The sequence below is a fragment of the Paenibacillus timonensis genome, assembly GCF_022427145.1.
In the GTDB taxonomy this organism is placed as follows: Bacteria; Bacillota; Bacilli; order Paenibacillales; family Paenibacillaceae; genus Fontibacillus; species Fontibacillus timonensis.
In genome coordinates, this window is the sequence record NZ_JAKSXN010000028.1 from 1 (window position 1) to 57671 (window position 57671).

Annotated in this window: 53 protein-coding genes and 1 pseudogene; 33 read left to right on the forward strand and 21 right to left on the reverse strand. The window is 55.3% G+C overall.

Going from position 1 to position 57671, the window contains the following annotated elements:
* Nucleotides 1-29 precede the first annotated feature (29 nt).
* From MJ257_RS12440 to MJ257_RS12455, 4 genes are all read left to right on the forward strand, one after another.
* On the forward strand, nt 30-641 hold the full coding sequence (locus MJ257_RS12440; protein ID WP_240269561.1) for a KpsF/GutQ family sugar-phosphate isomerase: 612 nt from the start codon (nt 30-32) through the stop codon (nt 639-641).
* Between the two features lie 14 nt (nt 642-655).
* Entirely contained in the window at nt 656-1573 is a 918-nt protein-coding gene (gene rbsK / locus MJ257_RS12445) for a ribokinase (RefSeq protein ID WP_240269562.1), read from the forward strand.
* 54 nt (nt 1574-1627) lie between these two features.
* Nucleotides 1628-2737 (forward strand): glycoside hydrolase family 172 protein, encoded by a 1110-nt coding sequence (locus MJ257_RS12450; RefSeq protein WP_240269563.1) that lies wholly within the window; start codon nt 1628-1630, stop codon nt 2735-2737.
* A gap of 122 nt (nt 2738-2859) precedes the next feature.
* Entirely contained in the window at nt 2860-3894 is a 1035-nt protein-coding gene (locus MJ257_RS12455; RefSeq protein WP_240269564.1) for a LacI family DNA-binding transcriptional regulator, read from the forward strand.
* A gap of 220 nt (nt 3895-4114) precedes the next feature.
* Here MJ257_RS12455 and MJ257_RS12460 read toward each other — a convergent pair whose 3' ends face one another.
* Complete coding sequence (locus MJ257_RS12460) at nt 4115-6163, reverse strand: LTA synthase family protein (RefSeq protein ID WP_240269565.1); 2049 nt, start codon at nt 6161-6163, stop codon at nt 4115-4117.
* Nucleotides 6164-6220: 57 nt separating this feature from the next.
* Complete coding sequence (locus MJ257_RS12465) at nt 6221-7366, reverse strand: THUMP domain-containing class I SAM-dependent RNA methyltransferase (RefSeq protein ID WP_240269566.1); 1146 nt, start codon at nt 7364-7366, stop codon at nt 6221-6223.
* Between the two features lie 135 nt (nt 7367-7501).
* On the opposite strand from MJ257_RS12465, the gene MJ257_RS12470 reads away from it, so the two are divergent.
* Nucleotides 7502-8131 carry an O-methyltransferase gene (locus MJ257_RS12470; protein ID WP_240269567.1) on the forward strand — a complete coding sequence of 210 codons (630 nt, stop codon included), beginning with the start codon at nt 7502-7504 and terminating at the stop codon, nt 8129-8131.
* Nucleotides 8132-8184: 53 nt separating this feature from the next.
* Here the strand turns inward: MJ257_RS12470 and MJ257_RS12475 are convergent, their stop codons facing one another.
* Complete coding sequence (locus MJ257_RS12475) at nt 8185-9819, reverse strand: ABC transporter permease (RefSeq protein ID WP_372489790.1); 1635 nt, start codon at nt 9817-9819, stop codon at nt 8185-8187.
* Nucleotides 9820-9821: 2 nt separating this feature from the next.
* Nucleotides 9822-10704, reverse strand: a pseudogene (locus tag MJ257_RS12480) (ABC transporter ATP-binding protein).
* A 323-nt stretch (nt 10705-11027) separates the two neighbouring features.
* On the opposite strand from MJ257_RS12480, the gene MJ257_RS12485 reads away from it, so the two are divergent.
* The 3 genes from MJ257_RS12485 (at nt 11028) to pfkB (ending at nt 13446) form a co-directional block, all read left to right on the forward strand.
* Nucleotides 11028-11624, forward strand: coding sequence for a TetR/AcrR family transcriptional regulator (locus MJ257_RS12485; protein WP_240269568.1), 597 nt, complete (start codon nt 11028-11030; stop codon nt 11622-11624).
* A 147-nt stretch (nt 11625-11771) separates the two neighbouring features.
* The gene (locus MJ257_RS12490) at nt 11772-12521 is read left to right on the forward strand and encodes a DeoR/GlpR family DNA-binding transcription regulator (RefSeq protein WP_240269569.1); all 750 of its coding nucleotides are present in this window, start codon (nt 11772-11774) and stop codon (nt 12519-12521) included.
* A gap of 7 nt (nt 12522-12528) precedes the next feature.
* Nucleotides 12529-13446 (forward strand): 1-phosphofructokinase, encoded by a 918-nt coding sequence (gene pfkB / locus MJ257_RS12495; RefSeq protein ID WP_240269620.1) that lies wholly within the window; start codon nt 12529-12531, stop codon nt 13444-13446.
* A gap of 26 nt (nt 13447-13472) precedes the next feature.
* On the opposite strand, the gene MJ257_RS12500 is transcribed toward pfkB, so the two are convergent.
* From MJ257_RS12500 to MJ257_RS12510, 3 genes are all read right to left on the reverse strand, one after another.
* The gene (locus MJ257_RS12500) at nt 13473-13916 is read right to left on the reverse strand and encodes a hypothetical protein (protein WP_240269570.1); all 444 of its coding nucleotides are present in this window, start codon (nt 13914-13916) and stop codon (nt 13473-13475) included.
* A gap of 12 nt (nt 13917-13928) precedes the next feature.
* The gene (locus tag MJ257_RS12505) at nt 13929-14366 is read right to left on the reverse strand and encodes a LytTR family DNA-binding domain-containing protein (RefSeq protein ID WP_240269571.1); all 438 of its coding nucleotides are present in this window, start codon (nt 14364-14366) and stop codon (nt 13929-13931) included.
* A 219-nt stretch (nt 14367-14585) separates the two neighbouring features.
* The gene (locus tag MJ257_RS12510; RefSeq protein WP_240269572.1) at nt 14586-15299 is read right to left on the reverse strand and encodes a cupin domain-containing protein; all 714 of its coding nucleotides are present in this window, start codon (nt 15297-15299) and stop codon (nt 14586-14588) included.
* 272 nt (nt 15300-15571) lie between these two features.
* Between MJ257_RS12510 and MJ257_RS12515 the strand changes: the two genes are divergently transcribed.
* A complete protein-coding gene (locus MJ257_RS12515) occupies nt 15572-16894 on the forward strand; it encodes an APC family permease (protein WP_240269573.1) in 1323 nt (440 codons plus the stop codon).
* Nucleotides 16895-16938: 44 nt separating this feature from the next.
* On the opposite strand, the gene MJ257_RS12520 is transcribed toward MJ257_RS12515, so the two are convergent.
* Nucleotides 16939-17439 carry a GNAT family N-acetyltransferase gene (locus MJ257_RS12520; RefSeq protein WP_240269574.1) on the reverse strand — a complete coding sequence of 167 codons (501 nt, stop codon included), beginning with the start codon at nt 17437-17439 and terminating at the stop codon, nt 16939-16941.
* 398 nt (nt 17440-17837) lie between these two features.
* Nucleotides 17838-18506, reverse strand: a complete 669-nt coding sequence (locus MJ257_RS12525; protein ID WP_372489791.1) for a DUF559 domain-containing protein — start codon at nt 18504-18506, stop codon at nt 17838-17840.
* Between the two features lie 243 nt (nt 18507-18749).
* On the opposite strand from MJ257_RS12525, the gene MJ257_RS12530 reads away from it, so the two are divergent.
* The 4 genes from MJ257_RS12530 (at nt 18750) to MJ257_RS12545 (ending at nt 21704) form a co-directional block, all read left to right on the forward strand.
* Nucleotides 18750-19367, forward strand: a complete 618-nt coding sequence (locus tag MJ257_RS12530) for a TetR/AcrR family transcriptional regulator (RefSeq protein WP_240269576.1) — start codon at nt 18750-18752, stop codon at nt 19365-19367.
* A gap of 28 nt (nt 19368-19395) precedes the next feature.
* Entirely contained in the window at nt 19396-20364 is a 969-nt protein-coding gene (locus tag MJ257_RS12535) for an FAD:protein FMN transferase (RefSeq protein WP_240269577.1), read from the forward strand.
* A gap of 61 nt (nt 20365-20425) precedes the next feature.
* Nucleotides 20426-20860, forward strand: coding sequence for an FMN-binding protein (locus MJ257_RS12540; RefSeq protein ID WP_240269578.1), 435 nt, complete (start codon nt 20426-20428; stop codon nt 20858-20860).
* A gap of 43 nt (nt 20861-20903) precedes the next feature.
* The gene (locus tag MJ257_RS12545; protein WP_240269579.1) at nt 20904-21704 is read left to right on the forward strand and encodes an EFR1 family ferrodoxin; all 801 of its coding nucleotides are present in this window, start codon (nt 20904-20906) and stop codon (nt 21702-21704) included.
* 73 nt (nt 21705-21777) lie between these two features.
* Here MJ257_RS12545 and MJ257_RS12550 read toward each other — a convergent pair whose 3' ends face one another.
* Entirely contained in the window at nt 21778-22614 is an 837-nt protein-coding gene (locus MJ257_RS12550; RefSeq protein ID WP_240269580.1) for an oxidoreductase, read from the reverse strand.
* 196 nt (nt 22615-22810) lie between these two features.
* Here MJ257_RS12550 and MJ257_RS12555 point away from each other — a divergent pair, with 196 nt between their 5' ends.
* The gene (locus MJ257_RS12555; RefSeq protein WP_240269581.1) at nt 22811-23482 is read left to right on the forward strand and encodes a TetR/AcrR family transcriptional regulator; all 672 of its coding nucleotides are present in this window, start codon (nt 22811-22813) and stop codon (nt 23480-23482) included.
* A gap of 34 nt (nt 23483-23516) precedes the next feature.
* On the opposite strand, the gene shc is transcribed toward MJ257_RS12555, so the two are convergent.
* Nucleotides 23517-25448, reverse strand: a complete 1932-nt coding sequence (shc, locus tag MJ257_RS12560) for a squalene--hopene cyclase (RefSeq protein WP_240269582.1) — start codon at nt 25446-25448, stop codon at nt 23517-23519.
* A gap of 72 nt (nt 25449-25520) precedes the next feature.
* Nucleotides 25521-26144 carry a flavin reductase family protein gene (locus MJ257_RS12565; protein ID WP_240269583.1) on the reverse strand — a complete coding sequence of 208 codons (624 nt, stop codon included), beginning with the start codon at nt 26142-26144 and terminating at the stop codon, nt 25521-25523.
* A 176-nt stretch (nt 26145-26320) separates the two neighbouring features.
* Between MJ257_RS12565 and MJ257_RS12570 the strand changes: the two genes are divergently transcribed.
* The gene (locus MJ257_RS12570) at nt 26321-27487 is read left to right on the forward strand and encodes an alanyl-tRNA editing protein (protein ID WP_240269584.1); all 1167 of its coding nucleotides are present in this window, start codon (nt 26321-26323) and stop codon (nt 27485-27487) included.
* 15 nt (nt 27488-27502) lie between these two features.
* Here the strand turns inward: MJ257_RS12570 and MJ257_RS12575 are convergent, their stop codons facing one another.
* Nucleotides 27503-28393 carry a LysR family transcriptional regulator gene (locus tag MJ257_RS12575; protein WP_240269585.1) on the reverse strand — a complete coding sequence of 297 codons (891 nt, stop codon included), beginning with the start codon at nt 28391-28393 and terminating at the stop codon, nt 27503-27505.
* A gap of 129 nt (nt 28394-28522) precedes the next feature.
* On the opposite strand from MJ257_RS12575, the gene MJ257_RS12580 reads away from it, so the two are divergent.
* Nucleotides 28523-29287, forward strand: a complete 765-nt coding sequence (locus tag MJ257_RS12580; RefSeq protein ID WP_240269586.1) for a class I SAM-dependent methyltransferase — start codon at nt 28523-28525, stop codon at nt 29285-29287.
* Nucleotides 29288-29649: 362 nt separating this feature from the next.
* Here the strand turns inward: MJ257_RS12580 and MJ257_RS12585 are convergent, their stop codons facing one another.
* Nucleotides 29650-30906, reverse strand: a complete 1257-nt coding sequence (locus MJ257_RS12585) for an MFS transporter (protein WP_240269587.1) — start codon at nt 30904-30906, stop codon at nt 29650-29652.
* A gap of 210 nt (nt 30907-31116) precedes the next feature.
* Between MJ257_RS12585 and hemE the strand changes: the two genes are divergently transcribed.
* The 9 genes from hemE (at nt 31117) to MJ257_RS12630 (ending at nt 40463) form a co-directional block, all read left to right on the forward strand.
* Nucleotides 31117-32178 carry a uroporphyrinogen decarboxylase gene (gene hemE, locus MJ257_RS12590; protein WP_240269588.1) on the forward strand — a complete coding sequence of 354 codons (1062 nt, stop codon included), beginning with the start codon at nt 31117-31119 and terminating at the stop codon, nt 32176-32178.
* 55 nt (nt 32179-32233) lie between these two features.
* The gene (gene hemH, locus MJ257_RS12595; protein WP_240269589.1) at nt 32234-33175 is read left to right on the forward strand and encodes a ferrochelatase; all 942 of its coding nucleotides are present in this window, start codon (nt 32234-32236) and stop codon (nt 33173-33175) included.
* A gap of 6 nt (nt 33176-33181) precedes the next feature.
* The gene (gene hemG / locus MJ257_RS12600) at nt 33182-34606 is read left to right on the forward strand and encodes a protoporphyrinogen oxidase (RefSeq protein ID WP_240269590.1); all 1425 of its coding nucleotides are present in this window, start codon (nt 33182-33184) and stop codon (nt 34604-34606) included.
* 122 nt (nt 34607-34728) lie between these two features.
* The gene (locus MJ257_RS12605; RefSeq protein WP_240269591.1) at nt 34729-34872 is read left to right on the forward strand and encodes a hypothetical protein; all 144 of its coding nucleotides are present in this window, start codon (nt 34729-34731) and stop codon (nt 34870-34872) included.
* 1 nt (nt 34873) lies between these two features.
* Entirely contained in the window at nt 34874-36208 is a 1335-nt protein-coding gene (locus MJ257_RS12610; RefSeq protein WP_240269592.1) for a CapA family protein, read from the forward strand.
* Between the two features lie 37 nt (nt 36209-36245).
* Nucleotides 36246-37046: a glycerophosphodiester phosphodiesterase gene (locus MJ257_RS12615; protein WP_240269593.1), complete on the forward strand. Its 801-nt coding sequence runs from the start codon at nt 36246-36248 to the stop codon at nt 37044-37046.
* Complete coding sequence (locus tag MJ257_RS12620) at nt 37027-37668, forward strand: fumarylacetoacetate hydrolase family protein (RefSeq protein ID WP_240269594.1); 642 nt, start codon at nt 37027-37029, stop codon at nt 37666-37668. Before MJ257_RS12615 ends, MJ257_RS12620 begins: the two co-directional genes overlap by 20 nt.
* A gap of 2 nt (nt 37669-37670) precedes the next feature.
* Complete coding sequence (locus MJ257_RS12625; RefSeq protein WP_240269595.1) at nt 37671-38498, forward strand: DUF92 domain-containing protein; 828 nt, start codon at nt 37671-37673, stop codon at nt 38496-38498.
* A 15-nt stretch (nt 38499-38513) separates the two neighbouring features.
* Nucleotides 38514-40463, forward strand: coding sequence for an ABC-F family ATP-binding cassette domain-containing protein (locus MJ257_RS12630; RefSeq protein ID WP_240269596.1), 1950 nt, complete (start codon nt 38514-38516; stop codon nt 40461-40463).
* Between the two features lie 68 nt (nt 40464-40531).
* Here the strand turns inward: MJ257_RS12630 and MJ257_RS12635 are convergent, their stop codons facing one another.
* Nucleotides 40532-41467, reverse strand: a complete 936-nt coding sequence (locus MJ257_RS12635) for an AraC family transcriptional regulator (protein ID WP_240269597.1) — start codon at nt 41465-41467, stop codon at nt 40532-40534.
* 279 nt (nt 41468-41746) lie between these two features.
* Between MJ257_RS12635 and MJ257_RS12640 the strand changes: the two genes are divergently transcribed.
* Nucleotides 41747-43126, forward strand: a complete 1380-nt coding sequence (locus MJ257_RS12640; RefSeq protein ID WP_275693803.1) for an MATE family efflux transporter — start codon at nt 41747-41749, stop codon at nt 43124-43126.
* A 107-nt stretch (nt 43127-43233) separates the two neighbouring features.
* On the opposite strand, the gene MJ257_RS12645 is transcribed toward MJ257_RS12640, so the two are convergent.
* Together MJ257_RS12645 and MJ257_RS12650 are read right to left on the reverse strand one after the other, a co-directional pair.
* Nucleotides 43234-47445 (reverse strand): 2-hydroxyacyl-CoA dehydratase, encoded by a 4212-nt coding sequence (locus tag MJ257_RS12645; protein WP_240269599.1) that lies wholly within the window; start codon nt 47443-47445, stop codon nt 43234-43236.
* The gene (locus MJ257_RS12650) at nt 47423-47923 is read right to left on the reverse strand and encodes a MarR family winged helix-turn-helix transcriptional regulator (protein ID WP_240269600.1); all 501 of its coding nucleotides are present in this window, start codon (nt 47921-47923) and stop codon (nt 47423-47425) included. Before MJ257_RS12650 ends, MJ257_RS12645 begins: the two co-directional genes overlap by 23 nt.
* Before the next feature lie 334 nt (nt 47924-48257).
* Here MJ257_RS12650 and MJ257_RS12655 point away from each other — a divergent pair, with 334 nt between their 5' ends.
* From MJ257_RS12655 to MJ257_RS12685, 7 genes are all read left to right on the forward strand, one after another.
* Complete coding sequence (locus MJ257_RS12655; RefSeq protein ID WP_240269601.1) at nt 48258-48614, forward strand: DUF1048 domain-containing protein; 357 nt, start codon at nt 48258-48260, stop codon at nt 48612-48614.
* A 1-nt stretch (nt 48615) separates the two neighbouring features.
* Entirely contained in the window at nt 48616-48966 is a 351-nt protein-coding gene (locus tag MJ257_RS12660) for a DUF1048 domain-containing protein (protein WP_240269602.1), read from the forward strand.
* Between the two features lie 13 nt (nt 48967-48979).
* Nucleotides 48980-49300 carry a PadR family transcriptional regulator gene (locus MJ257_RS12665; RefSeq protein ID WP_240269603.1) on the forward strand — a complete coding sequence of 107 codons (321 nt, stop codon included), beginning with the start codon at nt 48980-48982 and terminating at the stop codon, nt 49298-49300.
* 37 nt (nt 49301-49337) lie between these two features.
* Nucleotides 49338-49679: a DUF1048 domain-containing protein gene (locus MJ257_RS12670; RefSeq protein ID WP_240269604.1), complete on the forward strand. Its 342-nt coding sequence runs from the start codon at nt 49338-49340 to the stop codon at nt 49677-49679.
* A 154-nt stretch (nt 49680-49833) separates the two neighbouring features.
* Complete coding sequence (locus MJ257_RS12675; protein ID WP_240269605.1) at nt 49834-50595, forward strand: ABC transporter ATP-binding protein; 762 nt, start codon at nt 49834-49836, stop codon at nt 50593-50595.
* Complete coding sequence (locus MJ257_RS12680) at nt 50596-51345, forward strand: ABC transporter permease (protein ID WP_240269606.1); 750 nt, start codon at nt 50596-50598, stop codon at nt 51343-51345. It abuts the gene before it with no gap.
* A 77-nt stretch (nt 51346-51422) separates the two neighbouring features.
* Nucleotides 51423-52883: a helix-turn-helix domain-containing protein gene (locus MJ257_RS12685; RefSeq protein WP_240269607.1), complete on the forward strand. Its 1461-nt coding sequence runs from the start codon at nt 51423-51425 to the stop codon at nt 52881-52883.
* Nucleotides 52884-53373: 490 nt separating this feature from the next.
* On the opposite strand, the gene MJ257_RS12690 is transcribed toward MJ257_RS12685, so the two are convergent.
* From MJ257_RS12690 to pepF, 4 genes are all read right to left on the reverse strand, one after another.
* Complete coding sequence (locus tag MJ257_RS12690) at nt 53374-54147, reverse strand: hypothetical protein (protein WP_240269608.1); 774 nt, start codon at nt 54145-54147, stop codon at nt 53374-53376.
* Nucleotides 54134-55171 carry a M42 family metallopeptidase gene (locus MJ257_RS12695; protein WP_240269609.1) on the reverse strand — a complete coding sequence of 346 codons (1038 nt, stop codon included), beginning with the start codon at nt 55169-55171 and terminating at the stop codon, nt 54134-54136. Before MJ257_RS12695 ends, MJ257_RS12690 begins: the two co-directional genes overlap by 14 nt.
* A gap of 12 nt (nt 55172-55183) precedes the next feature.
* A complete protein-coding gene (locus MJ257_RS12700; protein WP_240269610.1) occupies nt 55184-55564 on the reverse strand; it encodes a LapA family protein in 381 nt (126 codons plus the stop codon).
* A gap of 84 nt (nt 55565-55648) precedes the next feature.
* Entirely contained in the window at nt 55649-57439 is a 1791-nt protein-coding gene (gene pepF, locus MJ257_RS12705; RefSeq protein ID WP_240269621.1) for an oligoendopeptidase F, read from the reverse strand.
* Between the last annotated feature and the right edge of the window lie 232 nt (nt 57440-57671).

Consider the following 57671-nt stretch of genomic DNA (forward strand, 5'->3'; position numbering starts at 1 on the left):
TTCGGATAGACGAAAGGAGCAGAGAAAACATGATTGACCAATGGGTGCGGGAGGCGCTGGAGAACGAAGCCCACGCGCTGTATCTGACCAGCCAAAACGTCAGCGAAGAATACGTGAAAGCCGTAGAGATGCTGAAAAACTGCACAGGCAAGGTCGTCGTAACGGGCATCGGCAAATCGGGCCACATCGGCAAAAAAATCGCGGCTTCCTTATCCAGCACGGGGACGCCGGCATTTTTCGTCCATTCCGCCGAAGCGGTGCACGGCGACAGCGGGATGATCGAAAAGAAAGACGTGGTGATCCTGCTGTCCAATAGCGGCGAAACGGCGGAGGTGCTGAACGTGCTCGGCATCATCGAAAAAATCGGCTCGCCTTGCATCGCGATCACCAAAAACCAAAATTCCACGCTGGGCCGCCGTTGTAACGCAGTATTGTCCTACAACTACGAACGGGAAGCCGATCATCTCGGGCTGGCGCCGACCACGAGCGCCCTCCTGCAACTGGCCGTCGGCGACGCCTTGGTTGTTACGTTATGCAAAGTGAAAGGCTTCACCCAGGAAAGTTTCCATCTGTTTCACCCCGGAGGCAGCCTGGGCGACCAGTTGTCCCGGAAGAACACCGGTTCGGACATCCATTCGTAAGGAGGAGCGCAGGCATGGGCATTATGGTGATCGGCAGCTTCATGATGGATCTCGTCATCGGGGCCAACCGGGCTCCGGAAGGCGGGGAAACGATTATCGGCAACAGCTTCGACCGGTTCCCGGGGGGCAAGGGAGCCAACCAGGCGGTCGCGGCCGCCCGGCTCGGCGCTTCGGTGGCGATGGCGGGCAAGCTCGGCAACGACCCGTTCGGCGAAGAGATGAGGGCGGTGCTGGAGCAGGAGGGGATCGATGTCGGCCATATCCTGACCGATGCGCATGCGCCGACCGGCGTCGGTTCAATCGTATTGGACGGCAACGGACAAAACCGCATTATCGTCGTCCCCGGAGCGAACCTTCAGTTTACGCCGGAGGAGACTCGGGAGCTGGAGCCGCTCATTCGAAACGCGCAAATGCTCGTGATGCAGCTGGAAATGGATATTTCCGTCATCGAGCAGGCCGCGGAGCTGGCCCGGAAGTATGGCGTGCCTTGCATCCTGAATCCGGCTCCCGCGCGGGCGTTGAGCGACGAGCTACTGCGCAAGGTCACTTATTTGACGCCAAACGAAAGCGAGCTGAGTCTGCTGACGGGCATACCTGCCGATTCGCTCGAAAACGTCCGGCGGGGCGCGCAGAGGCTGCTAGATCGCGGAGTCAGTTACGTTATCGTGACGCTGGCGGAAAAAGGCGCGTTGATCGCCGGCCGCGACGGCTTTACGAGCGTGGAAGGCTTCCCGGTGAAGCCGGTCGATACGGTGGCGGCCGGCGACTCGTTTAACGGGGCTCTCGCCGTGGAGCTCTTGCGCGGCGCTTCGGTCCCGGAGGCCGTGCGGTATGCCAACGCGGTCGGCGCGTTGACCGTCACCCGGCGGGGGGCGATTCCTTCGCTGCCCCGCCGCGAGGAAGTGGAGGCTTTTCTCAAGAGCAGAACCTAGCAACTTGGATGGCCGAATTCGGCTGACAAAACCTATAAAGGCAGGGATCACAACATGGAGATCGTGCAAAACTTGTCTAGCCTCTCCCGCAGGCGCCAAGGCAAAAGCAAGCGGGCGTCCAGTTACGACCGCTCGGGGGGCAACAAGGACTATTTCAGCATCAAACCGGGGGACAACGCCGAAATTTGCCGGATCTCCGGCGCGGGTTGCATCAAGCATATCTGGATGACGATGGCGACCGACGCTCCGGTGGAGGAAACGTTCCTGCCGCGCAAAATCGTGCTGCGCATATATTGGGACGGCGAAACCGAACCCAGCGTGGAAGCGCCGATCGGCGATTTTTTCGGACTTGGCCATGGGATCACAAGAAACTACACCTCCGCTTGCCTGATGATGAGCCCGGAGGACGGAAAGGCGTTCGTCAGCTATTTTCCGATGCCGTTCGCTTCCGGCGCGCGGATCACCGTGGAAAGCGAAGCGGAGCAGACGATCAAGTTTTATTTTTACGTCGATTACGAAGCGTATGAAAGCCTGCCGGCAGATGAACTGCGCTTTCATGCCAAATGGCATCGCGAATGCCCGACGGATGGGATTCCCGACAAGGACGTCGATAACGCGTTTTTTGAATTCGGCGGCAAAAACACGACCGGGGACGGCAACTACGTCATCCTGGAAGCGCATGGCAAAGGCCATTACGTCGGTTGCAATTTGAACATCCACAACCTGCGGGAGACGCGGGAATGGAACTGGTACGGCGAAGGCGACGACATGATTTTTATCGACGGCGAGCCGTGGCCGCCTTCCCTGCACGGAACGGGTACCGAAGATTACTTCAATACAGCCTGGTGCCCGCAGCAGGAAGTCTGCACGCCGTACCACGGCATCATCCTTGGCGGAGGACCCAACTGGAGCGGGAAAATCTCCGTGTACCGCTACCATATTCAAGACCCGGTCATGTTCGACGAAAGCATCAAAGTGACGATCGAGCACGGGCACAACAACCACCGCAGCGACGATCTCTCGTCCACGGCCTATTGGTACCAGTCCGAGCCGCATTTGCCGTTTGCGCCTTTGCCGAAGGTGAACGACCGCATGCCGCTGCCGGACATCCTGCCGTTCGACGAGGAATCAAACCGACAGCAATTTGCGCACCAAAATCCGTAAGCACAGCGGCCATCCGTCAGGGATGGCCGCTTGTTTGCGCAACCGTCGATTGCTTCGATGAGGGTTCTATTCTAAAATATGGTATAGATAATGGTAGCGATTTCAAAGAATGGGATGATCATTTGGCGACAATTTACGATATCGCGGAGAAACTGGGCGTCTCCCCGTCCACCGTTTCACGCGCGTTGTCCGGCCGCGGATACTGCAAGGAAGAAACCCGGAAGCGGATCATACAGGCGGCGGAGGAATTGGATTATGCCCCCGACCAATCCGCCAAAATGCTGAAAACACGGGTATCGAACAAAGTATTGTTTACGGTTCCGGATATGTGCAACCCTTTTTATTTCGATATGATCCAGGGCATCAACGATGTACTGGACCCGTACGGATATTTGCTGATCCTGATGGACACGAAAAACCGGCTCGAAGAAGAGAAACGGGCGATCCAATTGCTGCGGGAAAAATACGCCGACGGCATGATCATGGTTTCCTTCGATTTTTGCGAGGAGAATATCGGTTTGCTGAACCGTCTGCATGCGCCGGTCGTACTGACGAACCAATACGTTTCGCCCGCCGGGAAAGACCGTTTCCATTATGTCTGGGTCGACACGCAGCTGGGGATCAAAGACGTGGTGCGCCACTTCACGAGCCAGGGCATCCGCCGCATCGGGTATGTTGGCGGCCGTTTGCAAGAGCAAACCGGCCGGGAACGCTACGAAGGTTACCGCGAGGGACTCCAGGAGGCGGGTCTACCGCTGTGCGCCGATTGGATTCGAGAAAGCGACTATACGGAACAAGGCGGTTATTTGGCTGGCCTGTCCCTGCTGAACGGCAGCCATCCGCCTCCGGAGGCCGTTGCCTGCGCCAATGACCTGATGGCCTACGGCTTCTTGCGCGCCTGCGAAGAGAAACGGATTCGCGTCCCTGAAGACCTGCTGCTCGCCGGGATGGATAATTTGAGCCTCTCTGCCCGCACTTCCCCTAAATTAACGTCGGTTTCCCTCCGGGCGGAGGAAATCGGACGGACGGCGGCGCAAATGCTGGTTCACCGGATGAACGGGGACAATCGGCCCATCGAGAACGAACATTTGCGGCCCAAACTCGTCGTTCGTGAATCGAGTGTAAAGCCGGCAGGCTTCGGGAAGAGAGAAACCTGATATAACGGAAAAAAAGTCCGCTATTTCGGCCATTTTACTTCATTAGCCGAGAATAGCGGACTTTTTGGGCTCTATTTGACGGCAAATACGTCCATTAAGCGGGGATTTTGCCGCTCGACCACCCCCATAACGCCAAAAAATGGCGCTATTTTGCGGGGCGATCAACGATTGGGCGAAATAACGCCCTATTTTACCGCTATCCCGCAGCCTGCTCTCGTCCTCACCGCCCCGCTCCTTGAGCCTCCTTGCGGAAGTCCGCAATCAAATCGGAAGCGATGAGTTCGTCCGAGATCCGCAGGCGCTTCTTCGCTTCCTCGTGCGGCGCACGGCACGGCTCGATCTCGCCGGGCTTGCGGCTGGCCAAATCGTAACAGGTGCCGTTGGCGAACAGGTTGTCGGCGGACGGGATGTAATACAGCTCGCTGTCCGTAAAAGCCCCGGAACGTAAAACGACTAGTCGATCCGCAGCGCGATCGGACCCGGTGGCGGCAAACAGGTTGTTGCCCATCAGGTAGTAAGAATCCGTGGCGATGCCCAGCAAATGCAGCAGCGACGGCGTCAGATCAAGCTGTCCGGCAGGTTCCGAATCGACGCCGGCATGTTTGCCGTCCGGCAGGTGAATGAGCAGCGGCACCTGATTCAGGATCTGGTGCATGTCGAGATCGCTCAGCGTTTTGCCCAGGAACTGCTCATATACCGCTTTATCGGTGATCGAATTGTCGTGGTCCCCGTAAAACGCCAAAATCGTATGATCCCACAAGCCTTCCCGCTTCAAGCCCTCTACGAACTCCCCAAGCGCGGCGTCCACGTAATGCACGGCCTGCAAATAATCGCCGAAGATGGTGCCTTTAAACTCGCCGGTGTCCAGCTCCTGCACGGAAGCCGGCAGCGAATACGGATGATGGCTGGATAATGTGATTAGGAAGGAATAGAAGGGCTGCTTCTCCTGAGCCATTACCTCTAACGACTGCTTGAAAAAAGATTTGTCTCCCAGCGACCAGCCCAGGGGCTCGTCCATCTGGAAGTCTTTTTTGCTGTAAAATCGGTCGTAACCCATCGCTTGGTACATATTGTTACGGTTCCAGAAGCTGCCTTCGTAGGCATGAAAAGCCTCGGCAGTATAACCGCCCTGCGTCTTCAGGATCTGCGGTAGCACGTCGAACGTATGATTCGGATAGCGGACCGCGACCGACCCCGTCGGCAGGGGATGCAGCGAGCTATTCGAGGCGAAATCCGCGTCGGAGGTTCGCCCCTGACCCGTTTGATGGTAGTAGTTTGAAAAGTATAGGCTTTCGTCCATCAGCTTATTGAAATTCGGCGTGATTTCTTGGCCGCCGATTTGTTTGCCGATCATGAAGTTCATGAAAGCCTCGGCCTGGATGACGATGACATTGCTCCCGGCATATGCGCCAAACAGGTCATTATCCGCTTGGCGGCGCTGGCTGGCTTCGTCGAACCACTGCCGGATCTCGTCCTTCTCCTTGGCGCTGACGGTTTGGCCCCCTCCGAGATGTTCCTTGAGGTAGCGGCTGGCGTCATAGTAATGGAAGCCAAGCAAGCCGGTCACGTTGTATAAGGAGACGTTCCACCAGTTGTTCTCGAACAGTCCCACCGCCCAGGTTTGAGTATAGAAACGGATCGGCCCCATCGTTAATGCAAAGCCGAGCAGAAATACGCCAATCCCGGTGAACAGGCGCCCGAATCGCCGCCCGCCGCTTCTCCGGTTTCCCGAGCCGAAGGTAACGGGGGAGAAGGAACCGCTCCCCATGGAATAAGCGGAGGAGCCGTTGCCGAAGGAGCCGTGAAGCCGATCTTTCCGGCGGCTTCCACTCCCACGCGTCAAACGCAGCCCCATTTTCACTGCGGCCCAGGCGGCCCAATCGGCGATCAGCCACAAATCGGCGGGGTGGATCAGTCCGCGGATGCTGTCGCCGAGCTCCCCGACTTGTCCGGCTTGCAGCAGCACGGGCACCGTCAGAAAATCGCCGAAATACCGGTAATAGACCAAATCGGCGAAGATCAACGCCGTGAGCAGCACGTTCAGCACGCCTAAGGCGATTCCTCTTCCGCGCGAGGGCAGCCATAACGTCCAGAACGATACCAGCATGACGGAACCGATGGCGATCAAATCGTCCAGCAGGTTCATGTCGATATAGCGGGCGTGCAGGTTACTATGGAGGATGGCAAGTTTCATGAAAATAGCGGCAACAAATAAAATATAGACGATATGGCGGCCGCTAAAGCCGCGGTTCGACGTCAAACGCAACATATCGGATCGTCAGTCCTTTCCTTGCAAGTGTAAAAAGGGAGAACCCTCCCCCCACGGCTAATGGCGCGGAGGAAGGGGCCCGAGGTACTGCAAATATTGGCATTCGATGCGTCCGTTGAACAGCTTGCGCCGCTTGTCCGCTTTACGCTGGAAGTCGTGCTCGAACTGCTTGGTCGGAGTGAGCGCGAAGAAGGACCATGTCGGAAGCCCGGCCATCACTCGCCCGAGCTGGGCGATCAGCTTGCGGACTTCCTTCTCTTCGCCGATCCGCTCCCCGTAGGGCGGGTTCGTGATCATGACGCCGTAATCGCCTTGCGGCTGGATTCTCACCGCAGGCAAGCAGGTGAACTGGATTTCGTTCGCCAGGCCGGCGCTTTTGGCCGCCGCCTTGGCGATCTCGATCGCCTCCGGATCGATGTCGCTGCCGGCGATGTGGAGCGGCACATCGTCCCGCACCGCGTCGATCGCCTCGTCGCGCGCCTGCTGCCACAGTTCCTCCGGCACGACCGGCCAGCGCTCGGCGTTAAACGTGCGCCGCAGGCCCGGTGCGATGTTCCAGGCGATCATCGCGGCCTCGATCGGCAGCGTGCCCGATCCACAGCATGGATCGTAGAAGGGACGCGCCGGGTTTTGGTTCCAGCGGCTCAGCAGGATCATCGCCGCCGCCATCGTCTCCTTCAGCGGCGCTTCCGTTGCGTGCTTGCGGTAGCCGCGTTTGTGCAGCGCCGGGCCGGTGGTGTCGAGCGTCAACAACGCTTTATCGTTCAGCAAAATCACTTCGATAACGTAACGCGGTCCGGTTTCTTCAAACCACTCCGTATGATACGCTTGCTGCAGCTTGTCGACGATCGCCTTCTTGACGATCCCCTGGCAAGCCGGTACGCTGCTGAGCTGCGATTTGTGGGAGCGGCCTTCCACGGGGAATTCCCCGTTAACCGGAATAAAGTCCTGCCAAGGCAGCGCTTTGGTGCCCTCGAACAGCTCGTCGAAGGTGACGGCGGTAAACTCGCCCATTTTGATGAGCACCCGGTCTGAGGTTCTCAGCCACAAGTTGCATCGGCAGATGTCGATCAAATCTCCGGAAAAATGAACCCTCCCATTTTCCACGACCGTGTCTTCATAACCTAATTCTTTTAATTCGCGCGCCACCACGGCTTCGAGGCCCATTGGGGCGGTTGCGATCAATTGCAAAGGTCCAGCCATAGGTAAGTCAATCACTCCAGCTTCACTTAGACTTGTGAGAATAACGGAAAAACCATACAATTCAGTATAGGCCAATGTCCTGCAAGTTACAAACGGTTCTTAACTAAGGAATGATCGGATGAAAGGAAGATCGTGATGCTGACGCCGGAACAATACGGTGATGGACTATATGACAAGGACGAGGTGCTGGAGCGGGTGACCCAATCCATCGCGGACAGCGGGATGCGCGACGTTTCGATCGCGCCGGGGTACGGGCGGCTGCTGACGCTGCTGGTCAAGCTGGCCGGAGCCAAAGCCGTGCTGGAAATCGGTGCGCTGGGCGGGTACAGCGGCATCTGCCTGGCGCGGGGATTGCCTGCGGACGGGCGGCTCCTATCGCTGGAGCTGAAGGAGGAGAACGCCGAGCTGGCACGGGCCAACTTGCGCGAGGCCGGATTCGGGCAGGTTGCGGAGTATAGGGTCGGACCTGCGCTCGACAGCTTGCAAACCCTGGAACGACGGGGGGAGCGATTTGATTTCTTTTTTATCGATGCGGACAAGGAAAACTACCCCAACTATCTCGAATATGCTATCAAGTTAGCAAAACCGGGGGCGCTGATTGCCGGGGACAATATCCTGCTGCGCGGCCGGACGCTAAACGAGGACAAGAACGGGCCGTCGGTGCAGGCGATGCGCAGGTTCAACGAGACGATTGCCCGGGACGAGCGGTTGATCAGTACGCTGCTGCCGGCGTATGACGGGCTGGCGCTGGCGATGGTGAAATAAACAAAGACGGGTCATTTGACAAGAATCAAATGGCCCGTCTTATTCATTGACGGCTAAGCTCCTTCAACCATATCCCGTCTGCGATATCCCATATAGCCCAAAACCATTAAGGCAATACTGATCACGGTCATCGTAATAAAGGTTGCCGCATCAAACGGATCTACCGGCATTCGCGGAATCCAGCTTTGAACGGCGGTTTTCGAGAACCATTCCGGCAAATCCAAAATGCCGCCAAAGTAGTTTAAAGCAAAGGAATAGCCAAGGTAAGCATAAACGGCTTTGCCTAGTCTTGGAGCCCAACCTAAAGCCAAAGCGGCAAGTCCGGTAAAGAATAACACGGAAGGCAGGAAGTTATAGCCTGCAGCAAAGAAATCTTCCATATCCATCGTCGAGCTGTCACCCATGGCGGAAATGGCCGTTCCGCCAAGTCCGCATGTAGCCAGCAAAATGCCAACGACTCCGGCAACGATGGCCAAAATGACACTCGTCCAATAGAGCCGAGCACGCGTTACTTTTGTCGCATAAAGCTGGCTTAAATGCAGCCGCGATTCCTCCGCAAAAAGTTTGTTCACGATCGCGATCGGCAAAATGGAAACCAATCCGATCATGACCATCATAATGGTCCCGGTGAAGGCTTCTTCGATGGAAACGCCAGAGATCGTAAACATTTGACTCATCAATTCATTGCTTTCAAGAAAGGTCTGCATATCTCCATAAATCGAACCATAGGCTGCTCCCATGATGACGAAAGCAATCAGCCAACTGATCATTACGCCTTTGTTCAGCTTGGTAAACAAGCCGGGTACGGACAGCAATGATTTTTTTGCCGACTCCCGACCTTCTCGTTCGGGCAAATAACCAGCCCCCATATCCCGGCCGCCTTCAAGGACAAAAGCGATGATCACGACAATCATGCTGAAGGCCGCGGCCCAAATGAGAGGTACCCAATTGTTCTCTGTAAACGGATAAGTCAGATAAGTCCAACCCATCGGATTGAACATGGAGAAATCAACATTCGATACATCCGTACCAGCGCGGAAAATATAAAGCAAGCCTACAATTCCGAGCGATGACCCCGTTGCGCCTGAAGAGGTCGGCATAATTTGTGCCATGACTAAAGCAATTACGGCTCCCAAGATCCCGGCCATTCCGATGGATGCGCCAAACAAAAAGGATCCTTCGGCCGAAATCGCATCTACGCCAAAGCTGGTCATCATTCCGCCAATGACGAGCGCTAATACTATATTGATCACGACGACCTCGGCAATCACCGCAAGCGAATTGGCTTGACGACCGACTTGAAAGGAGCGTACAAGTTCCGTAAGACCAAGATCTTCTTCTTTGCGAGTATGGCTTACCACGTGCAATGCCGCGATAATCATCGCGAACAAACCGCAGAATAACAACATTTCGTGCGCATACATCGCGCCCAAAGTATAATCCGCTGCGGACTTGACCGGTGTAGGACCAACCATGGAAATCATGGCAGGATTTTGCAAGGTCTCATACATCCCCTGCAAACCTTGCCCCTTGCCGATTTCTTCAAAGGCGGAGACAAAACCGCCCGAAAACAAACCTATCCCTAAAACCCAGAAGATGATCTTCTTCCAATCCCGTTTCAGATATTGAACAAACAGTGCGCCCCAACGTGCAAATTTTTCTTGCATCCCAGTCTCCTCCGTTCCCACTCTTAGACTTCATAATGACGCATAAATAAGTCTTCAAGCGTAGGCGGCACCGATTCAAACTTCTTAACGCCCAATTTTGCTGCTTCGGACAAAATATCGTTGATAAATGCATTATCCGCAGAGAAGGTTGCTTGGTTCCCGGCTTGCTTGAAATCATGGACCCCGTTAACGGACGCCATCCGAGCCACATCGCCTTCGGTTACCAAAGTAACCGTTGAACGCGTTAAGTGACGCAATTCGTCCAATGTCCCGGTTTCAACCACTTTGCCTTGACGAATGATCACCACTTTATCGGCCAGGCGTTCCACTTCGCTCAATATATGAGAGGATAGCAAGATCGCTTTCCCAGCACGTTTGATTTTTTCAACTTCTTCTTGGAAGACGGCTTCCATCAACGGATCGAGACCGGAAGTCGGTTCGTCGAAAATATACAAATCGGAGTCGACGGACAAAGCCGCAATCAAGCCGACTTTTTGCCGATTTCCTTTGGAATAGCCCTTGGCCTTCTTCTTAGGATCCAGTTCAAAACGTTTAATCAAATAGTCGCGTTTGGTTTTGTCTCCGCCGCCATGCAACTTAATAAATAAATCAATGATTTCGCCGCCGGTTAAGCTGCCCCAAAGAGCCACGTCCCCCGGAACATAAGAAATTCGTTTATGAATTTCAAGACTATCTTTCCATACATCCTTGCCAAAGATTTTGGCATTCCCGGCATCCCGGTTGATGATTCCGAGCAAAGTGCGAATCGTTGTTGATTTCCCCGCACCGTTTGGCCCGATAAAGCCGACGACTTCCCCGGCGTTTACCGTGAATGACACGTCATGCAACGCTTTGAATTTCCCGAACTTTTTTTTGTAAGCCCTGCACTTTTACAATTTCCTTCATAGCACTAAAACTCCTTCTTAACCAGTTTTAGTAACGTGCTTTCCAGTTTAAAAAGCAAGGCTTAACTTCGGGTAATAATGAACTGTAAATGTAATAATAGTTCATTTATTTGCGATTTATCGCCATGTTTTAAACCAAAGTTCATTTACAGATTCAGTTATAACTCTTTTTATCGGCCCAGTCAATTTAAAAAAACAAAATTTAGAACTATGGTTTGTTTGATGATTCACAATTTTCGGTCTATAATAATATGTAGGAAAGTTATGAACTAAGCAGCCCATATATATTTTTAATTCAACACAGTTGGAAAGTAGGAATGAGAAATGAACGGTTTTGAAAAGAGGACCCAAGAGAAGAAAAAGCAAGTATTGGAAGCGACGTTTAACTTGATGAATACCGATGCCGGGATCGAAAATCTAACGATGGATGAGATCGCGAAACATTCCAATGTCGGTAAAACGACGGTTTTTAAGTATTTTGGCAGCAAAGAAAACCTGATCTACGAGGTTTTTACCTATTTTTTATCTCAAATGGGGGACACGGCTCGAGCCATCATGGCCGAAAACAAGCCCTTCGAAGAAACCATCATTGCCATGAGTCTGAGCAAAATCAATTACTTGGATAAAATCAACAAGCAATTTTATATCGATTTAATGGATTATTTTACGAAGAAGGACAAAGACGGCTTATCGCTGATCATGCAGCAATATGCCAAGGAAAGCTATAGCATGATGTTGGATTTATTCCATCGCGGGCGTAAGGAAGGCAAGGTAGATCTGAAATATTCGGATGAATTTCTACTGATTTATTTCCAAGCTTTGGTCGAAGGAATATCCAGTCCGCATATCTACTCGAAAATTCTCCCTTATACCGCCCAATGGACGGAATTGCTGATCAAAGGCATTGCGCCAAGTCAATAGAATAGACGAATAGGACTCTGTCCTGATTTGGGCAGAGTTTTTTCATGCGGCGATGAGTGAAGTGGTTGAATGTGATCGTTTTTGAAAGGTTTTGATTGATATTTGCGGCGTTTATGATACGATGTTTTTAGTTGGGAGGGGGAAAAGATGTTAAACGAGGAGAGGTATCGCCGGATTCTGCGGCGGCTGCAGGAGAAGGGGATCGTCAAGCTCCAGGAGCTTTGCACGTTGCTTGAAGCTTCTGAATCTACCGTGAGGCGCGATTTGGCGGATCTGGAGGAGCGAGGGCTGCTCCGGAGAGTTCATGGCGGCGCAGCGTTGCCGGCCATGTCCGGGGGGCTGGAGCCGGGGATGGCGGAGAAATCGGCCGTAAACGTACCCCAAAAGCAAAAGATTGCCGAGTTGGCATCCGGTCTGGTTCGCGGCGGGGAGGCGATTTATCTGGACGCCGGAACGACGACCTTGGCGATGATCCCTTTTCTGAAAGGGAAGTCGATCACCGTCGTGACGAACGGTTTGCCGCAGATGGATGCGCTGCTGGAGGCCGATATTCCAAGCTATCTGCTCGGCGGCCTGGCCAAAAAAAGCACGAAAGCATTGGTAGGCAGCTTGGCCTTGGATAACCTGGACCGATTCCGTTTTGACCGGTGTTTTCTCGGGACGAACGGGGTTCACCCCGATGCCGGGTATACGACGCCAGACCCGGAGGAAGCCGCGTTGAAGCGCCGCGCGAGTGAGCTCTCCTCGCTAACCTATATGCTTGCCGATTCCAGCAAAATCGGGAACGTCGCTTTCACCAGGATAATGGGGTTGGAGCAGGCGACGCTCATCGCGGAGCAAGTTCCGGAACGCTGGCGCAAACCAATCGAGGATATGACTAACCTAATCGGAGGATAAACATATGATGATCTACACCATCACCTTGAATCCTTCCATCGACTATATCGTGGAAGTACACGGCCTGCAGCTCGGCGAACTGAATCGCATGACACGAGACCTGAAGCTGCCCGGCGGGAAGGGCATTAACGTCTCGCGCGTTCTGAAGCGGCTTGGGGCGGACACGACCGCAATGGGGTTTCTCGGCGGATTCACCGGCGATTTCATTGAAGGATTTCTACGGAATGAGGCGATTAACGCCGATTTCGTTCGCCTTGGCGGCGGAGATACCCGCATCAATATTAAACTCAAGCATGGCGAGGAGACGGAGATTAACGGCGGGGGCCCGGCCATCGCGGGGGAAGAAGCCGATGCATTAGTGGAGAAGCTGTCCGTCCTTAGGGAAGGCGACCTCGTCATTTTGGCCGGCAGCCAGCCTCCGTCGCTTCCCGGCGATTTCTATGAGCGGCTGATCCGCAAGTGCCGAATGCAAGGAGCCGAATTCGTCATCGACACCACGGGCGAACCGCTGCGCCGGGCACTGGCGTACCGGCCGCTGCTCGTAAAGCCGAACCATCATGAACTCGCCGAGCTGTTTGGCGTAGTTATTGAGACGCGAGAACAGTTGATAACTTACGGTCGCCGGCTGCTTGAAGAAGGGGCGCAGCATGTATTAATTTCGATGGCTGGTGAAGGGGCTCTGTTCATCACCGGAAACGAGGTTTATCATGCGAACGTCCCTCCCGGTAAGGTGCGCAACTCCGTGGGAGCCGGCGATTCGATGATCGCCGGATTCTCAGGGACGTTCGCCATGGGCGGGGACCTGATGGAGGCGTTCCGCGCAGGCGTAGCCTCGGGAAGCGCGACCGCCTTCTCCGACGATTTGGCCGAACGTACGTTGATTGAAGAGCTGCGCCCGCAGGTCCTCATTTCGAGGGTGGATTAGTCCGTTTTTCGGTTTAGCCGAATGCCTTATTCGTCCCGGCTGTTTCTGTATTCACTTAGCTTCTGATTCACCTGGTTGGCCTGTTTATGTCCGTCGATGAACATCATGGCATATACCAGGCCTTTAATGACTAAGATCACCATGATGAGCATCAACAATTGCTCGGTGTCCATCATGGGATTGGGGCTCGCCAACCATAACCACAATAGGAGCATGACCGCGGCGAGCGCGTAACAAAGCGCAAAGCTGATCACCTGGGCTTTTTTGCTCAAAGCGGGCTCATATTTGTTCACCAGAGCGTACTTGTAAAAAGTAAACGCCGAAGCCCCAATCAGGATTTGCCAAAGCCATAAGGACGAAATACGCTCGGTGGAGCTTAGGGACATATAGATTGCGGTAATTACCGTCAAAACCCCGCTGGCTATGAACCAATCCTTTATGAAATGGGATATATATTTGCTGATTTTCATTTGAACCCCTCCTTATAATCCCAATTTTCGTCGGAGTACCGGAACATACTGTCGTGATATAAATACTTTTTCGCCATTCAGGAGCAAGGCTTCGAACCGCCCATAGAGAACAGGACTGACCGATTTGATTTTCGCCAGGTTCAGAATGGTCGATTTCGATGCCCGGAAAAAATCCAAGCTTTCATATTCCGCCTCGATTTCGTAGAGCCGGAGCCTGGATTCGTACACCTGTTCCCGGCAATAGATGAAAACCCGGTTATCCACCGATTCGAAATAATAAACGTCTTTCGGATTGAGGATGTGGATTTGCAGTTCGCGTGTTCCAATCAGTTTCCTGGGGTGGGATTTCAGAGAATAAATCAACTGCAGCAGCGTCTCGTCAGGTTCATTCCAGCGAATAATGATCTCCGGCTCATTTCCGGCGGGAACAGATTCGATCGTGATTTTCATCCGCGTTCCTTCCTTCGTCTTTCTTTTTTCTAAGACGGCCCTGCTTTCCACCTCAAGTATATTTTTGAGGGGGTTCGTAATCAATAGATGCACAGCAAGCTGTCGTTTTGGGGCGGTAAGCTGTATCAACAAGCTAATGTTCGGCCTTCATGAAAAAAGCACGATAACCTTATAGGTTACCGTGCTTTTGATTCTTCGTGCCGTATCGTTTATCCGAACTTATGGTCCATCGTGGTATAAATGGGCCCAACCGTTTCCAATGACTTGTGGGCGGCGAGGGTTGCCGTCGCTCTGCTGGTAGGGCCGCAGCCCGTATCCCTGGTTATAGGGCGGATGGCTGGAATGCGGGGAATAAGCCTGCTGCGGCGAATTGGGGTAAGGGGCTTGTTGGTTTTCCTGATGACAACCCCGCGGCGGACCAATGATCACCGTTTGATTGAGCGGAGCGAACGCTTCCCGAACCTTATCGACATCCAGGCAATAGGTATGCGCGAACGCTTCGGGCGGAGTCAATCGCAGCATATCGGATGCGGGGATGAGCTCCGGAATCGGCTGGTCAAAAATAGCCAGGAAACGCGTTCCGTCCATGGTCGCGGTATCGTAGTGCCACCATCCCTGCGGTACGCTTGTCGCCTGACCGGGACGGTTCGGGTAATGCCGCAGCTCTTTGGTGAACGGGTTGATGATGGAGACGACGACCTCCCCCGACAGGCAGTACACCAGCTCGGAGGCGTTTTGGTGAATATGCATTTCGATGACATTGCCTTTGTCCAGGTAAGTATCCAGAAAAGACATATTCCCGAGCGTATTTAACTGATGGATGGACAATTCGTTAATGAAGTTGCGTTGATCCTTTCTGACCGTCGTGTTCCGATTGACGTCGAACGAGAACTGTGCGTTGGGTGACGTGAAATCCATGTAAGAAACCGCCATGGTTTGTTCCCTGCCTTTCCTACGTATAGGCGCTATCACTTCTACTGGATATCTATGTTCGAGTTCGAGTTTATATGTACGGGAAGAAGCAGAGGATTGGCGCAGGTTCACGAAGCAGAGCGCAAGTTCCAAAAACCGCAAACCGTATAGTTCATTTTTTCACAAAAATCGATTGCTTAAGGAAACGCCGGTACAGTATAATGATGCGGTAATTTGCGGACTAGCCTCCCAGTTACGAAAATAAGACAACCAGAAGGAATTGAGAACGACTTATGAAATCAATCGAGCAAGGACAGCAAGAACACCGGCCCATCCGCAAAACGGTGAATTTCGTCGAAGCCCTCGCCATTGTAGTGGGCGTCATTATCGGATCGGGGATCTTCCTGAAACCAGGGATCGTGCTAAACCATGCCGGATCTCCCTGGATGAGTCTATTGGCTTGGGTGACGGGGGGCATCATCACGTTGGCTTCGGCATTATCCGTGGCCGAAATCGCCTCCGCGATTCCCAAATCCGGCGGTTTGTATACGTACCTTGGCGAGCTATACGGCAATACGGTGGGCTTTTTGCTGGGATGGGTGCAAACGGTGATTTCCTATCCTGCGTCCGTGGCGGCCTTAGCCATCGCGTTCGCTTCGTATTCCGGGTATTTTCTCCCGATGGACGGGTTCGAGCAAAAGCTGCTCGCCGTGGCGATCCTTGCTTTTATCCTGGCGATGAACGTTGTTTCCACCAAATACGGCGGCGTCATCCAAACGCTGGCTACGGTCGGCAAATTGATCCCGATCGTCGGCATCATCGGCTTTGGCCTGTTCACCGGTTCGGCGCCGGGATTCTCGGGGGTCCATGGAGCTGCCAGTGGCGCGGGCTTCGGCGTAGCGGTGCTGGGGACGTTGTGGGCTTATGACGGCTGGATCGGCGTGACCAACATGGCGGGCGAAATCAGAAATCCGGCAAAAACGCTGCCCAAAGTGATCTCCATCGGCGTAATTTTCGTCATCTGCGTGTATGTTTTGGTCAACCTGGCGATATTTCAAATCTTGCCTTATGACGCGATCGTTAGCTCCAAAGCTCCCGGCGCGGATGCAGCTGAAGCGTTGTTCGGCAGCGGCGGGGGAATGTTCATCACCGCGGGGATCATCGTCTCCGTGCTTGGCGCGCTGAACGGATACCTGATGACGGCGGCGCGGGTTCCGCAGGCGATGGGCGAGAAAGGAGAACTTCCTTTTTCCGCGGTATTCCGCAAAATCCATCCGAAGTTTCAGACGCCGGCCAATGCGCTGATTTTCCAAGGGACGTTGACGGTCATTTATATCTTCTCGGGGACGTTTGATACGTTAACCGACCTGTTGATTTTCGTGTTGTGGATCTTTTTCACCATGGGCGTGTTTGGCGTGTTTCTGCTGCGAAGGAACGCAACCTCTCCCAAAGGGCAGTATCGCGTGCCGCTGTTCCCTGTGACGCCGCTGGTCGGTATCGTAGGCGGGGTATACATTCTGGGAAGCACCATCATCAGCAGCCCGGTCCAATCCTTGATCGGGATCGGAATCACGTTGATCGGACTGCCGATCTACTACTATATGCAGCGAAAATAGGCCGTTATCCGGCCGGGAATAGGGCTTATCGATCGGGCGTCGGCTTAATGGCCGGCGCCCGTAAAATATTGATAGAAATGAACATCCCACCATTTCCCGAATTTGCGCCCCACTTCTTTGAAACAACCGATGTGCTCGAAGCCGAACTTCTCGTGCAGCTTGCGGCTGGTTTCGTTGCCGCTAACCACGCAGCTGATGACGGTGTGGAACCCCAGTGCTTCGGCACGGCGCAAAATTTCGGCGGTTAAAGCGGAACCGATGCCTTGGCCGCGAAACTCGGCGGCGAGATACACCGACAGCTCGGCCGAATAGCCATAAGCCGGTTTCGCCCGGAACGGGCTCAAGCTGCAATAACCGGCCACATCCCCTTGCACCGTCGCCACGATCAGCGGAAACCGCCCGCCGTGGTTGTCGAACCAGACCCTCCGTTGTTTTAGCGTCTGTTCCTCCAAGTCAAACGTGGCCGCGGAGTTCCGCACCGACTCGTTATATATGGCGAGGAGGTCCGGCAAATCCTCCAGTACGGCTTCTCTGATTTCGATCATGATTTTTTTCCTCCCCCGGTTCACTTCGAACTCTGTCGGTTGCAAGGACATTCCTCTATCTCGTCCCGAGACCATCATATCACTGGCATCAGTTGAGTAACAATTACCTTTATACTGGTCAGGTCTGCAGGTATGGGGGCAGTCGTCGTGCTGATGTACTTGGTAAATTTGGATAACGGCAATAGTGCAGTTATTTTTTTGCATGATGGTATTTGAGGGAAAATAGTTGCTAAAGTGCAGTTATTTTGGAGCAAAAAGAGGATACAGGGTAAATCAGGGCAAATAACTGCATTGTCGCAGTTATTTGCCCTGATTTGCTAGAAACCCCACTAGATAGATGTATTATTGCAGTTATTCAATCTCCGCCTCTGGATCTTCATTCTCCAAGAGAACTCGACTTACAGCCGCTGTAGCGCACCTCTTTGGAGTTCATACTTAACCGCACGCTTTCCCTCAAAGCCGAAGGCAGGTTTTAGCAAACCCTTGCCGCACATGGATTGCAGCGTACGAACGGCGGTCCGATGATTAAGGGACAAGTGGGTCTCCACGTCCACTGGACGCAGCGGCCGGGCCAGCATGCAAGAAAGCCGCAAGATCTCCCGTTCGTGGATCGAGAGGGCGTACGCCTGGGAATTCGCCGGCAAATACCGATTGAGCACCATGCGCAGCAAGGTGATGCACAACTCCGGCCGGTTCGCGACGTCATCGTAGGCGAAACAAATCACCTGAAACCCCATCGCGGTCAGAAAAGTTTCCCGATTCAGCTCGTTGCAGTATTTTTGCCTGTCCATGTCCCTGACGTGCGGACCAAACCCTTTGATCTCGATGACCAGCTTCACGGGTCCAGCCAACCATACGAAATCGCAAAAATAAGAGAGCCCCCGCCAATCTACAACCTCATATTCCGGATGCAGACGATCGAAATTTCCTTGCACCTCCCACCAAACCTTCTGGCAGAATAACTTCTCCGCCTCCCGGTGACCGCGCTCCAGACGCCCTCTGCGCTCTCCCGTCCTCGACTGTAGATGCCCCTGTAGAAATGCGGCATGAGCTTGTTCAAACGCCATCTCTGAAACCATGGATCTATCCCTCCCGAAAATAAGAAAACGCCCCGGCTCCAAATGCATGGATCGGGACGTTCTTCGTCTTAGGCCCATTATACATCGGGGGATGCGGATTGAACATATCGCAAAACCACCACAGGAAACTATTGACAAAGCGGGAGATCTCGCATACATTATGAATGAATCGAAAAATATTCATTCAGGCGCTATTTTCTCCAGGATAAGTGAAAAATATCACAAAAGTTGATGCGCCTGGCAAACCCAACAGCGGAGGTCAAGACAGTGGAGGACAAGAAAACCCGAATTTACCAATGCGGGAAGGAGCTGTTCAGCGCCCAAGGATTCAAGGATACGAACGTAGCCGACATCACCCGGAAGGCCGGGGTCAGCGTAGGAACCTTTTATAACTATTATGCCTCGAAAGAGAAGCTATTCATGGAGATTTTTAGCGACGAAAACGCGAAGCTCAAAAGACAGCTGATGGAGTCGGCCGATCTAAACGAAGAGCCTTTGCGGATGATTCAAGGGTTTCTGGCGCGAAATCAGGAGGGCATGAGGTCGAACCCGATCCTGAAGGAGTGGTATAACCGCGACGTGTACGGTCGAATCGAGAAGCTGTACCGCGAAGAAAGCGGCCAGGATGCCGTCGATTTCGTTTACGGCGATTCGCTCGAACTGGTGAAACGGTGGCAGGCGGAAGGGAAGATGCGGGCCGATATCGACAGCGGAATGATTATGGCGATGTTTGCGGCCATCATCCATATCGAGACGCATAAGGAGGAAATCGGGCTAATGCATTTTCCGCAGCTGCTGGATTATATGACGGAGTTTATCATGGAAGGGTTAACCCGTCGTCCTCATTAACGCGATGGGCGGAAGGAGGCCGAGGTTGGTGAGCAGTTCAAAATCAACCGAGTCGATGGAATCCGCAGGCAAGGGAATGGGAACCCAATTATGCCACAGGGCTTACGGCAAAAACGCGGCGAAGGCGCTTGAGGCGGTCGGGGCGGAGATGAAACGCTTGGAACGCCTGTTAAGCCGCTTCGTCCCCGAGAGCGACATCGCCAAGATGAACGGATTGGCGGGCAAGGGCCGGGTCAAGCTTAGCCCGGAGGCCTACGAGGTGCTAACGCTGGCTCGCCGCATTTCGGACCTTTGCGGCGGAACGTTTGATGTTACCGTCGGCCCGTTGGTCGAGCTGTGGGGCGTTACAAATGCCGCCGCACCGCCGCCTTTCGAAAGGATCAAGGAGGCGGTTTCCCTGGTGAATGATGCGGATCTGGTTCTGGATCCGGCATCCCGAACGGGCGGGCTTCGCCGTAAGGGCCAGTCCGTAGATCTAGGCGCGATCGGCAAAGGTTATGCCAGCGACAAGCTGCTCGGAGTGTTCCGCCGGTTCGGCGTTGCCTCTGCATTCAGCAATCTCGGCGGAAACGTGGCCGTCTTGGGCGCCAAGCCGGACGGTTCGCCGTGGCGCGTCGGCATCCGCCACCCGAGACGGGAGCGCTGCCTGATCGGCGCGATCGACGTCGTGGACCAAGCGGTCATAACGTCGGGGGACGATCAAAGTTATTTTATCGATGCCATGGGGAAACGGCGTCATCATCTTCTTGATCCGGCAACCGGATATCCCGCAGATCACGGCCTGGTCAGCGTCACCATCGTCGCGGACAGCGCCGCGGCGGCCGATGCGTTGGCGACGGCGGCGTTTGTGGCCGGAATGGAGCGGGGGCTGGCGATCCTACGTCGTTTCCCCGGAGCGGAAGCCGTTTTCGTCGACCGACGCCTGCAGGTTTACGTGACGGCAGGACTAAAGGAACATTTTCTGGCGCTGGAGGGAACAACCGCAGTCATCATTTAAAGTGCAGGTTCAACTTAAGTGCGGGCACAACCTCTAGACTCATGAAGGAGGAGTGAGCGGCATGAACGGAAAGGCCATCCCAAAGAAACGGAAAGGAAAGATGAAGATGTGGATCATCGCGGTAGTGGCATTGCTTGCGGCAAGCGTCGGAGGTGGTATCCTTTTTACGGCCGGAGAGCGGCGGGAAGGGAGAAATCTCCCGATTCGCGCCGTGGATTTCCACAGCTTGAAGGACGGCACGTATGTCGGGGAATACGAAGGCGGAAAGTACAAGTGGAGAGCCAACCAGGTACGAGTCACCGTGTCTTCAGGCAAAGTAACGGATATCCAATTGTTGATGCACAAAGAGAACCGGTCGCGGGATTTTACCGGCAAATTGTACGGCAGGGTCATCGAATCGCAGTCGTTGCAGGTGGACACGATCAGCGGCGCGACGATCACCTCCAAAGCCTATCTCAAATCGGTGGAGAACGCGCTCAACGAGGCGCAGAAGTAGGAAATCTAACGAGGTGCCCGAAGCGGAAGGGAGAGGGGATTCGATGATATTTTATTTTACCGGAACAGGCAATTCCTTGTACGCGGCAAAATCGATCGCGAGCCGCCAAGGGGAGAAACTGGTCTCCATCGCGGCGGCGGCCTCAAGCGGCAAGGAAGTATACGAATACGACCTGCTGGATGATGAGGTCATAGGGTTTGTTCACCCGGTGCATGCTTGGGGGCCGCCGCCGGTCGTGCTGGATTTTATCCGAAAGCTGAAGCTGCGGAATTTCCAGGGGAATTACGTTTTTGCCGTCGCCACTTGCGGCGGAAGCGCGGGAAATGCGATGAAGGTGATGGCTCGCTCCCTGCAAGCGCAAGGTTTGCCATTGATCGGCGGATTTTCCGTGATCATGCCGAACAATTACATTATGATGGGGGACGTGGATTCCGATCAGATTCGGCAAGAGAAGCTGGCAGCGGCGGACGAAACCTTGCAGTACATCCACGCCGCGGTCGCCCGGAAAGCGCAGGAGTGGAAGGTCAGCCGAGGCCGGTTGCCGTGGTTGACGACGGGACTGATTTACCCGATGTTCGCGAAAAGCAACGTGAATACAGCAAAATTTCACGTTACGGATGGCTGCACCGGCTGCGGGATTTGCGCCAAGGTATGTAATGGCGGCAATATTCGGTTGCGCGACGGTAAGCCGGAGTGGGGGGCGAACTGCACGCAATGTTCGGCATGCCTCCACTATTGCCCGTCCCGTGCCGTACAGTACGGAAATGCTACCGGGAAAAAAGGGAGATACGTCAACCCTAATATCAGCATTGTCGAAATCAGCAAAGGCAAGGTGCTCCCGTAAAAAACGAAAACGTCCCGCTGCTCCGCAAGACAACAGGAGCGGCGGGACTTTTTTTACGTTAGGCGGGAACGCATCAGCCGATCGGATCATCGGCTGAGCGGCTGAGCTCCGCCCAGGCATCGGCTTCCGCGGCGCGTTCCCTGGACGCTTTGGCGGCCGTTTCGACCGCGTCGGAGCCGAGCAGCAATCGCAGCGGCGGTTCCTCCAGCCGGACGAGGTCGGCGATGATTTTCGCCCCCCTTACCGGGTCCCCCGACTGGTGGCCTTCAAATGAATCGCGGAATCGGTTCATCTTGCCGACGGTTTCTTCGTAATCGGCGCCGACCGTCAGCTTGCGCATGGAGGCGCCGTTCCAGTCCGTTCGGAACGCGCCCGGTTCAACGATGATCACCTTGATGCCAAGCGGTTTAACCTCGTTGTTCAGCACCTCCGAGAAGCCTTCCACGGCGTACTTCGCCGTTTGATATCCGCCCATGCCGGGCGTTCCTCCGACGCGGCCGCCGATGGAAGAAAACTGGATGATATGGCCCGACCGTTGCTTGCGCAGAACCGGCAACGCCGCTTTCGTCACGTTCACGACGCCGAACAGGTTGGCTTCGATTTGCGCGCGGAACATCTCGTCGTTCATCTCTTCGATCGGCGCGCTGTCGGCGTAGCCGGCGTTATTGACGACGACGTCGAGCGTGCCGAATTCGTCCAGGGCGAATTGAACGGCGGCGTGTGCCGCCGCGGCGTCTGTAACGTCCAGCGCAAACGTGCGGACGCGTTCCCCGTAGCTTTGGGCGAGGTCATCCAGTTGCTCCGGCCGGCGGGCGGTAGCAACCACCCGGTCTCCGTTTTCCAACGCGGCTTTCACGAGTTCTTTTCCGAATCCCCGGGAGCTCCCGGTAATCAACCATACTTTGGACATGATCGTCAACTTCCCTTCAGATCGTTATTTGATAGAATCAGTTCTCTTCTTTCGGTTTGGTACATGGAGAAGGATAACATGGTTTCTATACAAAGTAAACAAAAAGAATAAAAAATGTCTATTATGTATATATAGTATGAATCCTTCGCGTAATTTGTGTATAATGGGAAGAAGGTGTAAGGAGGGCAATCACGGGATGGAACGATCAGCTGATCAACCGCAAAACAAAACGAAAAGCAAGATGCTGAAAAAACTGGCCGCCGTCACCAAAAAGGAAGGTTTCCAGTCTTTGCGGATGGACGATATCGCCAAGGCCATGGACGTGAGCCGGGCGACGATGTATAAATATTTCTCCTCGAAGGACGAGGTCGTCGAAGAGCTGGTTCAGACCTACGAGGACTATATCGACGGGTTGGTGCTGGAAACGGCGCAAGGGATAGAGGACTCGTTCGGGACTCGGTTTCTGAAGCTGTTCGAACAATCGGTGCTGCTGATCGAATCGGTAACCGACGTGTTTTTGCGCGACCTGCAGACGTCTTATCCCGATTTGTTCGGACGCATCAAGGATGCGATGCATCGCCGGGAACGGAAGATGGTGGAGTTTTACCGCGACGGAATGAAGCGGGGCGTTTTCAACGAGGTAAACATCATGTTTCTCCTGCTGCAGGATGACGTGATGTTGAGGGAAATCTTAACGGCGAAATATATCATGTATAACGAAACGACGCTGGAGCAGGTCCTGCGGGACTATTACGAGTTCAAAAAGATCCAGCTGTTCAAGGCCGGCAAGCAAACGCTTGTCGACGATGCGGAGTTCGAGCCGGTCATGGAGCACATTTTGCAGAAATTCAAACGAAACGTCGTGTAAATCCGGTGTATACGAAGAGGGGACGAAAACGCCATTAAGGCGATTCGTCCCCATATTTTTTTGCATAATGCGAGAGCGCCAGAAGCGGCCAGATATACCGGTAACTGTGATAGTGTACGTAAAAATACCCCGGCAGCCCGGCCCCGGTTGGATAGGAGGAGGGCCAGCCGTCCTCATGCAGCAGTTCGAGCAAACGGGCGGCGCCGCGTTCGAGCTCGGGCGTCGGCCGGTCGTACACCGCGATCAGCGCATCCAGCGCCCAAGCGGTCTGCGAGGGCGTGCTGGAGCGGAGCGGCACGAACCGCTTCGCTTGATCGCTGCGGCAGGATTCGCCCCAGCCGCCGTCGGCGTTTTGGATGCTTCGCAGCCAGTCGGCGCTTTTGGCGATGGACGGGTGGTCGGCGGGCATGCCTACCGCCATCAATCCCGTTAATGCCGCCCAGGTGCCGTAAATGTAGCAGATCCCCCATCGACCGTACCAGGACCCGTCCTCCTGCTGGTGGCTTAGCAGCCAGTCTGCCCCACGCGCGACCCAATCGTGGCGTACGCCCAGCTTGGCGTAGTTGCCCAAATACTCCAGCGTCCGCCCGGTCAGGTCCGCTTCCGATGGATCGGTGGCCGCGGATTTCGCTCCTTCGATCGCCAGCCAGGTAAGCATGACCTTATCGGTATTCTTCTCGAAAGCCGGCCAGCCGCCGTCGTCGTTTTGCATCGACCAGATCCAATTCAGCCCGCGGTTCCACGCGTCTAGGGCAGCGGGATCGTCAGCGTGCAAGGCATAGAGGGCGCGCAGGGCGGCCGTGGTGTCGTCGACGTCGGGGACGAACGTATTCGTCTCCGAGAAACCCCAGCCCCCGGGCACGATGCCCGGATTATGAATCTGCCAATCGCCCGGTTTACGATGCTGACGTTCCCTTAAATAATCGGCGGCCCGTCGAACGGCCGTATGGGAAGGCGGGACCCCTGCTTCCTGCAAGGCATAGGAGAGCAGCGCGGTATCCCAGACCGTGGAAGGGGAGTTCTGGATCGTGGTATACTCGCTTTCGCCAAGGCCGCTGTCGCCGTCCATCGTAAACTTCATGTGAGCTAAACCCTCGACGGCCCGCTGGATAACCGGATGCTGCGGCTCATAACCAAGCGCCAGCAAAGCGAAGATCATCAGCACCGTGCAGCTGGCATAGGTGTATAGCGTTCCGTCGCTTTCGATCCTATCGAGCAAATATTGCTCGGCTTTATGGATCGCCGCTTGCCGAATGCGCCGCGGCGTACCGACCAAATGGCCCAGCGCCGATTGGAACTGCTCAAGCAGCTCCCGGCTCTCGCGGGACAGCGGCAGCGCCTCTCCTTCCGAACCGCGGTCGCCTAGGAACAGCTCGCTCAAATCGGGCGTCCGCGCGGACCTGGCGCGAAAATTCCGCTCGGCCATGATCAGAAGCGGAACGAGATGAACCCGCGAGTAACCGGAGAAATCGTAAAAATTCAGCGGGAATGACTCGGGCAACAGCAGGATTTCGATCGGGATCAGCGACAAGGACGAGGGCCATGCCCTCTGTCCGGTGGCCGCCAGGATCGCTTTCGTAAGCAGGCTGTTCGCCTGTCCGATGCCGCCCCGTTCCAGGATGTATCGCTTCGCCCTTTGCAGCGCTTCGTCCTCCGGCCGGCTGTACCCGGAGAACAGCAGGGCGTAATACGCCTCAACCGTGGCGGACAGATGGCCTTCCCCGTCGTCGCGGTACCATCGCCAGCCGCCTTCCGGCTGCTGGGCGGCCAAGATGCGGTCGTGCAGCTGACGGATCAGCTCCTCCCGGTCCGCATTTAACGTGCGAAACAGGATAATCGTGCACGCATCAAGGGTAATGCCGTTTTCGAAGCAAAACCGCCAAGTGCCATCCGCTTCCTGCCGCTGAATCAGTTCCTCGGACAATCGGTGAGTTTCCCTCCGAATGTCGGCGATGTTCTGCGCCATCCTTGCTCCCTCCTTGTCACCGTCACCCCATTATATGAGGCCCGAAAGGAGGGCATGATCGGCGGTACCGGACTATTCTTTCGCCTTCGGGCCGAAGACCGGCGCTAATCTTGATACGGACAACTGCTCGCCTAAACCGAAATATTCGCAGAAATTCATGATCATCGGCTTCCATTTGGCGGGGTCGATATAATTCGGATGTCCGTCCATGAGCAGCCGCTCGTCGACATGAACCCGAGTGATCCGCGCTTCGATGGCGACGAGCGAGCTCGGTTCTTCGAACGGATGGATTCGTACGAGCTCCGCCTCCAATTGAACGGGGCATTCCCGGACCCGCGGCGCCCGCACGAGCTGCGATGTCACCGGGGTTAAGCCCGCGACGCCAAACTTGTCGGCATCGAACCGGTAACCGTTCGATGCCTTCGACTCCGGCACCGGATTTCGGCCGGTGAGCAGCGTTAATCTTTCGATGGCGGGAATAAGGTCGGTGGAGGGAAGGTTTAAGACGCACTCGTGCTCGCGTTGGAGATTGTGTACCGTTTGGGATTTGGCGCTCATGCCCAGCATGCAGGATCGGTTCAGCCACCAGGCGGAGGACATCGGGGCCAAGTTGGCCGTTCCGTTTTCGTTGCGGGTGCTGATCAGCACGACGGAGGTGCCGAAGTAAAGGATGTTCGGTTGGATGGTGGTATGCATGGTTTTGTCACGACTCCTTACGTTCATTCTCGGAAATGGTTCTCAAAGTTTAGCATAGGAACCGAAGCTTGTGACCGGTTTGGGAATGAGACCGCAAGATCGCGAAATGGTGCAAAACATGGCGGATTTCCGGTATAGTAGACGAATAGTAACGTAGAGAGGGGAACCTGCTTGCGATGACGACAAGACTCTATTTTGACGATGCATATTTGACCCGTTGGACAACCCGCGTCAAGGACAGGCTGGAACGGGAGGATGGCGTTTACGTCGTGCTGGAAGAAAGCGCCTTTTACCCGCATGGAGGAGGGCAACCGAACGACACGGGGCGAATTGGAGACATACCCGTACTGGACGTGATCAGTGAAGGCGACGAGGTGCTGCATAAGGTGGAGCGTATCCCGGAAGAGCTAGAGGTAGGCTGTGAAATCGACTGGGACCGTCGGTTTGACCATATGCAGCAGCATAGCGGGCAGCACCTGCTGTCGGCCGTATGCCGCGAGCACGGGGCGATGACGCTGAGCTTTCACCTGGGATCGGATTCCTGCACGATTGACGTAGATCGGACGGATCTGCCGGCGGAGCTGCTTGCCGCCATCGAGCGCGAGGCCAATCGGCACATCTATTTGAACCACAGGATCACCGGCTACTTTGTCACTGAAGAAGAAGCCTCACGGCTGCCGCTGGTAAAGCCGCCGAAGGTGGTAGACCGCGTCCGCATCGTCGAGATGGAGGGCGTGGAATACAACGGTTGCGGAGGGACGCACGTATCGGGGACCGGCGCAATCGGGATGATTAAGCTGCTGAAGACCGAGAAGCAGAAAGGCCATGTGCGGATTTTCTTCAAATGCGGATACCGGGCTCTGAGCGAGTTTCAGGAGCAGCAACAAGTGCTTGGGGCGGTGACCGCCAGATTGAAAACGGGCCGGGACGGCATCATGGAGCGCTTGGACAAATGGGAGGACGAGCAAAAGGGGCTGCAATCCGAGTTGGACGCACGAAAAGAAGCTATGGACGAGGTCACGGTAGGGCAACTGCTGGCCAAGCAGGAAGGCGGGCGGATCGCCCACATCTTTGCGGACAAGCCGTTGAAGGAACTGCAGAACCTGGCGCAGAAGCTCATCGCGCAATGCGATGCGGGGGTGCTGTTGGCGACGGAAGCCGAGCATAAGGTGGTGTTGGCCCATAGCGGCCGTCTTCCATTGTCCTGCAGCGCATTTTTCAAGGAGCATCTGGCTTCTTACGGCGGGAAAGGCGGCGGCAGCGACAAGCTGGCGCAGGCCGGCTTCAGTAGTTGGCCTGAAGCGCTGGCTTTTTACGAGTTTGCCGAACAAGCGTTGTTATAGGGAGAATTGCCGCTGTCAGTGCGGGAACTCTCGTATCAGTCCGATAAAACGATGGGCCGCTGGAGACAGCGGTTCATTTTTTCGCGTACAGACCGAAATGGAGTTCATTAAGTCGACGTTCTCCACGAACACCCGGCTCAATTGGCCGCGCTCCACGTAATCCCTCACAACCAGCGCCGAAACAAAGCTGGCGCCATACCCAGCGATCACCGCTTGGATGGTTTCGTTTAAACCATTGAATTGCAGGGCGATTCGCGGTGACGGGGCATTATAGGTGCGGCACAACGCCATGAATCTCTCCCGGGTGGAGCTGCCGATCTCCCTCATAACGAACGGCTCCTTGACCATGCTATGCAAGCTGACGCGTTGACCTGCGTACCGGTGCCGAGGGGAAACGACGAACCACAGCTCGTCCCTGAACAATTCCTCCGCTTGCACGGATTCGGGATACGCCTCCGGCAACCCGCCGTAGATCGCCAAATCGACCTCCAAGTTCAGCAGTTGGTTTAAGGCATCCGTCGAATTTGTGGTGTTAATGGTCATTTCCGTATGTTCATAGCGCGTTTTGAATTTCGCGATCCAAGTCGGGATAAGAAAATGAGCGGGCAAATAGGTAGCGGCTAATCGGATATGGCCTAGCTCCCCGGCTTTGTAATCCTCTATAAATCGCTCGATCTGCTGCTCTACGGCAAACAGCCGCTTGCTGTGCGCAAACAGCTTTTCGCCGCCGTCGGTCAGGGCGATGCCGCGTCCCTGCGCTTTTAACAGAGGAAGATCCAACTCGCGTTCCAGCTTCTTGATCTGAGCGGAGATGGCCGGCTGGCTGATGCTCAGCAGCTCCGAAGCGCGCGTGACGCTACCCGTTTCGGCGATAACGTGGAACAACCGCAAGGCGTGCAAATTCATGGTGTGACCCCCTCTCAATTCATAAATTAAATATATGGTATACACATAAAGATATATTATATTTATGGGTTGATTTCAACTACAATGACCTCAACAGGAAAAATACCACGCCAAGGAGCTGAGGCAGGGATGAACATCGAGAAGTCTTTCTACAATTACGATAAGCACGGGACGAATTACGCGGGGTACCGGCGGACGGATCCGCGAATCGAGCGGCAAGTGCTCGAAGCCTTAGGCCAAGCGAACACGATCATTAACGTCGGCTCGGGTACCGGCTCCTATGAGCCGAAGGATCGGTATGTCGTCGCGGTCGAGCCCTCCGCGGTCATGCGGGGGCAGAGGCTCGCGCGGGGGGCGGTTCCGGCCGTGAACGCCTGGGCCGAAGCGCTCCCTTTTGACGATGGGGCATTCGATGCAGGAATGGCGATGGTGACTGTTCACCACTGGCTCGATATTCATAAAGGGCTGCGGGAGCTGCGACGGGTGGTGCGGGGCAACGTCGTCGTCTTGACCTTTGATCCGGATGCGCTGGACTCGTTCTGGAATGCGGAGTATTTCCCGGAACTCCTTGAAGCGGAGCGGCGGCGTTACCCGAAACCGGATGAAGTGCTTGAAGCTTTGGGGGGTTCCGGTCATATCCTTCCGGTGCCGGTCCCGGCGGATTGCATCGATGGATTCCAGGAAGCTTTTTACGGCCGTCCGGAGGCCTTCCTGGTGTCTGAAGTGCGCCAAGCCCAGTCGGCATGGCAATTCTTGGCGGGGGGAGTGGAGGAGCGGCTCGTGCATAAGCTGGCCGAGGCTTTGAAGTCCGGCGAATGGGATCGCAAATATGGGGCCTATCGGACACTGCCGATGCTGACGGGGGCGCTCCGGCTAGTCGTAAGCCGGGGATGATGAGGAAGGTAAGCGTCACGCCGTATGCCGTATGCAGTGACGTAAGCATCATAAAGAGCCGGGAGAATTCCCGGCTTTTTTTGTCGCTTGCCATTTACAGATGAATGAATTAACGGGAAATCGTACCTCTAATAGCTAAGGGTTTGTTCCGTCTCATTGAATAACTGGAAAAACTGCCTTTATTTTTAAAGCACACGGTCAATTCAGGCGAAATCTGCAGAAATAACGTTAGTTTTTCCATCTAATTAGGCCAAAACGGTCAAATTGCTTGAAAATAACAGGAGAAATTCCAGCTAATTGTCCCTATGGACGCGAAAACCACCCTGAAAACAATACCACCGACACCGTCAGCTCTCGACATTCTACCTCGGCGCCGTCATCCGCGGCTTCGGCCTCGCGTACAGCTTCAAACGCACCCAAAGCGTATTGATCAGCAGCAGGATACCGGAGATGACGAACAGGCCTTCGATGCCGATGTACCCGGCAAGAAACCCGCCGATCAGCGAGCCCATCATGTTGCCGAGGGCCAGCGTGCTGCTGTTGAACCCAAACGCCCGGCTCTCCATGCCGTCCGGAGTGTAGTAGCGGATCAGCGCATTGACGCTTGGCAGCAATCCCCCCATGAACACGCCCATCAGGAACCGGACGGCGATCAGTTGCCACACCGTTTGCACGAACGCCTGCGGGATCAGCGTAGCCGCCGCCCCAACGAGGCAAAACGTCAGAATGCGGTGCGCCCCCAGCTTATCGCTGACCTTGCCGAGAACCGGCGAGGTAATCATGTTGGAAATGCCCGTCACGGCGCTGACAAAACCGGCCCAGAATGCCACGTCCGCGGTCTGTCCGTGCAGCTTCTCCACGTATAAAGGCAGCAGCGACATCGGGCTCAGCATCGCGAATTGCAGCAGGAACGTCACGGCGAACAACGCGGTCAGCTGCGGCGTTTTGTTCAGCTCGAGGAAGCCCTGCAGCACGGAAGGCTGCGGCGTATGCATCGCTTCCTCGCGGTCGAATTTCTCGCGTACGAAGAGAAGCGCCAGCAGGGAGGCGATGAACAGCAGCGCCCCGGTAATGTAAAAAATCGGCCGGAACCCGATCCATTCCGCCAACAGCCCGCCAATCAAGGGCCCCAGGATCGTGCCGGCCACGTTGCCGGACTGGATCGTCCCCATCGCGAAGCCCATGCGCTTCTTCGGTGCCGTGCCGGAGATCAGCGCCACGGAAGCCGGGTTAAAACCGGAGATCGTCCCGTTCAGCAGTCTTAAGCCGAGCAGGTGCCAGGGTTGGGTGGCAAAGCCCATCAGGGTGATGACGATGGCCATGCCGAAGCCGGAGCGCAGCAGCATGATTTTACGGCCGTATTTATCGGCGAGCTTCCCCCAGATCGGTTGGAAGATAAACGAAGTGGCGAAATTGGCGGCAAAAATCATCCCGGCCCAAAGTCCGATCGCCTGTTCTCCCTGCACGTGCAAATCCCGGGCCAGATACAGCGAGAGAAACGGCGTGATCATCGTCATTCCGGCGTTGACGAGAAACTGCCCGAACCAAAGCACAATGAGATTGACCTTCCAGGTATTCAATGTGCTTTCACTTCCTTTCGCAAGGTCTCTAGGATGCATCAAACAAAAACAAAGTTATACTAGTATACCACTATGGGAAAAGCCGGTCTGGGGCATTCTTCATGCCATCTTCATCCGATTGTCATAGGTTCGCCACGTTGTGATAGTTGTTACTTACTTTTAAGTAGGGCATAATGTAAATTAGAATGTTTATAGTGTAGCTTATATATTCTTATCAAATGGGTTCTACGAGTATTGGAGGCGTGCGGCTTGGTTTACAATGATCGCTTGATCCGGGCCCTGCGGAAGCAGGAGGTGGATCACCTTCCGGTTTGGTACATGCGCCAGGCGGGCAGGTATGATCCCGAGTACCGGAAAATCAAAGAGAAATACAGCTTATTAGAAATTTGCCGGCAGCCGGAGCTGGCGGCGGAAATCACCATGATGCCCGTCCGCAAGCTTGGCGTGGATGCGGCTATTTTGTATTCCGACATCATGAATCCGGTTGCTTCGCTTGGCGTTGATTTCGATATCGTCAAAAATATCGGTCCGGTCATCGAGCAGCCGATCCGTACGCTGGCGGACATAGACCGGCTTCGGCCCATCGACGTTCACAAGGATCTATCGCATATTTTGGAGACGATCGCGATTTTGGACCGGCAGTTGGACGTTCCGCTCATTACCTTTGCCGGCGCGCCGTTTACGATCGCCAGCTACTTGATCGAAGGACGGCCGTCTAAGAGCTATATCCGCACCAAAGCGATGATGTACGGCGAACCGGAGGCCTGGTTCAAGCTGATGGACAAGTTGGGCGACATGGTCATCGCTTACCTGCGGGCCCATGTTCAAAGCGGAGGCAAGGCGTTCCAACTGTTCGACAGCTGGGTGGGCGCGCTCGCTCCTAATGATTTTAAGCGGTATGTACTCCCGACGATCACCCGTATTTTTGCCGAACTTCGGGATTTGGATGTACCGAAAATCTATTTTCCCGGCGTGAGCTCTGGAGAACTGCTGCCGACGTTAACCGGCATCGACGCCGACGCCGTTGGGCTTGATTGGCGCGTATCGATTACGGAAGGCCGTAGCCGGACGGGCGGTAAGTTTGCGATGCAGGGCAATTTGGACCCCTATATCCTGACCGCGCCGATGGACGTCATTAAGCAGCAGGCCAAGGAAATTATCAACGATGGCTTAACGGCCCCCGGGTTTGTGTTTAATCTGGGACATGGCTTGTTCCCCGAGGCTTCCCTCGAGAAGCTGCGGGAGCTGACGGAATTCGTGCATGCGTATTCCGCCGAAGCGATCTTGCATCAACCAACGCCGCGTGCGTAATGCTAAACCACATACATGAGAGCAACTCAATATCGACTAGAGGTGAACTGGAATCGTGAAATCGAAGATCGGAGTGTTGGTGATGTCTTACGGCACGCCGCAAAGTCTGGACCAGGTCGAAGCGTATTATACGCATATCCGGCGGGGCCATCCTCCAACCGCGGAGCAGCTCCAGGAGCTGGTGGGCCGTTATGAGGCGATCGTAGGCGGAGTGTTCCCGCTGCGCGCCAATACCGACAAGCAAGTCGCCGCGTTGCAGGACACGTTGAACGGGATGACCGCGGACAAAGACACGGAGTTCGTATGTTATCAAGGACTGAAGCATGCCCATCCGTTTATTGAGGACGGCGTGGCGCAAATGGCGGAGGACGGCATCCGCGAAGCGGTCGGCATCGTGCTTGCGCCGCATTATTCCGTCATGAGCATCGGCGGTTACATCAAACGGGCGGAGGCCAAGGCGCAGGAGTTGGGCATCGCGATGCGCTTCGTGGAGAGCTATCATCTGCATCCGAAGCTGATCGAAGCTTTTGCCGCGCGGGTGTCCGCCAAGCTCGACCAATTCAAGGAAGCCGGCGCGCTGCGCGACCAGGTCCGAGTGCTCTTCAGCGCCCACAGCTTGCCGGAGAAAATCCTGCAAATGGGCGACCCGTACCGGGATCAGTTGCTGGAGACGTCCCAGGCGGTCGCCGAGAAGGCCGGCGTGACGAACTGGCAGTTCACCTGGCAGAGTGCAGGCCGTACCGCCGATCCGTGGCTGGGACCGGATATTCTGGACACGCTCAAAGACTTAAGCGAAGAGCAGGTGGAAGACGTGCTGGTCGCTCCGGTGGGCTTCGTATCGGACCATCTGGAAGTGCTGTACGATTTGGACATCGAAGCCAAAACGATCGCCAAAGAGCTGGATATGCGGCTGGAACGGATCGAATCGCTGAACACCGAACCTTTGTACATGCAGGCGCTCGGCGACGTCATTATCAAATCTTGGGAAAAGAGATGAGAGGGCATGCGTGATTCTTCACGTCAGGTTGTCATAATCGGCGGGGGGCTGACCGGCCTGTCCGCGGCCTTTTACGTACGCAAGTTTTACAAGGAGCGGGGCATCACCCCGCAATTGACGCTGCTGGAAAAAGGCAACACCCTTGGCGGCAAAATCGAAACGCTGGAGAAGGACGATTTTGTGATCGAAAAAGGTCCCGATTCCTTCCTGGCCCGCAAGACGGCCATGACCGACCTGGCGAAGGAGCTGGGGCTGGAGGGCGAACTCGTGTCCATGAACCCCGACGCCAAGAAGACCTACATCGTCAGCGGCGGCAAGCTGCATCCGATGCCGTCCGGGCTGGTGTTAGGCATTCCGACGGAGCTGGGGCCTTTTTTGCGCAGCAGCCTCGTCTCTTGGAGCGGCAAAGCCCGGGCGATGCTGGATCTGGTGATGCCGGCGCGGCAAAGCGAAGAGGACGAGTCGCTGGGGGCCTTTATCGAACGCCGGCTGGGGGCCGAGGTGCTGCAGAACGTTACGGAGCCCCTGCTGGCCGGCATTTACGCGGGCGATACCTACAAGCTTAGCCTGCAATCGACCTTCCCGCAGTTCGGCGAGGTCGAACGGGCTTACGGCAGCTTGATCAAAGGCATGATGACCGGCAAGAAGCCGGTGGAGACGCACACGGGCACGAAGCGTAGTGCTTTCCTAACGTTCCGCAAAGGCTTGCAGACGTTGGTGAACGGGCTGGTGTCGTCGCTGTCCGACGTCGACTGCCGCCTGGAGACCGAAGCGGTGGAAATCCGCCGCACGGGACCGGAAGCGTACGAGGTCGTGCTTGCCTCGGGTGAAGCGATTCCGGCCGAGGACGTCATCGTTACCATGCCGGCGTTTGCCGCCGCCGAGCTGCTGCGGCCGCATGTCGATGTGGCTGCGCTGGATGCGATCAACTACGTGTCCGTCGCTAACGTCGTCATGGCCTTTGATCGCAAGGACGTTACCGGACTGTTCGACGGCTCGGGTTTCCTGGTGCCGCGGAAGGAAGGCCTGAGCATTACCGCCTGTACATGGACCGGCATCAAATGGCTGCATACGAGCCCCGACGATAAAATGCTGCTTCGCTGCTATGTCGGCCGCTCAGGCGACGAGGAGAAGGCGGCTTTGCCGGACGAGGAGCTGACGGAGCTCGTGCTCGGGGATTTGAAGCGGCTGATGAACATTACGGCCCGGCCGCTGTTCACGGAAATTACCCGCCTGCCGAAATCGATGCCGCAGTATCCGGTTGGCCATCTGCAACAGGTTGCGGACCTAAGCCGCCAATTGGAGGATTCGCTGCCCGGCGTCTACGCGACGGGGGCGGCCTTTTACGGCGTCGGCCTGCCCGACTGCATCAAGCAGGCGAAGGAATTGGCCGAGCGGATGGCGGATCGATTGAAGGTCGCCCAGGCATAAACGGCCGGCCGGTTGCAAGACTCGACATAGGACTTCCTGACCCCTTGCCCGCAAAATAGGCGAGGGGTTCTATTTATTTACGGATACCTGATATAATAAAATCAAACGGTCGGCTTTTGATCATGAAGGAATCGACATCGAAGCTTCATCGAAACGATAGATCAACGCAAAAAGGAGTCCGTAATGTATCCACCAAGGTCGGAAAAAAACAAAAAGAAACAGCAGGAAAAAAGGCGGCGGCAAAACCGGATTTGGCTCCTGCTTAACTTGACTCTCATCACTTTGATTTTCGTGCTGGGAGCTTACTTTTATTTAGAGGAACGCACGGGGCAGGCCGGTCCGGAGGCCGGAACGGAGCAACTGCCGGGCATCTCGGGCGGAACCGTGCCGGACGAAGGCGATGCAAGCGCCGGAAATGCGCCGAATGCGCAACCGGACGAAGGCGATGCCGCGCAAACGGAAACGGAGAAGGGGAGCGGGCAGGATAACGCCCAAGCGGGCGACGCCTCTCCCGGAGAAGGGGATCCGGCCGGCGAGGGAGAGAACGGCTTAGCCGCCGATCCGCCGCCTAGCTCGGACTCCGGTCAGGAGGATGGCGCCGATGCGGAGCGGCTGCTGATTCATTTTGCCGGGGACACGATTTTTTCCGGGAAGGTTGAGGAACGGCTGGAGAAAGCGGGATACGATTCTCCTTACGAATACGTCCGGGGATTGTTCCAGAACGACGATTTAAGCGTATTGAATCTGGAGACGCCGGTGACCGCCGGCGGAGATCCGGCGAAGGATAAAACGTTTGTTTTCAAGTCGCCGCCGAAAGCGATCGGACCGATGGCCCAGGCCGGCGTGGACGCGGTCAACTTGGCGAATAACCATGTATTGGACCAAGGCGTTGCCGGTCTCCAGGATACGATGAAAACCTTGCGGCAGCACCATGTGATGTATGTCGGCGCAGGCAAGAACAGCAAGGAAGCCTACGCTCCGGTCTATCTCGAGCGCAAAGGGATCAAGATCGCCCTGTTCGGCTTTAGCCGGGTGGTACCGGAGCCGGGGTGGGTCGCCGGAAAGAGCAAGCCGGGGGTCGCCTCGGCTTACGCGCCGGAAGCTGCGCTGAACGCCATCAAGGCGGCACGCAAGAACGCCGACCTGGTGCTCGTGATGCCCCATTGGGGCAAGGAGCGGACGACGAAGCTGGAGGACCATCAGCAGGAGCTGGCCCACGCGTTCATCGATGCCGGCGCCGATTTGGTCGTCGGCGGCCATCCGCATGTAATGCAAGGGCTGGAGCAATACAAAGGCAAATGGATCGCCTACAGTACGGGCAACTTTATTTTCACCAAATCGAAGGATCCGAAGACGTGGGAAACCGCGGTGTTTGCTGCCTCTTGCACGCGCGGCGGGGATTGCGGGCTCAAGCTGATCCCGTACCGCACCGAGTTGGGGCAACCTGTGCCGATGAGTCCCGAGGAAGGAAGCCAATTGCTCAAGGAAATAGAGAGTTTCTCGCCGGGGGTGCGGATTTCGGAGGACGGCGAAGTGAGCGCCTCCAAGACCGGGCGGGTTCAAAAGTCCGGATTACCGCTGCTGGTAAAGGATCGGACTTAATTGGATGGATCGTTTCCGATAGGAAGGAGGCGAGAGATTGCGTAACCCATGCGTAGCCCATCGCGGCTTCTCCGGAATCGCTCCGGAGAACACGATGGCCGCGGTCCAGCTCGCCATGCAGCAGGAGGATGTCCGCTGGATCGAAGTTGATGTACAATGTTCAAAGGACGGCGTGCCTTTGTTGATTCACGATTTTACGCTGAACCGCACGACAAACGGCCGGGGACCGGTCAAGGACAAAACCTGGGCGGAGCTGCAAGCGCTGGATGCCGGAAGCTGGAAGTCCAAGGCCTACCGCGGGGAACGCTTGCCCAGCCTCGATGAATTTCTGGAGGCTGTCGCCGGTCGGCTGCACGTGAATCTGGAAATCAAGACCGAAGGCAACAAGTACCCGGGTCTGGAGGAAAAGGTCGTCGCCGCCGTCAAGCGGCGGCATATGGAGCATGAGGTCGTGTTAACTTCGTTTGAGCCGCGGATCCTGGCGAAGATCAAGGAGATCGGCCGCGGCATCCGCACGGGCCTGATCATCGACCGGCAGCCGAAGGATTTGCTGCTGCGGCTGAAGCTGTTGCATTGCTCTTTTTTATCCATTCATTATCGATCGTTAACCGCAGAGCTGGCCGAAAAGGCGTTCAAGCACGGGATCGAAGTCATGGCCTGGACGATGGATGACGTGAAGTCGCTGCGAAAGGTTGCGGCGCTGCATCCCGGCATCCTGCTCTGCACGAACCGGCCGGATGTTTGGCGCCAAGCGGCCGGATGCGGGAATACTAATCATGCGATTGTGAAACCACAATCCCTTGGAGGAGAAGATGACGATGAGCAAATTGATCGCTAATGTATACTGCGTGGGCCGGAATTACCGGGCGCATGCCGAGGAGCTCGACAACGAGGTGCCGACCGAACCGATGATCTTTCTGAAACCAACGCATGCGGTGACGACGATGGACGGCAGGGGCCTGGAGCTTCCGGCAGACCGCGGATCGGTGCATTATGAAGCCGAGCTGGTGCTTCGCATCGCCCGTGATTACAAGCCGGGGATGACGGTCGACGAATTGGTGGACGTGATCGCGTTTGGAATCGACTTCACGCTGCGCGACGTGCAGAACATCGTCAAAGATAAGGGCAATCCGTGGACGCCGGCCAAAGGTTTTCTCCAATCGGCGCCGATCACGCCATACATCGCTTTCCCCGGCGCAGCGGAAACGGCGAACGAAGATTTCGTGCTGCGGAAGAACGGCGAGGTCGTGCAGCGCGGCAATATCAGCCGGATGATTTTCCCGTTGCAGCAAATCGTTGATTATATCGCCGAGCATTATGGACTGGGCGAAGGGGATTTGATTTTTACCGGAACGCCTGAAGGAGTAGGTCCGGTCGTTCAAGGGGACAAGCTGGAATTGTCCTACGGCTCCCAAATGCTGGGCAGCTGCACGGTCGCTTCCGGCCCTTCGGCCAAATGAATATGAATTGGATCGTAGGGGCGCTATGCGCCCTGATCGTGTCTGGAGCCGCCTATAAGAAGCGATCGTTATCCCTATCCGGCATGCTGGCCGCGTTCGTCATGGGAACCGTGTACTACGGGGCCGGCAATTTGTTCTGGTTCGGGATCTTGCTGCTGTTTTTCGTCAGCTCGTCGGTTTTCTCGCATTTTCGCGGCGATCGGAAGGCGGAGCTGGAGAAATCGTATGCCAAAAGCGGACGCCGGGACGCCGGACAGGTGTTGGCGAACGGCGGGCTGGGCATGCTGGCCTGCCTCGGCAACCTGTTCTGGCCGGATCCGGCGTGGGCGTACTTTTTCGTCGGAACGATGGCCGCGGTGACTGCGGACACGTGGGCGACGGAATGGGGCGGCCTCAGCAAACGCGAGCCGCGCTCGATCCTGAACGGCCGCCGGGTTCCCCCGGGAACGTCGGGCGGGGTGACGCTGCTGGGCAGCGCGGCGGCGCTGGCCGGGGCGGCGTGCATCGGCGGGGCCGCATGGCTGCTGCGGATGTGGACGGGGGACGACGCTTATTCCGAGGTAGGTCCCGCGTTGCTGGCGCTGGTGAAATGGGGGCTGATCGGCGGAATTTCCGGCTTGGCCGGAGCCTTCGCCGATTCCTGGCTGGGCGCGACCGTTCAGCACATGCAGCGCTGCGTCGTATGCGGCAAAGAGGTTGAGGTGGCGGAGCATTGCGGTCAGGGCACCGTGCATTTGCGGGGTTACCGTTGTATGGACAACGATATGGTGAATTTACTCAGTTCCCTGGCAGCCGGGTTCCTGGCTTGGGGAATCGGGATGATAGGATAAAGTAGGGGTTAACGAATGAACATACTGACGGTGGAACAACTGACGAAAACTTATGGGGAGAAAGTGCTGTTTCAGGACGCTTCCTTCGGCATGGACGAAAACGATAAAATCGGCGTGATCGGCGTCAACGGGACGGGCAAATCCACGTTCCTGAAGGTGATCGCCGGCCTTACACAAGCCGATTCCGGCAAGGTCGCCATCAATCGGGACGTGCGCGTGACGTTCCTGGCGCAAAATCCCGAATATGCCCCGGACATTTCCGTTCTGCGCGGCGTGTTCCAAGGCGGCGGATCTGAGCTTCAGGTCGTGTCCGCCTATATGGAGGCCGAGGAAGCACTGGAACGGGAGCCGGGGGATGTCGCACGGCAGGCGGAGCTGGCGCGGTTGTCGCAGGAGATGGATCGGCTGCAAACGTGGACGCTGGTCAGCGATGCCAAAAGCGTGCTCTCCAAGCTGGGCATTTCCGACTTCGCCCAAAACATGGGCAGCTTGTCCGGGGGCCAACGGAAGCGCGTCGCGCTTGCTTCGGCGTTAATTCTCCCGTCGGAACTGCTGATCATGGACGAGCCCACCAACCACATCGACAATGATTCCGTCGCTTGGCTGGAGACGTATCTCCAGAAACGGCGCGGGGCGCTGCTGCTCATTACGCATGACCGTTATTTTCTGGACCGCGTCTGCAACGTCATGCTGGAGCTGGACCATGGCCGGTTGTTCCGCTATGAGGCGAATTACAGCCGTTTCCTGGAGTTGAAGAGCGAACGCGAGGAGCGCGAAGCCGCTTCCGAGCAGAAGCGGCAAAATCTTCTGCGTAACGAGCTCGCCTGGATCCGCCGCGGAGCCAAAGCGCGCTCGACCAAGCAGAAGGCGCGCATCGAACGGTTCGAGCAGCTGCAGGCGGCGAAGACGGAATATAAAAGCGACCATCTCGAAATCTCGGTCGCTTCGACCCGGCTGGGTCGCAAAATTTTGGAAATCGAAGGGCTGCGCAAGTCCATCGAAGGCCGGCTGCTCATCGAGGGGCTGACCTATACGGCGGTGCCGGGCGATCGCGTGGGCATCGTGGGGCCCAATGGCAGCGGAAAATCGACGCTGCTGAACATGATTGCCGGGCGGATTGAGCCGGATGGCGGCGAAATCGTGCTGGGCCAGACGGTGAAGCTGGGCTATTTTACCCAGGAGCATCAGGAAATGGACAGCCAGCAGCGGGCGATCGAATATGTCAAGGAAGCGGCGGAAGTGGTGACGACGGCGGACGGTTCGCGGATTACCGCAGCGCAAATGCTGGAGCGCTTCTTATTCCCGCCGGACATGCAGTGGACGCCGATCGGCAAGCTGTCGGGGGGCGAAAAGCGGCGGCTTTATCTGCTGCGCGTATTGATGGGCGCACCGAACGTATTGCTGCTGGACGAACCGACCAACGATCTCGACATCCAGACACTCACCGTGCTGGAAGCGTATTTGGACGAGTTCCCCGGCGCCGTGTTTGTCGTCTCCCATGACCGCTATTTCCTCGATCGGACCGTGGATAAAATCATGGCGTTTGAGGGAGGCGGCGTAGTCGCTGTGCACGTTGGCGATTATAGCGACTATGAGGAGCGGACGCAGCAAGCGGGCGGACAAACCGCCCCGGATTTGCGCAAAACGGGCACCGACCGGTCTGACCGGAGCGATGCCGGGCCGCAAGCCTCGTCGGGCAGCCGCGACCCGGGGCGCGGAGAGAAGCTGAAGTTCAGCTATAACGAGCAACGTGAATACGAAACGATCGATGCCACCATCGAAGCGGCCGAGCAGCGCCTTGCGGCGATTTCCGGGGAAATGGAATCCGCGGCGAGCGACGCCGTCCGCCTGCAAGAACTGATGCAGCAGCAGCAGGAGGCGGAGGCCGAGCTGGAACGCCTGATGGAACGCTGGACGTATCTGAACGAGCTGGCGGAGAAGATCGAAGCCCAGCGCAATTCGTAAGTTGCGGAAGGATCACCATTGACCCTAGATCCCCGTGAGCCACTTCGGTAGTATAGTTCTTTGTTATTTCAGTTGACCTTCGCGTGAACCGATTCCGCGTCGGCCATTTCGGGCATAACCCAAATTTCCATGCTGGTCGTATCCGGTTCGTGGCTCGCATAACGCTCGATCGAAAAGGGCTTGACGGTAATGCCGTGATTCGGCAGCCAGGTGCCAAACAGGTACTGTTGGGCTTTGTACAAAGCGTCCATCACGAAATGCGTGAAATCTTCCGCCGCAAAAGAACAAACGATGTATTCGCCTTCCGCAAGCGTCCAGGCGGCGAACCCTTCCGGGGGCTCGACCACGTGTGCTTCGGCTCCCGCAAAGTAACGATAATAGCCCGGTTTCGTACCTGGATAAGCGACGCCAAGCTCGTCCCCGCCGGCTTTCAATTCGCGAATCCCCGGTTTCTTCTCGTGAAAATCGTCCCACAACAAGCCCAACGTATCGATGCCGGTTGCTCCGCTGCCGGGCAGTTGCCCAATCGGCTCCTCCACGGACAGACCGATAAAATACTCGGTCGCCGGCGATCGACGCCGCGCGATTTCGATCATGATGCCATCGACGACCAAAGGGACATTTTCGTCAACCGTCGTGTAATTCAGCAGCAATTGGGGTTTCGCGAAGCGGTTCAACCCGACCGGATTGGCCCGGTATTCCTCCGGCGTAAGGCCAAACGCGCTTTTGAAGGACCGGGTAAAAGTTTCGTGGGAGGAAAAGCCGAAATCCAAAGCGACGTCCATGATCCGCCGGTCATTCAAGGGCAGGGCTTCGGCGGCTCGGGCCAACCTGCGCTGCTTGATGTATTCGCTGACCGGCTTTTTGATGAGCCGGCGAAACAGCCGCTGGTAATAAAACGGCGACAACGCCGCCATTTTAGCCAGAGCTTCGATTTGCAACTCCTCGGAAAGATGTTCTTCGATATAGTCGATCGTGAGTTGGATTTGTTCCCATGCATGCATCCTGCGCACCTCCTTGTGAATAGATTAACATGGAAGCGGTAGTGGCGGCTTGACGCCCTCTGCTCTTATTCAGCAAAGCGTTCCGGCGGGAGAGAGTAATCTATTTCTACCGATCTATGCTATAATACTATCGAATGTTTTTACAAGGTGATAGGCAGGTTCATAGTTCTCTCTGTAAACTCTTCGCCCGACGAAGGGTCTTTCTTTTTTTCGGTCGATGGACGGACGGTTGCCTGCGAAAATTTATGAAAAAGAAGTGATAACGTGGCAAGCGCAGCAATGAAAGCATCAACGCATCGCTTTTTGGATCGGCATTTCTCCGGCCAATCGATTGATTACCGGCAAATTATCGCACTCATTCTCCCGATTTTGATCGACCAGGCGTTTATCATCGGCTTGAACCTGGTGAATACCGCCATGATCAGCTCCTCCGGGGTAGCGGCGGTGAGCGCCGTCAATATGGTTGATTCGCTGAATATTTTCTTGATCAACGTATTTGTCGCCGTGGCCACCGGCGGGACGGTTGTGGTGGCACAGTACAAGGGCAGCCGGAATGACGCGATGGTATCCAAGGCCTCCTCCGGATCCGTCTCCTCCGTCGTGCTGCTGGCGCTTGCCATCAGCCTGCTGATCATCGCTTTGCATATGCCCACCTTGAACCTGTTGTTTGGTTCAGCGGAGGCCGACGTGTTTCAGAATGCCAAATCGTATCTGATCGGCAGCAGCCTGTCGTTTTGCGGGATCGCGATCGTCGAGGCGGTATGCGGGGTGCTGCGGGGGATCGGAAAATCGCGGGCCTCCTTGATGTTGTCGCTGATCATGAACCTCACCTATGTGGCCTTAAACTTTGTCCTGATCCATTTGGCGGACATGGGCATTATGGGGATGAACATCTCCGTGAACGTGTCCCGATACCTTGCCGCGGCCTGCGCCATTTATTATCTGGTCAAGATGGACGAGTCGCTGAGGGTTCGCCTGCGGGATATGCTGCAGGTCAACTGGACGATGCTCAAAAAAATCCTTTCGATCGGCATGCCGTTCGCGGCGGAGCAGATGTTCTTTAACGGGGGCAAAATTCTGACGCAAATCTTCATCGTCAGCCTGGGCACCTACGCCATCGCCGCAAATGCGATCAGCGCTTCGCTGGCGATGGTGATTCAAATTCCGGCCAACGCATTGTCTATCGCGATCGTAACCGTGGTTGGGCAATGCATCGGCCGCCGGGAGATCGAGGACGCCCGGAAGCTGACTCGCTCGTTTCTGTGGCTCTCCTCGGCGACCTTCGTCGTCATGGGGCTGATCATCCTTCCTTTGTACCATCCGCTCGTATCGCTGTTTCATCCGCCGGCGGAGATTGTGGATGAGATCTTCACGATCGTGCTGATCAATACGATCGCGCAAATACCGTTGTGGGCGATCAGCTTCATCACGCCGTCGGCGCTGCGCGCGGCCGGAGACGCGAAATACACTTCCGTCGTATCGATGTTGTCGATGTGGCTGTTCCGCGTCGTGCTTGGCTATATTTTAGGCGTGGTGCTGCCGTTTGGCGTCGTTGGCGTCTGGCTGGCCATGGACATCGAATGGGGGATCCGCGGCTTGATCTTCCTGCGCCGCTTCCGCGGAACCAAGTGGTACCGGCATCGACTGGTGGAGGACTGATAAATATTTAGTATTGATTTGCATTCGATTTTTCGCATAAAAAAACCTTTAAGCCTTCACACCGGCCCAATCGCGGGCAGGTCTCGGCTTAAAGGTTTTTTACTTGCTTAGCACAGCACGCCGCTGGCCACCGACATCATGAGCTTGATGCGGTTGATCTGGTTCACTTCGCTCGCGCCGGCGTCGTAGTCGATCGCCGCGATATTGGCGTCCGGATACAGCTCCTTCAGCCCTTTGATCATCCCGCGCCCGGTGATGTGGTTCGGCAGGCAAGCGAATGGCTGGATGCAAACGATGTTGTTCACGCCGTGATCGAGCAGCTCCATCATTTCCGCGGTGAGGAACCAGCCTTCACCCATCTGGTTGCCGACCGACAGCAGACGTCCAGCCTTCTCCGCCAGCTTGTAAATGCTCTCCGGCGGGTTGAGATAGCGGCTCGCCTCCAGCGCCTGTTTCATCGGTTTACGGTACATTTCGATGTAGCGGATGACCATCGGATTCAGGAGGCCCAGCATTTTGCTCTTGCCGAGGTGATCCGCCTTGTAAATCGGGTTGTACAAGCAATAGAACATGAAGTCGAGAAAATCGGGCACAACCGCTTCGCCGCCCTCGGCTTCGATGACCTCCACGATTCGGTTATTGGCATCGGGATGGAACTTGATCAGGATTTCGCCGACGATGCCGACCCGCGGTTTGACGGCCCCCGATTGCGGCAACGCTTCGAACTCCGCGACCATGCCTCGGATATGCTCCTTGTATTCGGCATAAGAAAACTCCCGCAGGGAATGCTTGCACAGCACCATCCATTTGCGGAACAGCAGCTCGGTATCGCCGGCGTTCCGCTCGTACGGACGGAACCGGTACAAGAGCCGCATCAGCAAATCGCCGTAGCAGGCCGCCGCGATCAGCCGGTTGATCAGCTTCAAGTTCAGCTTGAATCCCGGCTGGCTTTCGATGCCCGTCGCATTCAGCGAAATGACCGGGATTTGCGCCATTCCCGCTTCTTTCAGCGCTTTGCGCAGCAAAGCGATATAGTTCGTCGCCCGGCAGCCGCCGCCGGTTTGGGTCAGAATCACCGCCGTCCGGTTCGGGTCGTAGTCGCCCCCGCGCAGCGCCGCCATGATTTGCCCAATCGTCACGATCGCCGGGTAGCAAGCGTCGTTGTTCACGAATTTCAAGCCTTCGTCCGTCGTTTGCTTGCTGGCTTTCTCCAGCACTTTCAGCCGGTAGCCAGCTCCGCGGAACACCGTTTCGAACAGTTCGAAATGAATGGGCGAGAGCTGCGGGGCGAGGATCGTGTAGCCGCTTTTCATTTCTTTGGTAAAAGCGGCCGGCGAGACGGGTACGGACACCGTCCGGGCCGTAACCTGCGAAGCTTCACGTTCCTTCATCGCCGCAAGCAGCGAGCGCAACCGGATGCGCGCTGCCCCCAGGTTGCTGATTTCATCGACTTTAATCAAGGTGAACGTCTTGTGGTGCCGCTCCAAAATGTCCTGGATCGTATCAGCGGTGATCGCATCGATGCCGCAGCCAAACGAAGTCAGCTGCACCAGCTCCAGGTCGTCCCGGCCGCTGACGAAGTAAGCCGCGCGGTACATCCGCCCATGGTACGTCCATTGATTGACGACGGGCAGGGGATGTTTCACGGTGCCTAGGTGGCATACCGCATCTTCCGTCAACACCGCGAGCCCCATCCCGGCAATCAGATCGGCGATGCCGTGATTGATCTCGGGATCACTGTGGTACGGATGCCCGCAGAGCACGACGCCTTTGGCTCCGGTCTCCTCCAGCAGCTTCAGCGTCGCTTCGCCTTGAGCGCGGATATCGCTGCGGGCCCGCTCGGCTTCCTGCAGCCCCGCATCGACCGCCGCCTCCAGTTCGTTCGCCGGAATGTGCGTGAACGTGGCCTGCAGGGTCTTTTTCAAAGCCGGCACATGATCGATATTCAGGAACGGACTCACCAGCGGGATGCTTTGCTCTTTCAACCGGTCCATGTTGGTCCGGATGACCTCGGGATACGAGGCTACGACCGGACAGTTGAAATGATTGTCGGCCGAAGCATCTTCCTTCTTCTCGTAAATGACCGCAGGGTAGAAGATAAAGTCGACCTTGCTGCGGATGAGGCTCTCGATGTGTCCATGCACCAGCTTGGCGGGATAGCAGACGGACTCTGACGGAATCGTCTCCATGCCGGTTTCGTACAGCTTTTTCGAGGACCTTGGCGACAGCACGACCTTGTACCCCAGCTTCGTAAAAAACGTGTGCCAAAACGGGTAGTTTTCGAATAAATTCAGCACCCGCGGCAAGCCGACTGTCCCTCGAACGGCCTTCTCTGTCGGGAGCGGGGCGTAGCTGAACATCCGCTCGTATTTATAATCGACGAGATTGGGGAGCGAGCTTTTGAGTTTTCTCTGCGTTGCGCCCCGCTCGCAGCGGTTACCGCTGACGTGGAAGCTTTTGTCGGGAAACCGGCTGATCGTCATGGCACAGTTATTGCTGCATAACGAGCAACGGGCATGCGAGACCTCGTAGGTGAACGAGTGCAGCTCCTCGCAAGGCAGCAGGCTGCTGTGACCTGCTCCGTCATATTGCTCCCGGGCCAACAGCGCGCAACCATAGGCGCCCATAATGCCGGCGATGTCGGGACGAACGGCTTCCCGGCCGGTGAGCAGTTCGAAGGCACGCAGCACGGCGTCATTGTAGAAGGTTCCGCCCTGCACGACGATCCGGCGGCCGAGCTCCTCGGGATTGCGGATTTTGATCACTTTTTGCAGCGCGTTCTTTACGACGGAATATGCCAGGCCGGCCGAAAGATCGGGCAAGGAGGCGCCTTCCTTCTGCACCTGCTTGACTTTGGAGTTCATGAACACCGTGCAGCGCGAGCCGAGATCCACCGGTTGGACGGCATGCAACGCCGCTTCGGCAAACTCGGCAATTCCGAGACCTAATGCCCCGGCAAAGCTCTCGAGAAAAGAACCGCAGCCCGCCGAGCAGGCTTCGTTCAGCAGCAAGCTATCGATCGCGCCGCCGCGGATTTTGATGCATTTCATATCCTGGCCGCCGATATCGAGAATGAAGTCGACGTCCGGCATAAAGCGGGCCGCCGCTTTATAGTGGGCCACCGTCTCCACCTCGCCGGCATCGATGCGGAAGGCGGCTTTCATGAGGCCTTCCCCATAACCCGTGACGCAGGCGCGCGCGATATGGCAGCTTTCCGGCAGCCGGGCGTACATTTCCTGCAGCGCCTCCGCGAGGGAAGCGAGCGGATTCCCTTTATTGCCGCGATAAAACGTATGTAAAATTTGGTCGTCGGCACCGGTCAGCACCAGCTTGGTCGTGGTCGATCCGGCATCAATGCCGAGGAAGCAGGGACCGCTGTAGCTTGCAAGCTCTGCGCGTGGCGCGGTCGCTGCATCGTGCCGTTCCCGGAAGGCCGCATACTCCGGATCATTCGCGAACAGGGGCGCTAACCGCTGCTCCCCGCTGGGAGCAGCCGTCCATTCGGCGTTCTCCATGCGTTTCAGCCAATCGCCGAGCGGAAGCGAAGATCCATCCGTGACTTGCAGGGCTGCGCCGATCGCGACGAAATACTGGGCATCGTCCGGAAACACGACATCGTCCGGTGCGAGCTGGAGCGTTTCGATGAAACGCACCCGCAATTGCGGCAGGAACGTGAGCGGCCCGCCGAGAAAAGCCACCTTGCCGCGGATCGGCCGGCCGCAAGCCAGCCCGCTGATCGTCTGGGTCACGATGCTCTGGAAGATGGAGGCGGCGATATCCTCGCGGCGCGCCCCTTCGTTTAGTAGCGGCTGCACGTCTGTCTTGGCGAACACCCCGCAGCGCGAGGCGATCGGGTAGATCGTCTCGCAGCGGGCAGCCCATTCGTCCAGTCCCGCCGGATCGGTCTCCAGCAGCGCGGCCATCTGGTCGATAAACGCGCCGGTCCCGCCGGCACAGGCGTTGTTCATGCGCTGTTCGATGCCGCCGCGCAAGTAAATGATCTTGGCGTCCTCGCCGCCAAGCTCGATCGCGGTGTCGGTTTCCGGTGCCAGCCGCTGGATCGCCTTCGTGCAGGCGACGACCTCCTGCAGAAACGGAATGCCGGCCAGCTCTGCCAGCTTGAGCCCGGAAGAGCCGCTGATGCAAAGACCGGCCTCCGCCTCGGGGAACCGGTGCATGACCTCCCGCCACAATCCTGGCACCGCCGTACGGATATCCGAATAGTGGCGGGCGTACGCCCGGTGCACGATGGTGCCTTCGTGCAACGCAACGATTTTTGCCGTGGTAGAGCCGATATCAAGTCCGATCTGCAGCAGCATGTAGTTCCTCCGTCCCTGTAGTCAATAACGTTCCTTCCATAACCGTGTTCCCCGCGGCAAATTTGTCCCGGATCGTCTGCAGGGATTGCAGGAATACCTGCAACTGTTCCTCGGGGAAATCGCCGAGGATCGTTTGGAAGATTTGGTTGCGTTTCGCAATCATCCCTTCGAGGACCGATCGCCCGCGATCCGTCAAATCAATCCAGCAGATACGCTTATCCGCCTCGTCCCGAACCCGGTCCAGCAGGCCTTCCTGGACCATTTTGTTGATCGCGATGGTGTTAGCGCTGGACGATAAACCAACCTGTTCGGCAATTTGCGAAACCGTGGATCTTCCGTATCGATATACCGCCAGCAAAATAAAAAATTTGCTTGGCAAAATCTGCTCCCCGTCGTTAAAAAATAATCGACCCATGCTGTGGGCGATATCCAGCGTCGTCTCGCAGATCCCAACGCACATTTCCTGATGCTCTTTCATCGTGTTTCCAGCCCTCCCGAACAGAAAAGTTTTATGATAAAACTTTATACTCAAACCATATCACCAACCGGGAGCGCCGGAATATTAAAAATGTAATAGGGACAAGGAAATCGGGATACGCTAGCCGCGAAAAAAATTTTTTAAAATCCGGTTGACACCCCTGCTACTCGGTGCTACAATGTACCTGTAATAAGCAATACTGAATAGCGGAGCGAGGTGCTCTACAAGCTATTCGGTTCCTTTTTCCCCAGGTACTAAGTTATACAGAATATTAGTCAGACAGAATAGTGGGCGTACATTGCCCCGAACGATCGAGATAAAGGAGAAGAGCGTCATGAATTTTTGGGACAAAATTACGGGCAACGACATGACAAGGGAAATGAAAGGGTTTGAGGCGCGCGCCCATAAGCTGCCGACCGATTATCAAGCGGCATGGGATGAGATTAAATCGAATCTGTGGGCGCACTCCGATTTCACCGGTCGCAACCTCATGCCGATTCTTGACGGAGCGCTGAGCTGGCTCGAAGAAACCGCGGCGGACGGCCAGCGCGTTCAAGAGGTATTGGGTGACGATATCCAAGGCTTCTGTTCAGCGCTAGCCGGTGAAGAAGGGGCAAAGTCGCTTCGTGACAAGTGGCGCGAGCAACTCAATCGGAATGTCGCGAAAAAATTAGGAAAACGGGAGGGATAACATGAATATTCAACAAATGCTTCAAGGCAAAAAAGAATGGCGGGCCCACGTCGCGCGTGTTAAAGCACTTCCTCAGGATTATCAAATCGTCTATAACGAGATTCAGAAATATCTCTTTAAGGTTGGCCCTGCTGAACTTATGGACGGAATCGGCTTGCTATCGGGGATTGTTGATCTTTTTGAAGGGGGCGCGGCCTTGGGGAAAGGCGTTCTCGAAGTCACTGGCAATGATGTGGCGGCTTTCTGCGACGATCTCATCAAAGATTCCAAAACTTACGCCGACAATTATCAAGAATCCGTGAACCAAGCAATGAACAAGGCTATGAAAAAGGTTACGGATAAAATCAAGTAAAAGGGTGCGAAACATGGACAATTTAACGGAAATGCTAAAGGGTTCGCTGGAAGGTTGCGTGCTGGAAATCATCAGCCGTCGTGAAACGTATGGTTACGAGATTACCCGCCGTCTGAACGAGCTGGGGTTTACCGAAGTCGTGGAAGGGACAGTATACACCATCCTCGTGCGATTAGAGAAGAAAAACCTGGTGAATATCGAAAAGAAACCGTCGGATATGGGGCCGCCACGCAAGTTCTACACCCTGAATGAGGCTGGCCGTCAAGAACTCGCCTCGTTTTGGGAAAAATGGGATTTCGTTTCGTCTAAAATCAACGCCTTGAAGTCCAATTAGCGACATAAGATAAATCTAAAAGAGGAGGAGAAGTTATATGATGGAAATGTTCAAAAAATTAATCGGCGATAAGAAAGAGTACAAGATGATGATGGCAAGGGTGGATGCTTTGCCGGAGGACTACCAGTATGTGTTTAAGAAAATCCAAACCTATATGTGGAATTTCTCGGCGGGCAACGGGATGGATATGCTGCACATGCAATACGAATTAATCGATATGTTCGAAGCCGGCGCGGCGGAAGGAAGACAGGTGCTGGAGATCACCGGGGAAGACGTGGCGTCGTTTGCCGATGGCCTCGTGGCCAATGCGAAAACCTACTTCGCAAAATATCGGGAAGATTTGAATCAAAGCATTCAGGAGCGATTAAGAAAAAAATAAAAACTTGGCCGGATCATCCCGTAGATCAAAACCGACTGAATGGCTGGTTCCGAAGGGGTACTTTCACCTTTGCTATTCAGTTTCATTTTAGCCAGGTAGTAAGTGATACGTGTTACCAGTGTTACTAAATAGTTGATTATAGGAGGAAAAAAGGATGAGCAATGCAGCGATTTCCGTAAAAGGACTTAAAAAATCATTTAAAGACAAGGAAGTCTTAAAGGGAGTGGATTTTGAGGTGCGGCGCGGCGAAATTTTCGCGCTGCTGGGCTCCAATGGAGCGGGCAAGACGACGACGGTCAACATCCTCTCGACGCTGATGAAGCCCGATGGCGGCGAAGCAAGGGTTTGCGGCTCTGACGTCCAGCGTCAACCGGATCATGTTCGTCAGAGCATCAGCCTGACCGGGCAGTTTGCAGCTATAGACGGCATGCATACAGGAAGGGAAAACCTGATGATGATCGCCAAGTTGCGGGGAGTTCCCCGTCCCGCTCAAGTCGCCGACAATCTGCTTGCCAAATTCAGCCTGACCGATGCGGCGAACCGTCGGGCGGATCAGTATTCCGGCGGAATGAAACGCCGGCTGGACATCGCCATGAGCTTGATCGGTGCGCCTGACGTCATTTTTCTCGACGAACCGACGACAGGGCTGGATCCCGAAGCACGGATTGAAGTGTGGAATACCGTCAAGGAGCTCGCCGGCAGCGGCACGACGATCTTGCTGACGACCCAGTACCTGGAGGAAGCCGAGCAACTGGCCGACCGGATCGCCATCCTGCATGGCGGAAAGATCATCACGACCGGCACCCTTGCCGAACTCAAAGAGATGTTCCCGCCGGCGAAAGTGGAGTATATCGAGAAGCAGCCGACGTTGGAGGAAATCTTCCTCGCGATTATCGGCAAAAAGGAGGAGAAGTAAATGAAAAATAAAACATGGGTATTATTAGGACGATTAATGCGCAACATCATGCGCAGCCCGGATACGATTATCACGGTAGCGATTACGCCAATTGCGATGATGCTGTTATTTGTCTACGTCTTTGGAGGCGCCATAGAGGCAGGTACGAACAATTACGTCAATTATTTATTGCCGGGAATCTTGCTGATGGCGATTGCATCCGGCATCTCTTACACGGCCTTCCGGCTGTTTGGGGATATAAAGAGCGGGTTGATGGCGCGTTTCATCACCATGCCGATCAAGCGCTCGTCGGTATTATGGGCTCATGTATTGACATCGCTTGTTTCCAATGCGCTTACTGTCGTGGTGGTTTTCCTCGTCGCGCTTTTGATGGGCTTTCGTTCAAGCGCCGGTATCCTGGAATGGCTCGCGGTAGCCGGGATTCTCGGGTTGTTTACGCTGGCGCTGACATGGCTGGCGGTCATTCCCGGCCTGACAGCAAAGACAATGGAGGGGGCAACGGCCTTCTCGTACCCGTTGATATTCCTGCCGTTTATCAGTTCGGCCTTCGTCCCTACCGAAACCATGCCTAAAATTGTCCGTGCGTTCGCCGAGAACCAGCCCGTGACTTCCATCGTGAATGCGATTCGGGCCCTCCTCTATAAAGGCACGGTGGGTAACGAGATCTGGGTCGCGCTAGCCTGGTGCGTCGGCATTATGATCATCGCCTACTTCTTCGCCAGCAAAGCGTTTAGACGCCAATTAGGGTAGGTTATCCAGTATGACAGTCCTTGCCGTTACCTCGAATGGGGTAGGGCAAGGGCCTTTTTAACTTCACCGTCTTTAGAATGGTAATTGACCGCAGTATAAAAAGAAGATATATTAATTTCATACATATAATTCCAGACGTAATTATCATGAGAATGTGTGGTGATGATCCGATGAGTACCTCTACGATCCTGGAGGAAGTCCATTCTTTTATCAGAGAACATGATTTGAATTTGAGTCAATTCTCGATGAGGTTAAAAATTAACGCGGGAACGCTGAGTTATATATTGAACGGCAACCGAACCTTAACCATCGACCATTTGGACCGGATTTCGGAGATCATGGGCGTACCCATAGGGCATTATTACGAAAAATACATTGAGGATTATCTAAAAGAAAGGAACCCCAACTGGCGGAGAGTAGGCCCTTTCCTTCGAAGATGCGCCGAATTGGACAAGCTGGATTCCATTCGAAGAACGGTATGCCTGTTGCTGGATAATTTAACATACTCTACGTCCTTATTCGAGTTGGCCGAGGAATTTTTTGAGAAGGACTTGTACGGTGCCGCAGAGATTCTGTATGAAAACGTAGCGATGAGCGAAACCAGACAGTATTCCGAGCGGTTGGCGGTATGTCAGTATCGGTTGTTTAAGATCCGGATCGGATCGGATCAGGCCCATAATCTCAAAATCGCGCATCAATTCGAACCCTACGTGGATCGGCTGGATGAAGTCTTGCAACTGGATGCGCTGAAGGATTTGGCTAACTTGTATCGCTCACTTCGTGAGTGGGATCGGCTTGAGGTGTTGGCTAAGGAGATGGAACAAAAAGCAAGTATTATCTATTTTAGTGAACGACGTTCGGAAGAAGGATTTCCCGAAATACAGCGCCGGCTTAGCAGACCCATGTTTGTATATATTGTATATGCCAAACTATTATGTGCAGAAGCATATGAAGGTAGAGAAGACTATGCTAAAGCGTTGGAATATACTTATCAATATACCGATTTAAGCTGGGTAAGGGAAAAGGATGAGGATACCAGACATTGGTTAGGTTTATTTCAAAAATGGTCGAATGCCAACATCTATGTCAATCGACTCATGGTCGGTGAAATCGAATATTTATCCGATTACGTCGCGTTTATGGTAGAAAACCCTGATGAAGTAATCACGTCGATTTCGAACGTGGTGTATGCTGCTAACCGATACCATATTGATGTAGATCATATACTACTTCAATTTAAGTCGGAGATTGAGGCCTATATAAACCGTAAACAAACAAATGACTTGTATAAAGATCAGGTTCTACTTGGTAAGTACAATCAATTTTTGTACGATCTTACTTATTACTATCTACACAAAAAAGATTACACAATGGGTTTTAAATATTTGATGCAAGGACTTGAGAATTCAGTTAGAATTAATAATAAGGAAGCACTTCTGGATTTTATGATCCTATTTGAACATCATAGGCATATGGCTAATATAGATATATGTGAAAATTATAAAAATGTCATAAACGAGGTGAAACGGAGTTTATGAAATCTAGGGTCTTTATTGTTGTAGCAGTTCTTTTTTCTCTATTATTTGCTGCTCCCGGTACGATTCATCATGATCAACCTAATTACACGGCCTTTGGTCAAAATGGTGGAGCTTAAGGAAGTTCATTACGTAAAACGCCTATTCGTTGAAGTTTAAACGAATAGGCGTTTTTTTCAAAAGATGAGAAAAGTATAAATTCGAGGGAAAGATTCTCTTATCGTATCGTAAGAAGAAGATCAACACCCTCTGGCCGGATGCTTTGCACGATTATCCCCTTTAATCAGATCGCCGAGAACCGGAGAAGAGCTCGCCTCACTCCGGACCCCGAGCCCCCCTGAACGAAAGGGATAATCGCGCAAAGGCAGCAAGAGAGGGACATCAAGCATATCATCATTGCAGAAGTAAAGTTATTCGGTCCGGAGGATTGCACTTATTTGAAGCTCACAAGGTAGAAGTTAGCTCCCACCGAACACGCCGTCAGGCGTTTTACTTACCGTATCACAATAACTTGCCGCAAATCACGGGAATCCCCGTTCAGCTTGGTTTCGGCGGCGTTCAGCTGCGCCGAGCCGTCGCCGTCGAGGAAGATGCCGTCGACGAGTTGGCCGCCGGCAAGCGTTGCCTTGACTGCCGAACGGAACGCCTCGGCGGTGCAGCGGGTGGGCGTGACGATCAGCCACAACCGGCCGTCCGCGTCATAGGCGAGACCGGAGCGTAGCCGGTTCTCGTCCGGATTCGGCAGATGCTCGGCATCGATTGCCGCCGCCCGCCACCCGGCGTCATCCTGAATCTTCATGCTGACGCCGCCCTGGGCAAAATAGCGGGAGCGATCCGTGACGGCAAGCTCGTCTGCGGCGGAAGCCACCTGTATCGAGAAACCGCCCGCGGCGCCGTCCCATACGAGCGTGCCGCGGGCGTATTTGGCGTTGAACCAGCCGGAGCCGTAAGCGCCAGCCGCGCCTTGAATCGGCTGGTCATCGTTCACCGCGATCGACAATACGGCGTCGTTATAGAAAAAGCCGCCGTTGATGCCGTACACGCGGTAACGTCCCAGCGGCCGGTCGGCCGCCTGCAGCTCGACCCGCTCCGGATCGACGACCAAGGCATGCAGCTTGACGCCGTTGCTCGCGGTGAGCTCGTAATAATCATAGTTGTGCGGGAGCAGGTAGCGGCTGCCCCAGCCGATCATCAGCAGGATGCAGAAAAAGATCGCCACGGCCGAAGCCGCGGCGATCCCCCAGCGCCGCCCATTAATCGGCAACATAAGCCGCTAACAGGCGGGTCGTATTGATGACCGCCAGTTTATGGGTTCGCTCCATGGCGTGCGAGGCGTGTACGCCCGGTCCGATGAGCGCGGCGCGGATATTGTGGCCACCGTGCAGCGCAGCCGAGGCATCGGAGCCGTAATGCGGATAGATATCGACCGCATGCGGAATGCCAAGGCCTCGGGCAAGCTCGATCAACCGGCTGGTCATCTCATAGTCGTACGGGCCGGTGGAGTCCTTCGCGCAAATCGAGACGTCGGTCTCTTTGCAGCTCAAATCATCGCCCATGGCGCCCATGTCGACGGCGATCATTTCGTTCACGCCGTCCGGAATCCAGGAAGCGCCATGCCCGACTTCCTCATAGTTGGAGATAAGGAATACGAGGTCATGCCGCGGGATCCAGCCTTCGCGGCGGCTCGATTCGATGAGCCCGAACAGGGCGGCTACGCTCGCCTTGTCGTCCAGATGGCGGGATTTGATGTACCCGCTTGACGTCACGACGGCCCGGGCATCAAACGAAATGAAGTCGCCGACGCCAATGCCAAGCTTCAGCACGTCTTCTTTATTCTCTACGACCTCGTCGATCCGTACCTCCATGTTCTTCTCCTCGCGTTTGAACTCGCGGGCGTCGCTGTAGACGTGAACGGAAGGGTGGGTCGACAGGATCGTGCCGGTATATACCCGGCCGCTGCGGGTGTGGATTTGGCAGTATTCGTTTTCGATGCTGTGCATCATGAACCCGCCAACCGAGGTGATCGCCAGCGTGCCGTTCGGACGGACGGCGCGCACCATAGCGCCTAACGTGTCGACGTGGGCGCTAAGCGCGATGCGCCGCGACGAATCGCGGCCGGGCAGGGTCAGGAGGGCGCCGCCCTTTTCATTGAAGCTGCAAGGCACGCCGAGGGCTTCGGCCTCACGCGCGATCAACGACATGATACCGTGCGTAAACCCGCTAGGGCTTGGCGTATCCAGCAATGTTTTCAATAAATTTAAGATATAGGTTTCATTCGGTTGAATATTCATGGGAAACCTCCTTTAAGGGTTAGTGATGGGGGAATCCTCCTCCACCGGTTCGGTTCCGGTTCCAGGTTCGGTTTCGTTTTCGGCCGATTTCTTCTTCTTGCCGCGTTCCGGCTTCTCGGTTTCCGGGAAGATATAACCGGTCGCTTCCTGGATATGTACAAGCTTGGCATGCAAGCCTTTGACTTCGCGCTGCAGCCGGTAACCGCGGTAAATGCCAAACGAGCCGACGATGATGCCGCCGAGCAGCGTACTGCCGAGGATCAGCAAAATCAGCGGGAGGCTGACCGAGCCGAACAGCAAATTGACCTGCACCGGATCGACGTTAATTACGGCAAATACGGCGGTGATCAAAGCGAAGATCAGGGCTAAAATCAGGGACCATTGAATTTTCATGAGGATACACCTCCTTCTAGGACAGTATAAAATCCCTTGTCCGTTAAGGGCAAGGGATTTTGTGGTAGCTCTAGGGCAAGTACGTTAGTTCGTCAATTGTTCCATTTGCGCGATGACGTTCTCGAATACGCTCATCGCTTCGCGGATCGGCTCCGGCGAGGACATGTCGACCCCGGCTTTTTTCAGGATATTGATCGAATAGTCGCTGCCGCCGCTCTTCAGAAATCCAAGATACCGATCAACGGCAGGTTTGCCTTCCTCGAGAATTTGCTTCGAGAAGCTCGTCGCCGCGGAGAAGCCCGTTGCGTATTTGTACACGTAAAAGCTCGTGTAGAAATGAGGGATGCGAGCCCATTCCATTTCGATATCCTGGTCGACGACCATGTCTTTGCCGTGGTATTTCACGTTCAAATCGTAATATATCTCCGACAGCTCCTGCGGCGTGAGCGATTCCCCGGCTTCGGCACGCTCGTGGATGAGCTTCTCGAATTCGGCGAACATCGTTTGCCGGAATAACGTGGTCCGGAACTGGTCGGCATAGTACGTCAGCAGGTACAGCTTCTGTTTCGGATCGGTTGATTTCTTGAGCAGATAATCCATCAGCAGCGCTTCGTTGGTCGTCGAGGCGACTTCAGCCAGGAAGATGGTGTATTGCGCATCCCGGTATTTCAAGGCTTCATCCGAAAAATAGGAATGCAGCGCGTGGCCCATCTCATGCGCCAGCGTAAACATGCTGTTCAAGTTGTCCTTGTGGTTCAGCAGCACGTATGGATGGGTGCCGTAGGCCCCCCAGCTGTAAGCGCCGGTGCGTTTGCCTTCGTTCTCGTATACGTCGATCCAACGGTTCTCGAAGCCTTCGCGCAGCACTTTCAGGTAATCCTCGCCCAACGGCTGCAGCCCTTCCTCGACCATGTTCTTCGCTTCCTCATAAGAGATATCCCACTTGTATTCCTCTACGAGCGGGGCGAACAGATCGTACATATGCAGCTCGTCAACGCCCAGCAGCTTCTTGCGCAGCTTCATGTAACGTCGCAGAAGCGGCAGGCTCTCATGCACGGCGTCGATCAGGTTCGTATACACTTCCTTCGGAATGTTGTCGCCATAGAGGGACATTTCCAGCACGGAAGGGTATTTGCGTACCCGGGAATAAAACATGTTTTTATTGACGTTCGCGCTCAGCGTGGAGGCGATAGTGTTTTTTTGCTTACGATAGGTTTCGTACACGGCTTTGAACGCCCGCTCGCGTACTTCGCGGTTCGGGTTCTCCAGGAACTGGATGTAGCTGCCGTGGGTCAAATCGACGTCGTTCCCGTTTTCGTCCTTGATCTTCGGGAATTTCATATCGGCGTTGTTGATCATGCCGAAAATTTGCTGCGGCGCTTGCGACAAATTGCCGACCTGGGCGAGCAGCGCTTCTTCCGTTTTGCTCAGCACATGCGCTTTCTCGCGTTTAATCTCCTGCAAAGTGAATTTGTAATCCGCAAGCACGGGATCGCTAATCAGCTTGTCGAGCTCCTGCTCGGGCAGGGCCAGAATTTCCGGGGTAATAAAAGACAAGGCCTCGCTGACTTCAACGCTTAATTTTTTGGCTTTTTGCACAAGAGCCTGATATGTAGGGTTGGTGGTATCCTCATCATGATTGAGATGGGCGTAAACATAGAGCCGTTCGATTTGTAAAGACAAATCGTCCTCCAGCTCGAATACGGCTTTGATGCTCTCCGCGTTGGTGAGCTTGCCTTCGAATTCGGCCGCTTTGTCCTTCAACGTCTTGAGTTCGTTGTACGATTTGTCCCAAGCAGCTTGGTCGGGGAACAAATCCTGCAGTTTCCATGTATTCTCCTGCGGTACCTCGGAACGTTTCAATACAGTGCTCATCGGAATCCTCCTTTGGGTTGGGTAAGATGATAATTCAGATTGGCCCATCGCGGCGCTGCCCGGGAATGCGGCAGACAGCAGGCAGCCGGTCAGCAGCAGGGGAATCGCGCGTTGGATGCGCATGCGCTTGTGTCGCATACCGGAAAACCTCCCATCATCAAGTCGGGAGCCCGAATTCCAGCCAAAACCGAGGGTCCGGCTGGCGGACTTCGGGCATTTTCCTAGTATGGCC

Bases quoted from the DNA above. Each gene is read 5' to 3' on its own strand.
- MJ257_RS12440 (WP_240269561.1), top strand. From the start codon at position 30: ATGATTGACCAATGGGTGCGGGAGGCGCTGGAGAACGAAGCCCACGCG.
- rbsK (WP_240269562.1), top strand. From the start codon at position 656: ATGGGCATTATGGTGATCGGCAGCTTCATGATGGATCTCGTCATCGGG.
- MJ257_RS12450 (WP_240269563.1), top strand. From the start codon at position 1,628: ATGGAGATCGTGCAAAACTTGTCTAGCCTCTCCCGCAGGCGCCAAGGC.
- MJ257_RS12460 (WP_240269565.1), bottom strand. From the start codon at position 6,163: ATGTTGCGTTTGACGTCGAACCGCGGCTTTAGCGGCCGCCATATCGTC.
- MJ257_RS12465 (WP_240269566.1), bottom strand. From the start codon at position 7,366: ATGGCTGGACCTTTGCAATTGATCGCAACCGCCCCAATGGGCCTCGAA.
- MJ257_RS12470 (WP_240269567.1), top strand. From the start codon at position 7,502: ATGCTGACGCCGGAACAATACGGTGATGGACTATATGACAAGGACGAG.
- MJ257_RS12485 (WP_240269568.1), top strand. From the start codon at position 11,028: ATGAACGGTTTTGAAAAGAGGACCCAAGAGAAGAAAAAGCAAGTATTG.
- MJ257_RS12490 (WP_240269569.1), top strand. From the start codon at position 11,772: ATGTTAAACGAGGAGAGGTATCGCCGGATTCTGCGGCGGCTGCAGGAG.
- pfkB (WP_240269620.1), top strand. From the start codon at position 12,529: ATGATCTACACCATCACCTTGAATCCTTCCATCGACTATATCGTGGAA.
- MJ257_RS12500 (WP_240269570.1), bottom strand. From the start codon at position 13,916: ATGAAAATCAGCAAATATATATCCCATTTCATAAAGGATTGGTTCATA.
- MJ257_RS12505 (WP_240269571.1), bottom strand. From the start codon at position 14,366: ATGAAAATCACGATCGAATCTGTTCCCGCCGGAAATGAGCCGGAGATC.
- MJ257_RS12510 (WP_240269572.1), bottom strand. From the start codon at position 15,299: ATGGCGGTTTCTTACATGGATTTCACGTCACCCAACGCACAGTTCTCG.
- MJ257_RS12515 (WP_240269573.1), top strand. From the start codon at position 15,572: ATGAAATCAATCGAGCAAGGACAGCAAGAACACCGGCCCATCCGCAAA.
- MJ257_RS12520 (WP_240269574.1), bottom strand. From the start codon at position 17,439: ATGATCGAAATCAGAGAAGCCGTACTGGAGGATTTGCCGGACCTCCTC.
- MJ257_RS12525 (WP_372489791.1), bottom strand. From the start codon at position 18,506: ATGGCGTTTGAACAAGCTCATGCCGCATTTCTACAGGGGCATCTACAG.
- MJ257_RS12530 (WP_240269576.1), top strand. From the start codon at position 18,750: ATGCGCCTGGCAAACCCAACAGCGGAGGTCAAGACAGTGGAGGACAAG.
- MJ257_RS12540 (WP_240269578.1), top strand. From the start codon at position 20,426: ATGAACGGAAAGGCCATCCCAAAGAAACGGAAAGGAAAGATGAAGATG.
- MJ257_RS12545 (WP_240269579.1), top strand. From the start codon at position 20,904: ATGATATTTTATTTTACCGGAACAGGCAATTCCTTGTACGCGGCAAAA.
- MJ257_RS12550 (WP_240269580.1), bottom strand. From the start codon at position 22,614: ATGTCCAAAGTATGGTTGATTACCGGGAGCTCCCGGGGATTCGGAAAA.
- MJ257_RS12555 (WP_240269581.1), top strand. From the start codon at position 22,811: ATGGAACGATCAGCTGATCAACCGCAAAACAAAACGAAAAGCAAGATG.
- shc (WP_240269582.1), bottom strand. From the start codon at position 25,448: ATGGCGCAGAACATCGCCGACATTCGGAGGGAAACTCACCGATTGTCC.
- MJ257_RS12565 (WP_240269583.1), bottom strand. From the start codon at position 26,144: ATGCATACCACCATCCAACCGAACATCCTTTACTTCGGCACCTCCGTC.
- MJ257_RS12570 (WP_240269584.1), top strand. From the start codon at position 26,321: ATGACGACAAGACTCTATTTTGACGATGCATATTTGACCCGTTGGACA.
- MJ257_RS12575 (WP_240269585.1), bottom strand. From the start codon at position 28,393: ATGAATTTGCACGCCTTGCGGTTGTTCCACGTTATCGCCGAAACGGGT.
- MJ257_RS12580 (WP_240269586.1), top strand. From the start codon at position 28,523: ATGAACATCGAGAAGTCTTTCTACAATTACGATAAGCACGGGACGAAT.
- MJ257_RS12585 (WP_240269587.1), bottom strand. From the start codon at position 30,906: ATGCATCCTAGAGACCTTGCGAAAGGAAGTGAAAGCACATTGAATACC.
- hemG (WP_240269590.1), top strand. From the start codon at position 33,182: ATGCGTGATTCTTCACGTCAGGTTGTCATAATCGGCGGGGGGCTGACC.
- MJ257_RS12605 (WP_240269591.1), top strand. From the start codon at position 34,729: ATGAAGGAATCGACATCGAAGCTTCATCGAAACGATAGATCAACGCAA.
- MJ257_RS12620 (WP_240269594.1), top strand. From the start codon at position 37,027: ATGAGCAAATTGATCGCTAATGTATACTGCGTGGGCCGGAATTACCGG.
- MJ257_RS12625 (WP_240269595.1), top strand. From the start codon at position 37,671: ATGAATTGGATCGTAGGGGCGCTATGCGCCCTGATCGTGTCTGGAGCC.
- MJ257_RS12630 (WP_240269596.1), top strand. From the start codon at position 38,514: ATGAACATACTGACGGTGGAACAACTGACGAAAACTTATGGGGAGAAA.
- MJ257_RS12635 (WP_240269597.1), bottom strand. From the start codon at position 41,467: ATGCATGCATGGGAACAAATCCAACTCACGATCGACTATATCGAAGAA.
- MJ257_RS12640 (WP_275693803.1), top strand. From the start codon at position 41,747: ATGAAAGCATCAACGCATCGCTTTTTGGATCGGCATTTCTCCGGCCAA.
- MJ257_RS12645 (WP_240269599.1), bottom strand. From the start codon at position 47,445: ATGCTGCTGCAGATCGGACTTGATATCGGCTCTACCACGGCAAAAATC.
- MJ257_RS12650 (WP_240269600.1), bottom strand. From the start codon at position 47,923: ATGAAAGAGCATCAGGAAATGTGCGTTGGGATCTGCGAGACGACGCTG.
- MJ257_RS12655 (WP_240269601.1), top strand. From the start codon at position 48,258: ATGAATTTTTGGGACAAAATTACGGGCAACGACATGACAAGGGAAATG.
- MJ257_RS12660 (WP_240269602.1), top strand. From the start codon at position 48,616: ATGAATATTCAACAAATGCTTCAAGGCAAAAAAGAATGGCGGGCCCAC.
- MJ257_RS12665 (WP_240269603.1), top strand. From the start codon at position 48,980: ATGGACAATTTAACGGAAATGCTAAAGGGTTCGCTGGAAGGTTGCGTG.
- MJ257_RS12670 (WP_240269604.1), top strand. From the start codon at position 49,338: ATGATGGAAATGTTCAAAAAATTAATCGGCGATAAGAAAGAGTACAAG.
- MJ257_RS12675 (WP_240269605.1), top strand. From the start codon at position 49,834: ATGAGCAATGCAGCGATTTCCGTAAAAGGACTTAAAAAATCATTTAAA.
- MJ257_RS12680 (WP_240269606.1), top strand. From the start codon at position 50,596: ATGAAAAATAAAACATGGGTATTATTAGGACGATTAATGCGCAACATC.
- MJ257_RS12685 (WP_240269607.1), top strand. From the start codon at position 51,423: ATGGTAATTGACCGCAGTATAAAAAGAAGATATATTAATTTCATACAT.
- MJ257_RS12690 (WP_240269608.1), bottom strand. From the start codon at position 54,147: ATGTTGCCGATTAATGGGCGGCGCTGGGGGATCGCCGCGGCTTCGGCC.
- MJ257_RS12695 (WP_240269609.1), bottom strand. From the start codon at position 55,171: ATGAATATTCAACCGAATGAAACCTATATCTTAAATTTATTGAAAACA.
- MJ257_RS12700 (WP_240269610.1), bottom strand. From the start codon at position 55,564: ATGAAAATTCAATGGTCCCTGATTTTAGCCCTGATCTTCGCTTTGATC.
- pepF (WP_240269621.1), bottom strand. From the start codon at position 57,439: ATGAGCACTGTATTGAAACGTTCCGAGGTACCGCAGGAGAATACATGG.